Below are 54,759 nucleotides of genomic sequence, written 5' to 3'. Positions count from 1 at the left end.
GAACGACGGCTCCGCGCCGAACTCAACGGCGACCTCGCATTCGAACGCGACTTCCAAGCCTGGATCGCCGAAGAATACGGACCGCCACCACCATTCTGAGTTTGACGCTGCAACGCCACGCTGACAGCACGGGCTGGTGACGACATCGCCGATGCCCAGAGCGTGCCAGAACCCCGCCCCTTAGGGTGACACCATGACCAACGTCGTCGTCCGCGTCACCTCATCGGGTGACCTCGACGCGATCAGCGCCATTTATGCCCATCACGTCGAGACCGGCGTGGCCACCTTCGAGCTGACTCCGCCGGCACACGAGGAATGGGACCGCCGACTGGCGACGGTCCGCGAACGTGAATTGCCCTTCCTCACCGCGATACTCGAGGGGCAGATCGTCGGCTACGCCTACTGCTCACCGTGGAAGCTGCGGCCGGCCTATCGGCACACCGTGGAGAACTCGATCTACCTCGCACCACACACCGCCGGCCGCGGAATCGGAACTCTACTGCTGCAAGGACTTCTGGAAGGCTGCGCCGCAGCGGGTATCCGTGAGGTCATCGCCGTGGTGGTCGACACCGACGAGGCGGCGGCATCCCTTGCCCTGCACCGCAAGCACGGATTCGTCGAGGCCGGACGACTGCGTGCAGTCGGCTACAAGCACGGACGGTGGCTGGACACGGTGCTGCTGCAGTGCAGCCTGTCGGTCAGCAGTTGACGAGCTCCGGTTCACAGATCGGCTGCGAGTCCGCTTCCGGTGCAGACTCTTTGACCTCAGCCACCTCGACGGCCGGCTCAGGATCCTTGGGCTTGCCGCCCCAGGGGAATGCCAGCCGCACGATCTTGCGCACCACCGAAGCGAACTGCTTGTGGATCGGGCCCGAGTTGTACGGCAGGCCGTAACGCTGGCAGATCTCCTTCACCTCACCGGAGATCTCGGAGTAGCGATGTGCCGGAATGTCGGGGAACAGGTGGTGTTCGATCTGGAAGGACAGGTTGCCGCTGAAGATGTGGAACCACTTGCCGCCACTCAGGTTCGCCGAGCCGAGCAGCTGGCGGAAGTACCACTGCCCTCGGGACTCGTTCTCGGTCTCCTCGATGGTGAACTCATGGGTGCCCTCCGGGAAATGACCACAGAAGATGATGGTGTAGGACCACACGTTGCGCATCAGGTTGGCGGTCATGTTGCCCGCGAACACGAATGGCGCGAACGGGCCGGCCAGCAGCGGGAAGGCCACGTAGTCCTTCACGGTCTGCTTGCGCACCTTGGCCCACATCTCGCGCAGCATGTCCTTCTTGTCCCGCAGCTTGATCTCGCCGGTGCGGATGCGCTCGGTCTCGAGCTCGTGCAGCGCCACGCCGTACTGGAAGAACACCATCAGCAGGAATGCGTACAACGGATTGCCCAGGTAGTACGGGCTCCACTTCTGGTCCTCGCTCATGCGCAGGACGCCGTAACCGATGTCGCGGTCCATATCGACGATGTTGGTGTACGTGTGATGCATGTAGTTGTGCGAATGCCGCCACTGATTGGACGGGCACGCCGAATCCCATTCGAAGTTCTGGCCGCGCAACGCCGGATCGCCCATCCAGTCGTACTGGCCGTGCATGACGTTGTGGCCGATCTCCATGTTGTCGAGGATCTTCGACAGCCCGAGCATCACGGTTCCGACCGGCCAGGCCGGCGGCAGGAACAGCAAGGCACGGCCGCCGATCTCAAGCTTGCGCTGCAGCTTGATGATGTCGCGGATGTACGTGGCGTCGCGCTCACCGAGATCGTCGATGGCACGTTCACGGATGACGTCGAGTTCGCGGCCGAACTCCTCGAACTGGTCGGGGGTCAGGGTGTACTTCTTCAGCTCGGGCATGACAGTGCCTTTCAGAGTGAGAGTCAGAGGTCGATGTCGACGTCACCGACGGGGGCGGTGACGCAGATCTGGATGTTTTCGCTGTCGGCGCTGGATACCGCGCCGGTGATCAGGTTGCGCACTGCTCCGCGGCTCTTGGGCCGCGTGCAGCTGTGGCAGATACCCATGCGGCATCCGCTTTCGGGAGTCAGCCCCGCCGCTTCGGCCTGCGCCAGCAGGGTTTGACCGTCGTCGGTCACCGTGACGGAACTGCCGGTGAATGTGACTGTCCCACCGGCGGATTCGCCGGAGATGCTGAACACGGGCGGAACGAAACTTTCCGAGCGCGCATCGGGGCAGTGCATGCGGACGGCGTCGACGAGCGCCGGCGGACCGCAGACGAACACCGCATCGGGCTCGCCATCGGGAAAGGCGGCGGCCAGGTGCGCCGGGCCGAAATACCCGTCGAGATCACCAATGATCCCGGCACCGTCGCCACCGCGGGTGTATCCGTGCAGCACCCGCACACCGGCTCGGCCCATCGCCGCGAGCTCCGAGCGGTAGCAGGCCTCCTCAGCGCCGCGCGCGTAGTGCACGAACGCAATCTCCCCGGTGAACCCCTGTGCGCGGAGGGTCCGCAGCATGGACATCACCGGAGTGATTCCGCTGCCGCCCGAGACGAACAGGATGCGCTTCGGCAATACCGCCGGGAGAACGAAATCTCCGCCGACGGAATCGAGCCCCAGCACCATTCCCGGGTACGCGTGGTCGCAGAGGTAGGTCGAGACCAGGCCGCCGTCGTGGCGGCCGATGGTCAGCTCCAGGCGACCTGCACCTTCGGCGCTGGCCGGCGAGTAACACCGGGTGCGGCGTCGGCCGTTGATCTCGACGGAGAGGTTGATGTGCTGCCCCGCCCGAAAGCCGGAGAAGGCGGCGTTGGGTTCGAGGGTCAGCGTGACGCTGCGCGGCGTCTGCCGCCGCACTGCGATCACCTTGGCGCGGGCGTCGCCGCGGGTCCAGGTCGGTTCGACCAGCTCGGTGTAGCGGTCAACTCCGTGGGGACCGGTAAGCAGGTTCGCGAGCGCACTCATTCGGGGGCCGGCCAGCAGTCGCCGGCCAACGCCTTCAGTCAATGTTTGAGTGAACATGTGTACACAGTGCGCGTGCACACCTGACTCTGTCAACGATAAAAATGCAGGAAGTGGTAGGGTTCACATCAGTGAACAGACGTACGCCCAATTCACGAACACCCACGTCACGAACACGACGGCCGGACTCGGCGTCGCGCTCGCGCGAGACGCTGTCCAGGGAAGAACGCAAAGAGGCCACCCGGCGCGCGATCATCACGGCCGCGCTCACCCTGCTGGAAGACCGCAGCTTCAGCGGACTGTCCCTGCGGGAGGTCACCCGGGAGGCGGGCATCGTGCCCGCCGCGTTCTACCGGCACTTCGACTCGATGGATGCGCTCGGCCTCGTCCTCATCGACGAGTCGTTCCGGTCCCTGCGCGACATGCTGCGTGGCGCCCGCGCCGGCAAGCTCGACCCCCACCACGTCATCGAATCCTCGGCCGAGATCCTGACCGGGAGTGTCAACGAGCGCCGCGAACACTGGCGGTTCATCTCGCGCGAACGCTCCAGCGGCGTCTCGGTACTGCGCTACGCGATCCGCACCGAGATCCGGTTGATCACCTCGGAACTCGCGATCGACCTGGCCCGTTTCCCGGGCCTCAAGGACTGGAGTAGTGAGGATCTCAACATCCTTGCCAACCTGTTCGTCAATGCGATGATCTCGACGGCCGAGGCTCTCGAAGACGCGACGGACGCACAGTCCATCGAGGCCATCCACCGCACCGCGGTCAAACAACTGCGAATGATCGCCGTTGGCGTCAACGGGTGGCACAGCACCGGCTAGGGTCCGGCTCATGTCTCTCGACCTCGCCTACCCGCGTCCCGACATCGCCGTCATCACGCTCAATCGGCCCGACAAGCTCAACGCGTTGTCGTACGAATTGGTCGAGGCCCTGCACGCCACGCTCGACACGATCGCAGGCAACAACGAGTGCCGCGTCGTCGTGCTCACCGGCGCGGGCCGCGGCTTCTGCGCGGGCCTGGATCTGAGCAATCCCAATCCGCCCGAGGCGGGTGGGGGCACCGAGTTTCCCCGCTCGGGCATGCGCTGGCAGGAACGCATCGCGAACCTCACGGTCAAGCTGCACCGGCTGCGCCAACCCGTCATCGCCGCCGTCAACGGCGCGGCCTACGGTGGCGGCTTCGCCCTGGCCGCAGCCAGCGACATCCGCATCGCCGGCCCGGCCGCGAAGTTCTGCACGCAGTTCATCAAGCTGGGCATCGGCGGCTGCGACATCGGCGTCAGCTACACCCTGCCCAGGATCATCGGCGCGGGCCCGGCGTTCGACCTGATCCTCACCGCGCGGGCGGTCGAGGCGGCCGAGGCGCTGCGGCTCGGTCTGGTCACCCGCGTCGTCGACGACACCGCGGATCTGCTCGGTGCAGCTCTTGAGATTGCCGAAACCCTCTGCAGCTATGGCAAATTCGGCCTGGAGTCCACCAAACAGGTGCTCTGGGCCAACCTCGACGCCGGCTGTCTGGAGACCGCGCTGCACGTCGAGAACCGCAGTCAGATCCTGTCCGTCGGCACCGGAAACCTGAGCGGGTCCATCCCGGCTCAGTTCACAACTCCAACAGCCAAAAAACCGCGCTGATCACCAGTGGGAGCATCGCGAAGGCAATCGCGACTCCGCCCCCTATCCGGGTCCGGCGGGGCGAGGTGACAGCGAGCAGAATCACAGCAACGACGACGGTGGTAGCGAGCAACGTCCAGATCGACGCCCTGAGCATGACTAGGGCCACGAGGCCGATCAGCACAGCCGGGCCGAGCACCCAGGGATACTGCCGTCGCGGGATCCCCAGTGGCATCGGCCGAGCTGCCTCGGCGTCCGGCAGTTCGAGATCCGGGCGATAGTGCGCTAACCAACGTCCGATGGTCCCGGTGGTCCACTGCTGGTCAAATTCGGCCGGATAGATGGGAAGCTCTGCTCCCCCTATGGACCATTCCTTGCGCGTCGACCACCGCGGCAGCATCGGGACGGGCCGCAGCCAGAGAACTCGCTGCCAAGCGACCTCGGCGATGACCTTGTCGTTGCGCACCAACGTGATCCCGGCGGGCGACAGCGTCAGCGTCTGGTGCGCGCGAGAACGCCGCACCCGCATGCTGTCCGTCCCGGCGAGCTCGACGGGACGGGTGAAGTCGTCCATCAGCATCGTCATCGCGCTGTGCCGCCACCGTCGACGATGATCACCTGCCCGGTCATGTAGCTGCCGGCGTCCGAACACATGAGCAGGGCCGCGCCGACCATCTCGTCGGGCGTGGCCAGCCGCTTCATCAAGGTCCCGCCCTTCATCAGATCGATGGCCTCCTGCGGGTTGTTGCGCATCATGTCGGTATCGACGGGCCCCGGCGCCAGTGCGTTCACCCTGATGCCCAGCGGCGCGAACTCGGCCGCCATCGACCGGGTCACCGACATCAGCGCGGCCTTGCCCGAGGCATAGATCGACAGAGCGGGGGCGAAGTTGAACGCGCCGACCGACACCATGTTCAGCACCGCCGCCTTCGCGCTGGCCTTCAGATGCGGCAAGGCGTGCTGCACCAGGAACACCGGTCCGCGCAGGTTCACCTCATAGGACTTGGCCCAGGCTTCCGGCGTCATCTGCCCCAGCGGTTGGGCCAGTGCGTTGGCGGCGTTGTTGACCACCACGTCGATCCCGCCGAACTCGGCGACCGTGCGCTCCACCAGCGCACCCAAGTCGTCGACGTTCCCGCTGTGCGCGGGAACTCCGATCGCCTGTCCCCCGAGCCCGCGCAGATGCTCGGCCGCCCGGTCGCAGGCCTCGGGCTTACGGCTGGCGACCACCACCCGCGCGCCGGCCAGCGTAAAGCCCTCGGCGAGAGCCAACCCGATGCCGCGGGTGCCACCCGTGACGATCACGGTGCGGTCGGTCATGTCGAACAGATGGTCAAAGGTCTCACGGTTCACCCCGTCAGTAGACCATCACCACGGTCCGCTCACGCAACGCTTCAGCCCAATGTCCGGGCACTCACGAATTCGCGGTCCGCACCGGTGATCGGGTCGGTGAACTCCAGCCGCTGCGCCAGCAGTTGCAGCGGATGGTCGAAATCATCGGGAGCTACGTCGATCACGTTGGGGTACAGGGAATCACCCATGATCGGCAGCCCGATGGAAGCCATGTGTACCCGCAGCTGATGGGTCCGCCCGGTGCGAGGCGTGAGCCTGTACACGCCCTCCTCGAACACTTCGACAAAAGTCTCCGCGTTGGGCTCACCGGGTTCCTCGAAGGCCTGTAACTGCCCGCGGTGCTTGATGATCCGGCTGCACAACGTGGCGGGCAACGGCACCGTGGCGGCGCCGGCAGCGCGCGCCAGATACGTCTTGCGCACCCCGCCCTCGGCGAACAGCCGCTGATAACGGCCACGGACCTCACGGCGCACGGTGAACAACAGCACACCCGCGGTCAGCCGGTCTAGTCGATGCGCGGGGCTCAGTTCCGGCACGTCCAGTTCACGGCGCAACCGCACCAGCGCGGTCTGGGCGACGTGCCCGCCGCGGGGCATCGTGGCCAGGAAGTGGGGCTTGTCGACGACGACGATGTCGTCGTCGCGGTACAGCACCGGGATGTCGAACGGCACTACCACCTCATCGGCGAGGTCGCGGTAGAAGTAGACGTGCGCACCCGCGGGCAGCACCGTCGTCGAATCGACAGGCGTTCCGTCGGGTAGAACCACCTCTCCGGCAAGCACTTTGGCGCCGATGCCGAACCGTTCCTGCAGCTCGTCGCACACCCGGCCGCCCAACAACCGCAGTCGCGCCGGGCCGATGCCGTCACGGACCGGGAGTGGCGGCGATGAGCGCCTGCGCGTCAATTCAGGGGCACGGGTTCGAGGATCTCGGCGCGGGCCTCCGGCGCGGCCTGGCGCAGGGCATCCGCGGACTCGTCGTCGGGCTGGGTCTGCGACAGCACCTCGGCCTCCACCCTCGCGATGTAGGTGGCGACCTCACGGTCGACGTCCTCGGCGGTCCATCCGAGCACGGGCGCAACCACTTCAGCGACCTCACGGGCGCAATCGACTCCGCGGTGCGGGTATTCGATGGCAATCCGCATCCGGCGGGCCAGGATGTCTTCCAGGTGCAGTGCGCCTTCGGCCGCGGCGGCGTAGTAGGCCTCGACCTTCAGGTAAACCGGCGCAGCGGTGACCGGTGCCAGCAGTTCAGGGTTGCCCTCCGCCATCTTGAGCACCTCACCGATCAGCGACCCGTAGCGGTCCAGCAGGTGCCGGACGCGGTACGGGTGCAGCCCGTATTGCTTGCCGACGTATTCGGTCTGATTGATCAGGGCGAAGTACCCGTCGGCACCCATCAGCGGGACCTTCTCGGTGATCGACGGCGCCACCCGGGCCGGGATGAACTCTGCGGCAGCATCGATCGCGTCGGCCGCCATCACCCGGTAGGTGGTGTACTTCCCGCCGGCGATCGCCACGAGTCCGGGAGAGGCCACCGCGACGGCGTGCTCCCGCGACAGCTTGGAGGTCTCTTCGCTCTCACCGGCAAGCAGCGGACGCAAACCGGCGTAGACACCGTCGATATCGTCGTGGGTCAACGGGGTCGCCAGCACTGTATTGACGTGTCCGAGGATGTAATCGATGTCGGCCTTCGTCGCGGCGGGATGCGCGAGGTCGAGATTCCAGTCCGTGTCGGTGGTCCCGATGATCCAGTGCGTACCCCACGGAATCACGAACAGCACCGACTTCTCGGTGCGCAGGATGATGGCCACCTCACTGACGATCCGGTCGCGCGGCACCACGATGTGCACGCCCTTGGACGCACGCACCCGGAACCGGCCGCGCTCCTTGGACAGCGCCTGGATCTCGTCGGTCCACACCCCGGTGGCGTTGACCACGACATGGCCGCGCACGTCGGTGGTGGCTCCGTCTTCGGAATCCCGCAGGGTCACCCCCACGACGCGATCGCCCTCGCGCAGCAACGACACCACCTGACTGGAGGAGCGCACGACCGCGCCGTAGTGGGCCGCGGTGCGGGCCACGGTCATCGTGTGACGGGCGTCGTCAACCACGGTGTCGTAGTAGCGGATACCACCGATCAGCGAGCTGCGCTTGAGCCCGGGCGCCAACCGCAGTGCACCGGATTTCGTCAAATGCTTTTGTGCGGGAACGGATTTCGCCCCACCCAGTTGGTCGTAGAGGAAGATCCCCGCCGCCATGTACGGCCGCTCCCACCAACGGTTGGTCAGCGGAAACAGAAACGGCAACGGTTTGACCAGATGCGGTGCCAGCGTGGTGAGGCTCAGTTCCCGCTCGTGGAGGGCTTCGCGTACCAAGCCGAATTCCAGCTGCTCCAGATACCGCAGCCCGCCATGGAACATCTTGGAGCTGCGACTGGATGTGCCGGAAGCGAAATCGCGCGCCTCGACGAGTGCCACGGTGAGCCCACGAGTCGCGGCGTCCAACGCCGCGCCGGCTCCCACCACGCCACCGCCGATGACCACTACGTCGAATTGTTCGTGTGCGAGTCGTTGCCAGGCTTGCGCCCTGTGCTGCGGTCCGAGGAAGGTTTGCCCGTCGCCCGGTGCTGAGATCGGGTCAGTCACGATCCCCAGGCTACGTGGGCGGCGTGGGATCCGCCCGATTCTCTAGTCCAGGTCGTCGTGTTTCATCAACTGGCGCGCGGCCTCGGTGATCGATCCGGACAGCGATGGGTACACCGAAAACGTCTGGGCCAGCTCATCGACCGGAATGCCGTTCTGGACGGCCAGGGCGATGGCCAGGATCAGCTCGGAGGCGATCGGCGCCACCACAACCCCGCCGATCACCACACCGGTGGCCGGGCGGCAGAAGATCTTGACGAAACCGCGGCTCAGGCTGGACATCTTGGCCCGGGCATTCGTGTTGAGCGGCAAGGTAAGGGTGCGGGCCGGCACGGACCCGTCGTCGATAGCGGCCTGCGGGACGCCGACCGCGGCGATCTCGGGGCGGGTGAACACTGCCGCGGCGACGGTTCGCAGCCGGATCGGTGCCACTGCCTCGCCCAGGGCGTGATACATCGCGATGCGTCCCTGCATGGCTGCCACCGAGGCCAGCGGCAGCAGTCCGGTGCAGTCACCTGCCGCATAGATGCCCGGTACCGAGGTTCGCGACACCCGGTCGACCTTGAGGTAGTTGCCCTGCCCGAGTTCGATACCGACGCGTTCCAGACCGAGACCACCCGTGTTGGGAACCGATCCGACCGTCATCAGGGCATGACTGCCGTCGACGACGCGGCCATCGGCCATGGTGACGCGAACCCCGTGCTCGGTGCGGGTGACCGACTCGGCGCGGGCGTTCTTGACCAGGGTGACGCCGCGTTCGGAGAACACCTCCTCCAGCACGGCGGCGGCGTCGGAGTCCTCGTGGGGCAGGATCTGGTCGCGGCTGGCCACGACCGTCACCGTCACCCCGAGCTCGGTGTAGGCGTTGACGAACTCGGCGCCGGTGACACCCGACCCCACCACCACAAGATGTTCGGGCAGTGCTTCGAGGTCGTAGAGCTGACGCCAGTTGAGGATGCGTTCCCCGTCGGGTGCGGCGTTGGGCAGCACGCGCGGGCTGGCGCCGGTGGAGATCAACACCACATCGGCGGTCAGCTGACTGACCGCGCCGTCGGGACCGGTGATCTTGACGCGGTGCTGGGCCATGCCGGGAACATCGTCGATCAGCTCGCCGCGACCTGCGATCAACTCGATGCCTTCGTTGCGCAGCCGCTCCGCGATGTCGCCGGACTGCGCCGTGGCCAGGTTCTTCACCCGCTCGTTGATCTGCGGAAGGGAGATCTTGGCCTGCTCGAAATCCAGCGAATACCCCAGGTTGGGAGCACGCCGCAGCTCGGTGCGCACACCTGTGGAGGCGATGAACGTCTTGGACGGCACGCAGTCCCACAGCACGCAGGCACCGCCGATGCCGTCGCAGTCGACGATGCTCACATGGGCGACCTCTGGGCCGCGGGCAGCGGCGACAAGGGCCGCCTCATAGCCGGCGGGTCCGCCGCCGATGATCACGATGCGGGTAGCCACTGGACCAACCTAACCAACTTCGCCGATTAAGCTGTCTTACCGTGCCGCTGTACGCCGCGTATGGATCGAATATGCACCCGGAGCAAATGCTCGAGCGGGCTCCGCACTCGCCGATGGCGGGTACCGGGTGGCTGCATGGTTGGCGGTTGACGTTCGGCGGTGAGGACATCGGCTGGGAAGGCGCGTTGGCCACCGTCGTTCAGGACCCCCTTTCGAAGGTTTTCGTCGTGCTCTACGACATGACGCCGGCCGATGAGCATTCGCTCGATCGGTGGGAGGGCTCCGAACTCGGGTTCCACAAGAAGATCCGCTGCCGCGTGGACCGGTTGTCGTCGGACACCAACACCGACCCGGTGCTGGCCTGGCTGTATGTGGTCGACGCCTGGGAGGGCGGCCTGCCCTCGGCCCGCTACCTGGGGGTGATGGCCGACGCCGCGGAGATCGCCGGGGCACCCGATACGTACGTGCACGACCTGCGCACCCGCCCAGCGCGCAATATCGGGCCGTGATCTTGTTCCGCGAGCGTGCGTGTTTGCCGCCCGACACGCCGCGCTTCGCGCGCATTTTGCGCACGCTCACGCCGCGCGAGCGTGACTCAACCGCCCATTGATCCTGGCCACCATCTCGCCTTGTGGTTCGCGGACATCCTCGAACACGATCGAGATAACGGTCCACCCGACGTCCATCAACGCCGCGGTACGCCTGCGGTCGTCACGCAACGCGTCGGGATTGCCATGCCAGTCCAGGCTGTCGCACTCGACTGCGACGTTGTCATGTGGCCAGGCGAAGTCCAACCGGCGCACCTGCCCGTTGCCGTCGACGACCCCGTACTGCAATTCGAGCACCGGAAGGCCACCGTCGAGCATTACCAACCGCCCCTCGCTCTCCATCGGCGACTCCGCGCGCCCGTCGGCTAGGGCAATCAGCGCATGACGCGTGAGGCAGGAGAGTATCTGCCCGCTGGTGGCCACTCCGCTCTGCCCATCGAACAACCGCATGAGTTGAGGGTCCATGTGGACGATCGTCGGTGGTGCAGGGGTTACGCGAGGAGGTCCGCGCGTTCGGCGGTGATTCGGTTCAACTCGACGGTGCGGGCCCGAGTGCGCCGGTCGAGTTCGCTGAGAACCCGTTTGACACCCGTGATGGCCTGATCGACCTTGTCCTGGGCTTGAATGATGCGATCGCGCACCGCGAAATCGGTGAAGAAGTTGTCGAACCACACATCGAAAACCCGAGTGAAAGAGCCGAGTTCGACGAGACGGGCGCCCTCCATGTGGACATCGGCGAGCTCGGTGCTGAACTGCTTGAGATGAGTATCGGCCGAGCGTAGCGACTCCGACACGCTGTCGAGTCTGTCCTCTTTGACGATGCTGGCGATCACGCCACCGTCAAACCAGGTGTCGTACGCCGACCAGGACCTGGCACTGTCGAGCCGTTCAGCGGCGGTGCGCAGGTCTTTCAACGCCCGCTGGCCTGCGGAACTCGCCTGCTTGAGCTCGCGCAGTTCGGCCGTCAATTGCCCTCGTGTTTCCGCGATTTCGAGGAGTCTGGCTGCGTCCGGGCCACCGTTGCCCTGAAGCCAGCGTTCCTTGGCGTTCAAGGCACGCTCCAATCCGAACTCGACATCGCCGAGCGCCGCGAGGCGTCCGCTCAGATACTCGACGTGCTGTTGATCGGCCTCGGCGCGGGCCCGTTGAGTGCGGTAGTCGTACTCGGCGGACTGACGTTCGGCGGTTTCGCGGACCATGTCGTCCTGGTGGGAACCTTTGAGGTGCGCCCAGATCTTGGTCAGCGACAACGATTCCAGCTTCTGGACATCGCGAGCCTCCGATTCCAGCCGGCGCCCGGCTGTTTCGGCGCGGGCGGCGGACTCCTCGGCGTGCAACTGGGCAGTCCTGAGCTGGTGTTTGAGCGATTCGGCCTCCCGGAACGCCGCGATTGCCGAGGCCAGTTGGTCGTCAGGCGCAGCTGTCATGACGACAGCCTATGGGCGCTCGCCGTCCACGAGTGACGCCAAAATGTCGGCGATCCGCGGCGTGTTGACCGGCAAACACGCACGGTCGCGGTGCAAGAAACTAGGCGGAGGCCTCGATGATATTGACCATCGTGCGCACGCCGACGCCCAGTGCACGCTCGTCGATGTCGAACGTGGGCTGGTGTAGATCGAGTTGCGGTCCTTGTCCGCTCCACACACCGAGCCGGCCCATCGCGCCGGGTACATCTTCGAGGTACCAGGAGAAGTCCTCGCCGCCGCCGGACTGATGAGTGTCGGCGAGGACGTCGGGGCCGATGGCCTCGATGGCGTGGGTGAGGATGCGGGTGGACACCTCTTCGTTGACCACCGGGGGCACGCCACGCCGGTAGTTGAGGCTGTGTGAAATGTTGAGCGGCGCGAGCAGCGCGGTAACCGTCTCTTCCACAATCGATTCCAGCGTCAGCCAGGTATCGCGACTTGCGGTGCGGATCGTCCCGGCCAGCGTCCCGATCTGCGGGATGGCGTTGGCGGCCACGCCGGCATTGACCGCACCCCACACCATGACGGTGTCGTGACGGGGATCGATACGACGGGACAGCACGCCGGGCAGCCCGGTGATCAGGGTCCCCAGCCCGTAGACCAGGTCGCCGGTCAGGTGCGGCCGGGAGGTGTGCCCGCCGGGCGAGTGCAAGGTGATCTCGATGGAATCAGCTGCCGAGGTGATCGGTCCGGGCTTGGTGGCCACCTGGCCGACGACCAGCCGGGGATCGCAGTGCAGCGCGAAGATCCGGCTCACCCCGGTCAGCACGCCCGCATTGATCGCGTCGATCGCGCCGCCCGGCATCAGTTCCTCGGCCGCCTGGAACAGCAACCGGACCCCGACCGGCAACTCCGGCACCGACGCCAGAGCCATCGCCGTGCCCAGCAGTACGGCGGTGTGTGCATCGTGCCCGCAGGCGTGCGCGACGTTGGGCACCGTGGAGGCATAGGGCGCGCCGGTCCGATCGGCCATCGGCAAGCCGTCCATGTCGGCGCGCAGCGCGATCCGCGGACGGTCCTCCGGCCCGAAGTCACACGTCAATCCGGTGCCACCGGGCAGCACCTTGGGGTTCAGCCCGGCCTCGGCCAGGTGACGGGCCACGAATTCGGTGGTGGCGAACTCCTGACGGCCCAGTTCCGGATGGGCGTGCAGGTGACGCCGCCACGACACCATCTCGTCGTAGTTGAGCGACAACCAGCGCGCCGCGGCATGCTGCAGCACACTCATGACGCCCGCCTCCTCTGCAGCGCCTCCAGCACCCGGTCCCGCTGCACGGGTGTCTCAGCCAGCTGAACCACGCTGCGGGCCAACATGATTGCACCTTCCAGCACGGCCTTGTCGGCGCTCGGACCCGCCGCCGCGGCGGTGAAAGCCGGCTGGTGGATGGCCGCGCCACCGGAGTCGATACCGATCACCGGATGAATGCCGGGCATCACCTGGCTGATGTTGCCCATATCGGTACTGCCCAGTGGCACACTTGCCTCCACGTTCTCCGGCAACGGGTTACGGCCCAGGCGCCGCATCTCGGCGCGGATGGCCTCGGAAAGCCATGGGTCGGGCACCAACTCGGCGTACGGCGGGCCGATCTCGGTCACCCGGTGCTGACAACCCGTCGCGAGTGCTCCGGCCGAAAAACACCCGGCCATGCGGCCTTCCAGCTCGCGCAGCGCCGGCATGTCGGTGGCCCGCATGGTGTAGCGCATCTCGGCCCGGCCCGGGATGACGTTGGTGGCCTGACCGCCGTGGGTGACGATGCCGTGCACCATCTGTCCCGGCATCAGTTGCTGGCGCAGCAGGCCGATGGCGACCTGCGCGACGGTGACCGCGTCGCCGGCGTTGACGCCCAGATACGGCGCGACGGCTGCGTGCGATTCCCGGCCGGTGTAGTTCACCGTGACCTCGGAGAGCGCCAGCGAGCGGGCGGCGGCGATGTCCACGGGTCCCGGATGCAGCATGACCGTCGCGGCGATGTCGTCGAACACACCGGCGTTGAGGAGCAAGACTTTCCCGCCACCGAGTTCCTCGGCCGGGGTGCCGACGAGCACGACGGTCAGACCCAGTTCGTCGGCGACGCCGGCCAGGGCCAGCGCGGTACCGACAGCCGAGGCCGCGATGATGTTGTGGCCGCAGGCATGCCCGATCTCGGGCAGCGCGTCGTACTCCGCGCAGATCCCGACCACCAGCGGGCCGCTGCCGTAAGAGGCCCGGAACGCGGTGTCCAGTCCTCCGGCAGCCGCGGTGACCTCGAACCCGTACTCGGCCACCAGCGCCTGCGTCTTGGCACAGCTGCGGTACTCGGCGAAGGCCAACTCCGGCTCGGCATGTATCGAGTGGGAGAGCTCGAGGAGGTCGCCACGGCGCCGATTGATGGCGTCCTCGACGCTCAGCGAGGCGGTGGCAGACGGCATCCTCGCAGTATCTCACTGCGGGTTTCCGACGGTTAAGCTCGCCTATCGTGACCGATCCCGAGGCATCTAGCCAGGCAGCCGCCACCATCGCCGAGCGGACGGGCGTCGAACGCCACGATGTCGCGGTCGTGCTCGGCTCAGGTTGGGCGCCCGCGGTGGCCGCGCTGGGCGAGCCGGTGGCCACCGTGCCGATGGCCGATCTTCCCGGCTTCACCCCGCCGAGTGCAGCCGGGCACCGCGGCCAGGCGCACTCGGTACGCATCGGAGACCACCGGGTGCTGGTGTTGGCCGGACGCATCCACGCCTACGAGGGCCATGACCTGCAGCATGTCGTGCATCCGGTCCGGACGGCGGCGGCCACGGGCGTGTCCACCGTGGTGCTCACCAACGCCGCCGGCGGCCTGCGCGCCGAGTATCACGTCGGTCAACCCGTCCTGATCAGCGACCACCTCAACCTCACCGCGCGGTCTCCGCTGGTCGGCGCGCAGTTCGTCGATCTGGTCGACGCCTACTCCCCCGCGCTGCGGGCCCTTGCCCGCGATATCGAGCCCACGCTGGCCGAGGGCGTCTACGCCGGGCTGCCCGGCCCGCATTACGAGACCCCCGCCGAGATCCGGATGCTGCGGACCCTCGGGGCGGATCTGGTCGGCATGTCGACGGTGCACGAGACGATCGCCGCCCGGGCCGCCGGCCTGCAGGTTCTGGGCATCTCGATGGTGACCAACCTGGCTGCCGGGATGACGGGCGAGCCGCTCAGCCACGCCGAGGTGCTCGAGGCCGGACGTCAGTCCGCAACCCGGATGGGTTCCCTGCTGGCATCGGTGATAGACCGGATCTAGCCGACCAGATACCGCTGCAGCGTGGGCCCGATCCAGTCGACGACTTCCTGCCGGGGCATTTCCACCAGCGGGCCGAAGGCAAGCACGTAGCGGCACAACGCCATGCCGAGGACCTGCGAGGCGGCCAAGCTCGCCCGCGTCGGAGTGTCGGCAGCGTTGCGCGTCGTCTCGGCGATGACCGGAGCGAGTTGCGCCGCGAAGATCGTGCGCATCCGCTCGGCGACGACCTCATTGGTCACCCCGGCCCGCAGCAGGATCAGCAACGCCTCATCGCGCTCCCAGCGTTCGAGGAAGTGCGCGGCCAGCGCGGCACCGATCTCCTCACGCGGGACCCGGGTGAGATCCGGTAGTTCCAGATCGAATTCGGCAGCGGCGGCGAACAGCCGTTCCTTGTTGCCGTAGTAGCGCATCACCATCGCAGGGTCGATCCCGGCATCGGCCGCGATCGCCCGGATGGTGGCGCGCTCGTACCCGTCGGCGGCGAATCGCTCCCGCGCCGCAGCGAGGATGACGGACTTGGTCTCGGCTGCAGGTCGTCGCATGTCAACAATTGTAGGTCAACAACTGTTGACATCGCGTCAGAAGGCTCCTACGTTGAAGTCAACAGTTGTTGACCAACGGTTGTTGACCAAGGAGTCGAAGATGCAGAACACCACTACAGACGTCCTGATCGTCGGAGCCGGGCCCGTCGGACTGACGGCGGCCATCGTGTTGATCCAGCACGGCCACGACGTGACCGTCGTCGATGCCCAGGCCGAGGGCGCCAACACCTCGAGGGCCGCCGTCGTCCATCCCCACACCCTGGAACTGCTAGAGCCCTACGGCGTGGTCGACCAACTCGTCGCCCGCGGAGTCCACACCCCGTCATTCACCATCCGGGATCGCGATGACCTCCTCATCGCGGCACCGTTCAGCGAGCTGCCGACCGCCTTTCCGTACACGCTGATGATCTCGCAGGCCGACACCGAAGGCTTCCTCTTGAACCGGCTGGAACAGCTGGGCGGGAAGGTATTCCGCCCGGCCACGGTGACCGAGCTCCGGCAGGACACCGACCAGGTGATCGCCACGTTCGCCGATGGTCAGCAGATCCGGGCCCGTTACCTGATCGGCGCGGACGGCATGCACAGCACGGTCCGCGACCAGGCCGGTATCGCGTTCAGTGGGGGCACCTACGGCGAATCGTTTGCCCTGGCCGATGTCCGCCTGTCCGGCGGTGTGCCTGCCGACGAAGTCATCTTGTACTTCTCGCCGGCCGGGCTGGTCGTTGTCGCACCGCTGCCCGACGGCATGTACCGCATCGTCGCCACGGTGGACGAAGCCCCGCAGCATCCTGACATCGCGTTCGTGCAGTCGCTGTTGAACGAGCGCGGCCCGGTGTCGACGCCCGCGGTGGTCGAAGAGGTGGTCTGGGGTTCCAGGTTCCGCGTGCACCACCGGGTGGCGGACAGGTTCCGCGACAACCGCATCCTGCTCGCGGGCGACGCCGCACACGTGCACTCTCCCGCAGGCGGGCAGGGCATGAACCTGGGCATCGAGGATGCCGTCGTCCTGGGCGAGCACCTCTCGCAGGTGCTGGACGCCGGGGCCGACGAGGCGCTGCTCGACGAGTACGCCACCGCCCGCCGCCATACCGCACGCGGTGTCGTCTCGATGACCAGCCGGCTCACCGAACTCGCCACCGCGTCCGCTCGCCGCCGCCCGGTCCGCAACCGCGTCATGCGGCTGGCGGGCAAGCTGCCCGCTGTCCGCCGGGCGCTGGCCTGGCGACTGTCCGGCCTGAACCGACGCTGAGAAGAGGGAAAGCAGATGAGGCTCGTCAATGATCAACTCGCGGTACCGGTTCGGCTCACCCGGCCGACCGACGACAGATTTCTGATCCTGGCGGCCGAGGCGGGCCGCTGGGCCGGGCCGCTCGCGCTGCCGTCGCGCGCCCGCCGCCGGCTGACCGGCCACCTCGAAAAGTGGGCGACGAAGCTCGCTCAGCGCGACGACGTCGTCGAGGCCGTGGTGTTCCGTGGAGCACTGCGCCCGCCTGGTGAGGGCACGGCGTTGCTGGCACGCGCGGGTGTCCGGCCCGCCCGTTACGACCTGGTCGTTCTCATTCGCACCGGTGATGTTGACGCGATCGACAGCGTGCGGGCTGACAAGGCCTACCGCGCCATGGTTGCCGAAATAAAGCGCAGCGCACGGCATTCGTATCAGGTGGCGGCCGACAACGCGGCCCGGATCGCCGATGTGGACCACACCGGCGACCGCTGGTTCCTGTTCAACTACTTTCACGGCGATTCAGCGGAAACAGTCCGTGCCACATGGGAATACACGGCCGGGTGGTTTCAGCGCCACACCGCACTGCCGGACTCGACACTGCTCGCCCCACGGGCCGGTGAGCCGACCGACTACCGCGTGGTCAACCACGCCAGCTGGCCGGCTTTGCGGGTATTCCTCCCCAGCTTGCTGTTTCGCCGCACTTTCCGGTCATTCGTGCTGGCCAATTTCAAGGCCAACGACATCGCGGCCCAGCCGATCATCTACCGCCGGACGGCGGCCACCGGTTGTTCGGTCGGCCTACGCGCCATCACCCGCGCCATGAGCGGCGCGACGAACAACATCAGCAACACCCTCACCACCTGAGCGGCGATGATGAACGTGACATTCGAGCCGGTTTCGACCGCGGTCGCCAACACCGCGTAGACGCCGCCCGGACTGGTCGCCAGGTAGCCCTCCAGTTGCGTCATCCCGGTGACGTCGGCCAACACCATCCCGAGGCCGGCGGTTGCCGCGCCGAGCACCACGATCAGGGTCAGTGCGAGCGGAAGTATCCGGCCGATCGCCCGGAGCGAGTCGCGGGTGAAGGCAATGCCGGCCTGCCAGCCGATCACCATGTATGCGGCCTGCACCAGCAACACCGGGACGGCCAGCCCGAAGGAGAGGCCGGTGAGTTGGAGTGTCACCGTGAGGGCCAGCGGGCCGAGTAGTCCGGCGCCCGGCAACTTGGCCCAACGCCCGCCGACGACCCCGACCGCCACGATCACGGTCAGCATTGCCAGGCTGAGATACCAAGGTGCCGAGGCAGATTCACCGGGATCTGACGGCGCGTGCGACCGATCGGCGTGGAAGACCAAGGTCACCACAAGCGGAATCGTCGCGGTGACCAGCGCGACCCGCAGGTATTGGACGACGGAGACGACGCGATCGTCACCGCCGAGTTCACGCGCGATGGCCACCAGGCCCGATGCACCGCCGGCCACGAGCGCGAGCGACCCGGTCAGCGGACTGACGTCGCGATGCAGACCGAGCAACCCGCCGGCGAGAATGCTCAGCAGCAACGTCGCCACGGTGATCGCCAGCACGATCGGCCAGTCCGATCCGAGCGCACTGACGGCGTCCCGATGGACCATCGTGCCGATGTAGACGCCCAGCACGCCCTGGGCGATCACCCCGGCCGGGCGTGGCATCCGTTCCGGGGCCAGCGAGACCAGCGCCAACACGATGCCGACCGCGAGACCGGCGAACAGCGCGGCCGAGGGGACGTCGATGAGCGTGAGCGGGACGGTGACGGCGGCCGTCGCGACGAACAGCAACACCCACCGCAGCGTCCGTGTCATCGGCGTCGTCCACCTCCCACGAAAATCGTAAGGCATTCCTTTGCAATATTCACGGTCAGATGGGTGCCAAATGCCACATCGTCGCTAAATACCAAGGTATAACTTGCTTATGGCAGCAACATCGGCGACTGAACTGCGCGAGTCGATGATGGCGGTGGCCCGGCAGATGCGTCGGCACCGTCCAGATCACGGCCTGACGTTGAGCCAGCTGGAACTGTTGGGCGAGGCCGGCCGCAGCGGTACGACGACCCCGGCCGAGATGGGCGCGCGGCTGCATGTGCGGGCCCAGTCGCTGACCGACAGCATCAACGAGCTGCTCCGCCGGGGGCTGATCGCCCGGCGTCCCGACGACCACGACCGGCGCCGTCAGCTCATCGAGATCACCGCTGAAGGTACGGCGTTGCTGCAGGCCGACCGGGCCGAACGCGACGCCTGGCTGCACGCCGCGATGCGGGAAAACCTCACCGATCTGGAGTTCGATCTGCTGATGCTGGTGGCACCGGTCCTGCGCAAGCTGGCGTACTCCGACGCCGCTGCGGGCACACTTGGGTCATGACCACCATCGCGACCGCCGCCGCTGAATGGATCGCGCATGACCCCGACCCGCAGACCGCGGCCGAATTGTCCTCCTGCAGTCCCGAAGAGCTCGACCGCCGGTTCAGCAATCCGCTGACCTTCGGTACCGCCGGGCTACGCGGGCCGTTGCGTGGCGGGCCCGACGCGTTGAATCTGGCCGTCGTCGTCCGCACCACCTGGGCACTGGCCCAGGTTCTCAAGGACAGATGTCTGGGTGGATCGCACGTAGTGGTGGGGCGCGACGCGCGGCACCACTCCGACGAGTTCGCCCTGGCGGCCGCCGAAGTCCTTGCTGCCGAGGGCTTCCAGGTAGTTCTCATGATGGCCGCGGTCCCGACCCCGATGGTCGCCTATACCGTTCGGCACCTGCCTGCGGTGGCCGGCATCCAGATCACCGCGTCACACAATCCGCCGACGGACAACGGCTACAAGGTGTTCCTCGACGGTGGCATGCAGATCGTCTCCCCCGCCGACCGGGAGATCGAGGCCGCGGTGGCCCGCGCCCCGTATGCAGACGAAATTCGCCGAGCCGCAGTGGAAACCGGTGGGCGTCACCAGATCTACGGATACCTGGAGCGGGCCGCCCGGGTTCGCCGGAGCACCGGTTCGGTGCGGGTGGCGCTGACGCCGCTGCACGGGGTCGGCGGTGAGTACGCGCTTGATGCCCTGGCCCTGGCCGGATTCGACGACGTGCACGTGGTCGAGGAACAGTTCAACCCCGACCCGGACTTCCCCACGGTCAGCTTCCCCAATCCCGAGGAGCCGGGTGCGGTCGACGCGCTGCTGGCCCTGGCCGACGACATCGACGCCGAGATCGCAATCGCCCTGGACCCCGATGCGGACCGGTGTGCCGTCGGGGTACCCGGCCCGGATGGTTGGCGCATGCTCACCGGAGACGAAACCGGCTGGTTGCTGGGCGATTACATCCTGTCTCAGCTCGAACCCGGACCCGTCAGCGAAGCCGCCCTGGTGGCCAGCACCGTGGTGTCCTCGCGGATGCTGGCCGCCATCGCGGCAGCGCACGGGGCCCAGCACGCCGAAACCCTCACCGGATTCAAGTGGTTGGCCCGCGCCCAGTCCCCCGGTAACACCCTGGTCTACGCCTACGAAGAGGCGATCGGGCATTGTGTCGACCCGGCCTCGGTACCCGACAAGGACGGGATCACCGCCGCTATCCTCGCCGCCGACCTGACGGCTGCGCTGCGCGATCAGGGCCGCACCATGCTCGATGCCCTCGATGCTCTGGCCAAAGCGCACGGCGTGCACGTGACGGGCGCGGTCACCCGCCACGTCGACGACGCCGGCGCCGCCATGACCCGGCTGCGCGAGGCCCCGCCGACAGAACTGGGCGGTATCAACGTCACCGTCGAGGATCTGCTGCAGCGGCGGGGGCAGCAACGTACCGACGCGCTGATCTTCACCGGCGACGAGGCCGACACCTCCGTCCGGGTGGTGGTACGTCCGTCGGGAACCGAACCGAAACTCAAGTCCTACACCGAGGTTCGTTGTGCACCGACCGACGATCTGGATACGGCACGGGCCCACGCCCAGAAGCTGAGCCAGGACCTCGCCGACGCCGCTGCGCGCTGGTAACCGGAAACGCGATGCCGGACTGGACCTACCAACCGCTTCGCCCCATCGCGTCCGCGGTCATCGGCGAACATCGTACGCAGCGGTTGGCACTGCGGCTGCTGGCCACGCTCGTCGAGGCGGGCGGGTACCGCTGGATCCCAAGGGTTTTCGATCACCCGCCGGTCCCGCCCGAATGGGTGGGACGCTTCGGCGCGGTGGTCCCGCCGTCGGTGGCCCGCGATGCCGTACTGGTGTTGCCGGTTCAAGGTGCCAGCATCATCGAGATCGCGCCGGTGAGCGCCGCCGATGTCGACACCGTGCGCCGGGCCGCCACCGGTCGACGCTGCCACGTCGTCGCCCGGGTGGATTCTTCAGAGGTGGCCGACCTGCTCGCCCCCGACGTCGACGAGGTGGTCATCGGTCCGGCAAGCGAGGATCGCTATCTGACCGATCCAGACGTCGCCGCCGCCGTTGCCGCGCTGCAGGATCCGGACACCGTCGTGCTGGCCCGGCCGGCGGTGCTGCTGGCCACCGGGCCGGGCTGGTTCAACCGCGTGATCGAAGCCGCCTCGCAGACCTCGACGCCGCCGCCCAGCCTGGCCGATGCCGGGCTCAACCCGTTTCGCTGGCCGGGCTGGTTGTGGGGTGTGCTGGCCGGACTCGGTTTGATCGTGGCAGGTATCGGTGCCGGTGCCATCACGCTCGGACCCGTGTTGCTGAGTTATGACCGTTCCTATCTCGGCCTCGGGGTGGATGACCTTCGCCAGATCAACGACAACCTGGTGCACTTCATCCAACATGACCGGATCAGCATGGCGGGCAACATGATCGGCCTCGGCGCGCTGTACGCGGGATTGTCCTGGGGCGGCATCAGGCGCGGCCTGGGATGGGCCCGTACCACGTTACTGATCTCTGGACTCATCGCTTTCCTCACGCTGTTCTACTTCGTCGGAACAGGGTTCGTCGACCCTCTGCACACGCTGGTGGTGGTGACGCTGTTCCCGATGCTGTTGGCGGCGGTGTGGAACAGACCCGACCCGCCCCGATGGCGGGCGCTGCCAGACGGTCCGGAATCACTGCGCCGGCGCGCGTTGTGGGGTCAGCTGCTGTTCATCGGCCTCGGCGCCGGGCTCGCCGGCGCCGGGGCGACCATCTCGTTCGTCGGGCTGACCGACGTGTTCGTCACCACCGATCTTGGCTATCTGCACACCCACGGAGCGACCCTGCGAGCGGCTGACCCGCAGCTGCTCGGTTTCATCGCCCACGACCGGGCCGGTTTCGGCGGTGCCTTGGTCGGTTCCGGGCTGGCGATCGCATTGCTCGCGCTGTGGGGATTCCGGCGCGGCGAGCGCTGGGTGTGGTGGACGTTGCTGATCGGATTCGTGACGGGCACGCTGCCGGCGCTAGCCGTGCACTACGCGATCGGGTACACCACCTTCATCCATCTGTTGCCGGTGTATGTACTCGTGCTCACCACGGCGACCGCATTGGTGTTGTCACGGCCGTACCTGACCGCGAGAGCCCCCTAGCGCGGACCGAACTGACGGTCGCCGGCGTCCCCGAGACCCGGGACGATGTAGGCGACCTCGTTGAGGCCTTCGTCGATGGTCGCGGTGATCAGCCGCATGTCCGGGGCGACCTTCTCGATCGCGGCGATGCCCTGCGGCGCGCACACTACACACACCGCGGTGATATCGACGGCGTTGCGCTCACGGAGCAGGTCGATGGTGTAGGCCATCGACCCGCCGGTCGCGAGCATCGGGTCGAGCACGAAAACCGACCGCGTGCTCAGATCGTCGGGTAGCGACGCCAGGTAGGGCGTCGGCTGGTGCGTCGTCTCGTCGCGCGCCATCCCGACGAAGCCGACCTGCGCCTCCGGGATGAGCGCGTGCGCCTGGTCCACCATCCCGAGCCCGGCCCGCAACACCGGCACCAACAGCGGCGGATTGGACAGCCGCGACCCGGTGGTGTCGGTCACCGGGGTGCGCACCGCGATCTGTTCGCAGGCCGCGTCCCGGGTCGCCTCGTACACCAGCATCATCGTCAGATCGCGCAGCGCGGCACGGAACCCGGCGTTGTCGGTCCGCTCGTCCCTCAGGGTGGTCAGCCGCGCCGCGGCCAGGGGGTGGTCGACGACGCGCACATCCATGCGCTGACCTTAACGGTCGACGCCGTGGGCGTGCAGGTCTATCCGGGGTCGAACGCCACGGACCACAGAGACCACGGACTCTCAAGGGTCCGCTACGAGGTGGCGCGAATCAGGCTGAGTTGATGATCACGACGACAGCCGTAGCCGCCTCGGCAGCCCTGGGCGAGTCTGACGCGCAACGGGCGACACGGTTCGTGCGCGAGGCGATGCCGTTCCACTCCGTCCTGCTGCGCACCGCGCGACGGCTGACGCACAGCCAGGCCGACGCCGAGGACCTGGTGCAGGACACGCTGATGAACGCCTACGCCGGTTTCCACCGGTTCGAACCGGGCACCAACCTGCGCGCCTGGCTGTTCCGCATCATGCACAACCGCTGGATCAGCACGCACCGGATGAAACAGCGCCGTCCCGATACGTTCGCGGTCCCAGAGATCACCGACGGCGACATGTTCAGTAGCGCAGCCCATTCCGTGACAGCAGAGCGCTCTGCCGAGGATTGTGCACTCGACCTGTTCTGCGACGACCGGATCCGCGATGCGTTGCTGACGCTGCCGGAGGGGTTCCGAACGGTGTTGTACTACGCCGACATCGAGGGTCTCACGTACGCCGAGACGGCTGCGCGCATGGAAATCCCTCTGGGAACGGTCATGTCACGCATCGCACGGAGCCGCGCGCGTCTGCGGGCCGTGTTGAGCGATGACACCGATGTGCGCCGCGTGGCGTAACGAACAACGAGAGGACACAATGGAATCCGGATCGACAGAACTCAACGGATACCGCGCGCTGGTTACCGGAGGCACCGCGGGTATTGGATTGGCCTGTGCCGACCTGCTGGCCCGGGCGGGTGCGGCAGTGACCATCACCGGGCGGGATGAACAGCGCGGACGTGACGCCGCGGCCGCGCTCGGTGGCGACGTCCGGTTCATCAGCGCCGACCTCGCCGACCTGGACTCGGTGCGATCTCTCGCTCAACAATGCGATCGTCTCGACATCCTGGTCAACAATGCGGCCGCATTTCCCGGTGCGCTCACCGTCGAACAAGACGTCGCCTCCTTCGAGCAGACTTTCGACACCAATGTGCGCGGCACATATTTCCTGGTGGCCCAGTTGGTGGGCGGCATGCTCGAACGCGGCCGCGGCAGCATCGTCAACGTCACCTCGATGGTCGCGTCCAAAGGCGTACCCGGTGCCTCGACCTACAGTGCGTCCAAGGCCGCCGTCGAATCGTTGACCCGCACCTGGGCTGCCGAATTCGGTTCCGGCGGAGTGCGAGTCAACAGTGTGGCACCGGGCCCGACCCGCACCGAAGGCGTCGAGGCCCAATGGGGCGACACCAACGAGGAACTCGGCCGCGCCCTGCCGCTGGGCCGCACGGCCACTCCTGCGGAGATCGCCCACGCAGTGCTGTTCCTGAGTTCGCCGCGGGCGGCCTTCATCACCGGCTCGACGTTGCACGTCGACGGCGGCGGTACAGCCATCTGAACGCGGCGCCTCGGGAGCCCCGTGTGCGCCGCTTTCTACCGTGGGGCTGTGCCAACGGCGCACGAGCAGCCGTGGCGTGGAAAGCGACGCATGACGGGAACCGATCGGGTGCGGCGGACGTCCTAACCACATGACCGCCGACACCCTGCGCGCCGACATGGCGGCCATCGACGCCCTTGGCGGCGCCTACGGCGCACACGCCGCCGAGCTCAGCGCCGTGGCCGCAACCCTGCGGTCGATGCCGTCACCGGCAGGCGCCCTCGGCCCGATCGGCGAGCGGTTCGTGGCGGCCTTCACCGCATCCGTCAGCGCCCACATCGAGGCGGTAGCGGCACTGAGTGCCCGGGCCGGCACAGGTGCCGTCAGCGCCGGGGTTACCGCCGCCGAGTACGACACCGCCGGTCAGCGGGCGACGGCACTGTTGCCGCGGGTGTAGCCATGCCCGCATCCGCCGCCGCGCTGGCCACACCGCTCTACGCGCTGCGAGACCTGGTGGGCAGTGGCCGGGCCGAGCCCGGCCCCGCCGTGACGGTGCTGGATGCGGCGCATTCCGCCCTGTCGGATATCGCTGCGGCACTTGGGCGGTCGTGGGAGAGCGCCGCCGGCGACTGGTCGGGCACAGCCGCGACGGCCGCCGCCGACTTCGCCGCGGGCACCGCGGCCGAGGCGACCGGCCTGGCGGCGCAGACGCAGGTACTGAGCGCCGCTGCCCAGAGCGCAGGCGCAGCTGTGACCGAGGCGAGGTCACGACTGCAGGCGATCATCGACCGCTTCGAGGAACGCGCCGCGGCGCTGGGTCCCCATCTCGATGAGCCCGGTGTGGCGCAGGAGCTGCAGGCCGAGGCACGGCGTGCGGTCGCTGAGGCGTCGGCCGTCGTCGACGAACTACGCACCGAACTGGACCGCCAGGCCGGTGTGGTCACTGCGGGGATGCACGCGGGTCCGGCGGGGCTCCCGGCCGGTTCGGGGCTTCCGGCCGGCGCGCCGACGTCGTCGGGATTTCCAGGAGCGGGATTTCCAGGAGCGGGGTTCTCCGGGGCGGGGTTCTCTGGGGCCGCAGACCTGCCGGCCTCTTCGGGTGATCGCTCCGAGGCAGCGGTCGGGCTTCGCGACCCGGGCATGTTCGGGGACGGTGTGGCCGTGCGACTGCCCGACGGGAGCACCGCGGTGGCCCCCAATGCCGTGGCGGCCAGCGCCGTGCGGCACGCGCTGACCCAGCTCGGGGTGCCCTACCGGTGGGGCGGCACCACACCCGGCGTCGGGCTGGACTGCAGCGGGCTGACTCAATGGGCCTATCGCGAAGCCGGGTTGGACATCCCGCGGCTGGCCCAGGAGCAGGACATCGGCAAGGCGGTCTCGGCGGGGACGCTGCGACCGGGTGACCTGGCGGTGTGGGACGGCCATGTCGCCATGATCGTCGGCGGAAATACGATGATCGAGGCAGGTGACCCCGTGAAACTGTCCCCCGTCCGAACGACGAATGCCGGTCAGGGCTTTCAGGGGTTCTGGCGGCCGACAGTGTGACGGGCACCCCCGAGCCGACCCAGGAACGGGAGACAACCTGACTGGCGTCGGAGGCGCCCCATTAGGCTGTGCCGCATGGCTGCTGACATCGTCCCGATTCGGCTCGGGCTGACCAAGGGCGACCTCTACACATTGTGGGCTCCGCGTTGGCGTGATGCCGGCGACGAGTGGGAGGCCTTCCTCGGCGAGGGTGACGCCCTGTTCGCCTTCGAATCGGTCGCTGACCTCGCGGCATTCGTCCGCACCAACACCGACAACGATCTGGCCGACCACCCGGCGTGGGACAAGCTGACCGCCGCCAACGCCCACAAGCTGCAGCCGGCCGACGACCGTGAATACGACATCGTCGGGATCCCGGAGCTGGTTGCCGACAAGCCGACCGAAGAGTCTGTCGCGACTGTGCACCGCACGCTGGTTCTGGTCTCCTCGATCGGCTCGGTGTGTGAACTGGCGGCCATCAGCAAGTTGTTCAACGGCAACCCGGTGCTCGGCACACTCGGTGGCGGGGCGGACGGCTTCACCGGGCGCTCCGGGCGCAAGCGTTGGGCCGAGATCGAAGCCGTGATCGCGCGCGGCTGGGACGGCGTGCTCGACGCCATCGACGAGGTTGTCACCATTCCCGAAGACATCGACGAGGACGCGGTCAAGAAGGCCGAGGCCGAGCTCGAGGAACCGGCTCCCGAAGAGGACGAAGACGACCTGGTCGCCGACACCGAAGACGACGACGCCGAGAGCGACGAGGACGACACCGCGGCGGCCGAACCCGTGCGCAGCGCTGCCGACGCCGCTGTCCTGGGCGACGACGAGGACTTCTGGCAGAAGGTCGGCATCGACCCGGTGCGCATCATGACCGGCTCGGGGACCGTTTACACCCTGCGTTGCTACCTTGACGACGATCCGGTCTTCCTCGGCCGCAACGGTCGCATCAGCGTGTTCAGCTCGGAGCGCGCACTGGCCCGCTACCTGGCCGACGAGCACGACCACGACCTGTCCGACCTGGCCACCTACGACGACATCAGGACCGCCGCCACCGACGGCTCGCTGCGGGTGGACGTCGCCGAGGAGAACATCTACGTCTTGTCCGGCATCTCCGACGACATCGCCGACGGACCCGACGCGGTCGACCACGACCAGCTGGAACTGGCCGTCGAATTGTTGCGCGACGTCAGCGACTACTCCGAGGACAAGACCGTCGACGAGACGCTGGCCGGTACCAAGGCCCTCGGCAAGTTCGTCGGGTATGTCCTGGGCAACGACAATGCCCGCAAGCCCGACGCGCCGTATGCCCAGGCCGTCGAGCAGTGGGAAGCGTTGGAGCGTTTCGTGGAGTCACGCCTGCGCGCGGAGTAGCCGCGATCCGATGAGTTCTGGCCGCGCAGGCGGTCAGATCACTCATGACCGCATCGACCAGCCTTTCCACGCACACCGTCGAGGTTCCTGGCGCACGCCTGCATTACGAGGTGCGCGGCGAGGGCCCGCTGCTGATGATCCTCGGCGCGCCGATGGCTGCCGCCGAGTTCGCACCGCTGGCGCACGCGCTGGCCGGGGACCACACCGTGGTGACCGCGGACCCGCGCGGCATCGCCCGTAGTTCCGTCGACGATCAGACCGAGAACTCCATCCCGGAGCGCCGGGCTGATGACGTCGTCGCGATCCTCGATGATCTGGGCGCCGACTCCGCCGATGTGTTCGGCTCGTCGGGCGGGGCAGTGACGGGCCTGTCGTTGGTGGCCCGCCACCCCGGCCGGGTGCGCATCCTGGTCGCGCACGAGCCTCCCCTGCTCGAATTGCTACCCGACGCCGCTGAGCAACGCGCTGCCACCGAAGACATCATCGCCACCTTCAACAGCGACGGGATGTTCGCGGCCTGGGGAATGTTCATGGCCAACGCCGGGTTCGACGTACCGCCCGGTGCACGGGAGATGCCCGCACCGAGCGAGCAGGAGCTGCGCGACGCGGCACACTTCTTCAACCACGAGCTCCGCGCCACCACCCGCTATCTGCCCGATGTCACGGCGCTGATGAACGGGCAGGTGGTGCTGGGACTCGGCGAGGAGTCCGGGCGCCTGTTGACCAAGCGGACCACGATGGCCCTGGCCGATCTACTGGGCGTGCGTCCGGTGAGATTCCCCGGCGACCACGGTGGATTCATGGACGCGCCAGGGATTTTCGCCGACGCATTACGGGGGGTACTGCGCGGCTGACGTGTCCGGCGCGGATCAGTGTTTGGTGACCTTCGGCGGCTGCCAGGTGCCGTCGAGCGCCTCCTCCTTGGGCCAGTACAACCGCAGCGGGAATCCTGAAATCTCGATCAGCCCATTTAACGAAATCCTGGACTCCTGCATACCCTCCTGCCAGGTCACATTTATCAGGCCTACGGCATCGGCTCAGGCCAGCCGCCCGATGCCGTAGTACGACGAGTTCCAGGACGAATACAGCCCGTCACCCACCCAGTCGATTGAACCCATCTCGGGCAACTGCCACAACTGCCGGCCGGTTGCGGAGTCAAAGGCGGTCACCGGACCCCAGCGACTGCGGCTCGCCGAGTCGGGATCAGCGAAGCCCAGAACCTGGGTGTCGTTGGCGGCGACGAGTTGAATGATTTTCGACCTGTCAAGAAACGCACCGGTACCGTCACTGCAGTCCCGCACCCGCTTTGCCCCGGCAGTGCCAGTCGTGTACGAAACAACGCACAGATTGCCAAAACCGCCGAGGCTGACCGCCGCCTCCGCAGGCAGCGAAATCTGCTGGGTCCACGTCAATTCTCCGGTCAGGACGTCCACCCCGGCGATCTCATTCTTCTCCCTGTTGTACACGATCAGCGATCTGACAGCCGACGTGACACCCGACTGCCAAGCCGCCTCCGAAACTGAACTGGCGATGCCTGCATCCGTGCTGGAGGGAAGCCGATAGCCGCGATCTGCAGTGATCCGCCAGGCGATTTTGCCGCTGAACGAGTAGAAGTCGATCTGCGACTTGAAATTCTTGTCCTTCCCACGCGACACAGCAATGCCGCGACTGGTGGCGACTGGTGGTCTGTAGGTCTCGTCGACCGCGAACAATTGGTCGCCGGTCTTGGCGTCGTAGAACGTCGTCGTGGTACCAACGAAGTTGGCTACGATGCCTTGATCCAGGAACACGGAGATAATTTCCGATGAAAACTGCTTCGACCACAGCTGCCGTCCCGAATCATCGAACATCGTGAATTCTTTTCCCAGTTTCACGGCCAACATGCCGGCGCCGCCGTAGACGTCGGCGTTGTGTCCTTTGGCCGACTTCGATTCCTTAGTCACACCAGTCGCCATGTCGATGAGGATGGCCGCCGCTCCACCGTTGCAGAGGGCGGCCTGGCCCGAAGTGCCGATGACACAACCCATTTGCATGATCCGCAACGGTTGTTGCCATCGCGGAGAGCCGTTGGTGGCATCCAGCGCGATCAAGGAGTTGGCCGCCTGGATGATGACGGTCTTGGCATCACCGCCCAGGAGGCGGACAAGACCGAGGGTGTTCTCGCCTGGCGGATAGGTCCACAGCGGGGTGGTGGGCGCGCTGGTCAGGGTGGGGGCCTTCACCGCCCCCGGCGGACGCTCCTCCGCAGCGATCTCGGCCCGACCGGCCGCGGTATCGGCCTCCGACAACGGCTGCGGCCCCGAACCGAACGTCCAGGCCAGGACCCCGCCGACCACCAGCGCCACAACAACCACCACCGCCGCGACGATCATCCCGATCAACTTCGCCCTGCGTCGGCGATCCTCCTCCGGCGGCGGGGGTGTGAACTGGGGCGGGTACCCGTACCCCGGTGGCTGAGACGCGAACCCCGGGGCGGCGCCGAATACCGGCGGACCGAACGGCGAGGAACCGGGCTGACCATCGTTGTCGCCCCACGGCGAACTCCCCCACTGGCTCACGGCCGGAGTCTAGTTCAGCCGTTCCTGCCCGCCCCGCGCCAATCTCTCAGCCGACCAGCACCGCGTACCGGGGCTTGATCACCTCGTCGATGATGGCGAGCCGCTCATCGAACGGGATGAAGGCCGACTTCATCGCATTGATGGTGAACCGCTCCAGGTCACTCCAGCCGTAGCCGAACGCCTCGACCAGCCGTAGCATCTCCTGGCTCATGGTGGTGTCGCTCATCAGCCGGTTGTCGGTGTTGACGGTCACGCGGAACCGCAGCCGAGCAAGCCGGTCGAACGGATGCTCGGCGATGCTCGGCGCCGCTCCGGTCTGCACGTTGCTGCTGGGGCACATCTCGAACGGAATTCGCTTGTCCCGCAGGATGGATGCCAGCCGGCCCAGACGCTGGGTCCCGTCGTCGAGTTCGGTGATGTCGTCGACGATGCGCACGCCGTGGCCCAGACGGTCGGCACCGCAGAACGCGATGGCCTCGTGGATGGACGGCAGCCCGAACGCCTCACCGGCGTGAATGGTGAAGCGCGCGTTGTTGCCTCGCATGTATTCGAATGCGTCGAGGTGCCGGGTGGGCGGGTAGCCCGCCTCGGCCCCGGCGATGTCGAAGCCCACAACGCCCTTGTCGCGGAACCGGATTGCCAGCTCGGCGATCTCACGGGAGCGGGCAGCATGGCGCATCGCGGTGACCAGGCAGCGCACGGTGATGGCGCGCCCCTCGGCGGCGGCCGCCTTCTCCCCGTCGGCGAAGCCGGCCAACACGGCGTCGACCACGTCGTCGAGCGACAGGCCGCCGTCGATGTGCAGTTCGGGGGCGAACCGGATCTCGGCGTAGACGACGTTGTCGGCGGCGAGGTCCTCCACGCACTCGTAAGCGACACGGTGCAGCGCCTCCGGGGTCTGCATCACCCCGACGGTGTGGGCGAATGGCTCCAGGTAGCGCACCAACGACCCGCTGTGCGCCGCGGTGCGGAAGAAGGTGGCCAACTCGTCGACGTCCGTGGCCGGCAGGTCGTCATAGCCGACCTGACCGGCGAGGTCGAGCACGGTGGCCGGACGCAGACCACCGTCGAGGTGATCGTGGAGCAGGGCCTTGGGAGCGTGCTGGATCTTGTCCAGACTCAGCGGCGTACTCATCACTCCATCATGCGCACAGCGAGCCCGTCAGCGCGGATCATTCAGGCTGCGACCCGCTCAACAGTCGGTGACGAAACAGGTCGAGCACCTGGTCGAGCGCCGCTCGGGTGGGTTGACCGGGTTCATCGATCAGGTGTTCGGTGAGCACGGAGTGCGGCCGCATCGTCGCGTCGGGGTTGGCGTCGGCATCATCGAGTTCAACCGCCACGAATGCGTCACCGAGCTGCTCACGCAAGAAGCCGAAGCGTTCTGCCGGCACCAGCCGGTCCCCGGTGAACCGCAGCCCCAAAACCGTCAGACCGCGGGCGCACCGTTGCCGGACGATGGCCAGGTCGTCGGGCGAGATATCGATCGACCCGCGATGACGGTCGGTCAGACCGAACGGCATCGAAGGTTGTGACAGCACCGGGGCGAGCAGAGCGTCGTCAGTCGCCATTGCCAGGGCGTAGCCACCGGTGAAGCACATGCCTACGGCGCCGACGCCGGGCCCGCCGCAACGCTCGTGTTCGTGCCTGGCCAGGGCCCGCAGCCAGTCGATGACCGGGGAAGTCCGGCCGGTGGCCAGCGTGACGAATTCCCGGCTGATGCAGGCCGGCACCAGCGTGCCAACAGCATTCGCGACAAAACCGACCTTGCCGCGTGCGTCCGGGTTCGGATCGCGGCCTGGGACTCCGAACAGGTGTGGAAGGACTGCGGTGCAACCGATTCCGCTGACCTGGCGGGCGAAGTCGAGGACTTTGGGGGTGATGCCAGGCATTTCGGCGATGATGACGACCGCCGGCCCGTCTCCGCGCCGAAACACGGAGCGGGTCTTGGATTGGTAGCTGAACTCTGACCGTTGGAAATCCGCAAGATCGTCGTCGGGCACCATCTGTGCCTAGCAGTTGGGTTCCCGATTGACCAGAGGGATCGTGAATACCTACAACCGGTCGATGATCAGGGGCCGCTGCGTGGGCGCGGTGTCGCTGACCGTCCAGGCGCCCTCGAGCTCGGCGAGTGCGCCGGGCAACCGCTCGGCGGTCTCGGTGTACAGGGTGAACAGCGCCTCCCCCGCGGCCACCGGCTCCCCCGGCTTGCGGTGGATCCGCACGCCCGCACCGAACTGCACCGGCTCACCCGGCTGGGCGCGGCCCGCACCCAGCCGCCAGGCCGCCAGCGCCACTCCCATGGCGTCGAGGTCACCCATGATGCCGCCGTGTGGGGCCGTCACGGTCTCGGTGGCCGTCCCGATGGGCAACGGGCGGGTCAAGTCCCCACCCTGGGCCGCCACCAACGCACGGAAGCAATCCATCGCGCTGCCATCGCGCAGCGTCTGGGCAGGGTCGGTGCCGTCGACACCGGCTGCGTCGAGCATCTCGGTGGCCAGCGCCAGGGTCAGGGTGACCACGTCGGACGGACCGCCCCCGGACAGCACCTCCAGCGACTCGGCGACCTCCACGGAATTGCCGACGGTCCGCCCCAGCGGGCAGTTCATATCGGTGAGCAGGGCCCGGGTCGGGACCCCGTTGGCATTGCCCAGGCCCACCATGGTGGCCGCCAGTTCGCGGGACTCGGCCTCGGTCTTGAGGAACGCCCCTCGCCCCACCTTCACGTCGAGCACCAGCGATCGCGCCCCTTCGGCCAGCTTCTTGCTCATCACGGAACTGGCGATCAGCGGCAACGACTCGGTGGTGGCGGTGACATCCCGTAGTGCGTAGATCTTGCGATCGGCCGGCGCCAACTCCCCGGCCGCGAACACCGCTGCACCGATATCCCGAAGTTGTTGCCGGATTTGGCCTTTGGTCAGTTCAGCGGTGAAGCCATGGATTGCCTCAAGCTTGTCGAGCGTGCCGCCGGTGTGGCCGAGCCCGCGCCCTGCCGCCTGCGGAACACTGGCGCCACAGGCCACCACAACCGGCAGCAGCGGAATGGTGATCTTGTCCCCCACTCCACCGGTGGAGTGCTTGTCCACCAACGCAAGCGGCCGGCCGTCACGGCGCAGGTCGGTGAAGTCGAACCGCTCCCCGGAATCGACCATGGCCGACGTCCAACGGGCGATCTCGGCGGGTGCCATGCCTTTCAGAAAAATCGCCATCAGTAGGGCCGACATCTGTTCGTCGGCGACCCGCCCGTGGGTGTAGCCCTCGATCACCCAGTCGATTGCGGCGTCGGACAGCACACCGCCGTCACGCTTGGTCCGGATGACGGTCGGCGCGTCGAGATGCGGCATGGCCGCCAACCTACTCGCCGGTAACCCGGAGTTGTTGGACCACTTGGCCTTACCTACGCTCCAGATCCGCGGGACCGAAGGCATCGGGGAGCAGCTCGTGCAGCGGGCGCGGGCCGTGCCGATGGTCGATGAGCAACTCGGGACCGCCGTGTTCGAGCAGCACCTGCCGACAGCGCCCGCAAGGCATCAAAACGCCCCCGTCGGGGCCCACACACGACAGCGCGATGAGCCTTCCGCCACCGCCGGAATGGAGGGCACAGGCCACAGCGCACTCGGCACAGAGACCTAGGCCATATGAGACATTCTCCACATTGCATCCGGTGACGACGCGGCCGTCGTCGACCAGAGCGGCAGCCCCCACCGAATATCCCGAATATGGCGCATAGGCGTGAGATGATGCTTCGATTGCCTTGTGACGCAACAGATCCCAGTCAACGGCAACCGTCACGAGACAACCCCCGACACAGGTTCTGAATGCATTCCGAAACCCCAATTCGCGGCGCGCACTGCAAGATAGGTAAGCCTAACTTTCATGCGATTTTCAGGTCGAACGGCTCAACCGTAATTCCTTCGCCAGTACAAATGGGTTTAGAGTCGCCCCGAGGTTTGGGGCTAATTCACTCCGCAGTCCCGAACGTCCACCGAAGACGTTGGAGGGCGAGATGAGTACTCAGACGGAGGTGCCGGCTCCGCAACCCAGGAAGACCCGTCGGCGCACCCTGTACAAGGGTGATCCGGGAATGTGGTCCTGGGTATTGCACCGTATTACCGGTGCCACAATTTTCTTCTTCCTGTTCGTACATGTCCTTGATACCGCGCTGGTCCGGGTGAGCCCGCAGGCCTACAACGAGGTCATCGAGACGTACAAGACACCCATCGTCGGATTGATGGAGATGGGCTTGGTCGCCGCGGTGCTGTTTCACGCACTGAACGGCATCCGCGTCATCCTCATCGACTTCTGGCAGCAGGGTCCCCGCTACCAGCGGCAGATGCTCGCGGTCGCCGTCGGCCTCTTTGCCGTGGTCCTCATCGCAGCACTAGGAGTCATCGGTATGCACATGGTGGAGCGGTTCCTGTGAGCGCGCCAGGAGCGGGCGAGTCGCGGTTGGGCCGTCCGGCACCGGTGATGGAACGTGAGCACGACCGGCCCGCCGCGCTGGACCACCCGCGCGCGCCCCGTCGTGCCCGCGGCATTCCGTACTTCGAGAAGTACGCCTGGCTGTTCATGAGATTTTCTGGTTTGGCACTCGTCTTTCTGGCGCTCGGCCACCTGTTCATCATGCTGATGTGGCAGGACGGCGTGTACCGCATCGACTTCAACTATGTCGCACAGCGCTGGGCCTCGCCGTTCTGGCAGATCTGGGACATGGCCCTGCTGTGGCTCGCGATGATCCACGGCGCCAACGGCCTGCGCACCATCATCGGGGACTATGCCCGTAAGAACGTCACGAAGTTCTACCTGAATTCGCTGCTTCTGCTGGCGACAGGGTTCACGTTGGTTCTGGGTACCTATGTCCTGGTCACCTTCGACCCGAATATTGGGGGCTAACCAATGATTCAGGAACATCGCTACGACGTCGTCATCGTCGGTGCCGGCGGCGCCGGCATGCGCGCGGCCGTCGAGGCCGGTCCGCGCGTCCGCACCGCCGTGCTGACCAAGCTGTACCCGACGCGCTCCCACACCGGCGCAGCGCAGGGCGGCATGTGCGCCGCGCTGGCCAACGTCGAAGAGGACAACTGGGAGTGGCACACCTTCGACACCGTCAAGGGCGGCGACTACCTCGCTGACCAGGACGCCGTCGAGATCATGGCCAAGGAAGCCATCGACGCGGTGCTGGACCTCGAGAAGATGGGCATGCCGTTCAACCGGACGCCCGAGGGCCGCATCGACCAGCGCCGGTTCGGCGGGCACACCCGCGACCACGGCAAGGCCCCGGTGCGCCGGGCCTGTTACGCCGCTGACCGTACCGGTCACATGATCCTGCAGACGCTGTACCAAAACTGCGTCAAGCACGACGTCGAGTTCTTCAACGAGTTCTACGCGCTGGACATCGCGCTGACCGACACCCCGGCGGGCCCGGTGGCCACCGGCGTCATCGCCTACGAGCTCGCGACCGGCGACATCCATATCTTCCATGCCAAGGCGGTCGTCTTCGCCACCGGCGGTTCGGGCCGGATGTACAAGACCACCTCCAACGCCCACACCCTGACCGGTGACGGCCTGGGCATCATCTTCCGCAAGGGACTTCCCTTGGAGGACATGGAGTTCCACCAGTTCCACCCGACCGGCCTGGCCGGCCTGGGCATCCTGATCTCCGAGGCCGTACGCGGCGAGGGCGGTCGTCTGCTCAACGGCGAGGGTGAGCGGTTCATGGAGCGCTACGCGCCGACGATCGTCGACCTCGCGCCGCGTGACATCGTCGCCCGGTCGATGGTGCTCGAGGTGCTCGAAGGCCGTGGCGCCGGACCGAACAAGGACTACGTCTACATCGACGTGCGTCACCTCGGCGCGGACGTGCTGGAAGCCAAGCTGCCCGACATCACCGAGTTCGCCCGCACCTACCTGGGTGTGGACCCGGTGACCGAACTGGTGCCGGTCTACCCGACCTGCCACTACGTCATGGGCGGCATCCCGACCACGATCCACGGACAGGTCCTGCGCGACAACACCAACGTCATCCCCGGCCTGTACGCCGCGGGTGAATGCGCGTGCGTGTCGGTGCACGGTGCCAACCGTCTGGGCACCAACTCGCTGCTGGACATCAACGTGTTCGGCCGTCGCGCCGGTATCGCCGCCGCGGAGTACGCCGCCAACCACAATCACGTCGACCTGCCGGAGAGCCCGGCCGATATGGTCGTCGGCTGGGTCGGCGACATCCTGTCGGAGCACGGCAACGAGCGCGTCGCCGACATCCGCACCGCACTGCAGCAGTCGATGGACAACAACGCCGCGGTGTTCCGCACCGAGGAGACACTCAAGCAGGCGCTCACCGACATCCACGCACTCAAGGAGCGGTACAGCCGAATCACGGTGCACGACAAGGGCAAGCGCTACAACAGCGACCTGCTCGAGGCCATCGAGCTGGGCTTCCTGCTGGAGCTGGCCGAGGTGACCGTGGTCGGTGCGCTGAACCGCAAGGAGTCCCGCGGCGGGCACGCGCGTGAGGATTACCCGGACCGCGACGACACCAACTACATGCGGCACACCATGGCCTACAAGGAGGGCGAAGACCTGCTCTCCGACATCCGGCTGGATTACAAGCCCGTGGTCCAGACCCGCTACGAGCCGATGGAGCGGAAGTACTGATATGAGTGCACCCGTAATCGACAAGCCCGAAGCCGGCGACCCGGAGCTGCCACCCGTGCCCGAGGGCGCGGTCATGGTCACCCTCAAGATCGCCCGGTTCAACCCCGAGGACCCCGACGCCGCGGGCTGGCAGAGCTTCCGAGTTCCCTGCCTGCCGTCAGACCGGCTGCTGAACCTGCTGCTCTACGTGAAGGGCTACCTGGACGGCACGCTGACCTTCCGCCGCTCCTGCGCCCACGGCGTGTGTGGCTCGGATGCCATGCGCATCAACGGCGTGAACCGGCTGGCCTGCAAGGTGCTCATGCGCGACCTGCTGCCCAAGAAGGCCGGCAAGCAGCTCACCATCACCATCGAGCCGATCCGCGGCCTGCCCGTGGAGAAGGACCTCGTGGTGGACATGGAGCCGTTCTTCGACGCCTACCGCGCCGTGAAGCCGTACCTGATCACCAGCGGCAACCCGCCCACCAAGGAGCGCATCCAGAGCGCCACCGACCGGGCCCGCTACGACGACACCACCAAGTGCATCCTGTGTGCGTGCTGCACCACGTCGTGCCCGGTCTACTGGAGTGAGGGGTCGTACTTCGGCCCGGCCGCGATCGTCAACGCGCACCGGTTCATCTTCGATTCGCGTGACGAGGCGGCCGCCGAGCGGCTGGACATCCTCAACGAGGTCGACGGTGTGTGGCGCTGCCGCACCACGTTCAACTGCACCGAGGCCTGCCCACGTGGCATCCAGGTGACTCAGGCGATCCAGGAGGTCAAGCGCGCTTTGATGTTCGCGCGCTGAGTTCTTTGGCTTTGTGCCGAGTGTGAAGAAGATCGCGAGATTTCTCGGAAATCTGGCGATCTTCTTCACGTTGGGCAACCCGCCGCGCGCAGTGCGTCGCGGGTGCGGGCGATGATCACGCGTTGGCGGTGACGAAGCAGGTCAGCGCCAACCCGGACTATCCGCCAGTCGAGTTCGCGGTACTCCGCATCCTGGTCGATGTCCTTGGTGCGTTGTCTCGGATCGGTCCAATGCTGAATGCCGTCATATTGCACGCCAACCTTCCATTCCGGCCAACCCATGTCGATGCGTCCCACCTGCTCACCCCAGTAACCGAACACTTCGATCTGAGTCTGGGTCGGCCTCATGCCAGCCTCGGTATAGAGCAAGCGGAGGCGGGTTTCCTGCGGTGACTCAGCACCGTAGTCGGCAAGGTCGAGTACCCGCCGCAGTTGCACGAGTCCACGCACGCCCCGGTGCTCTCTGACAAGTGCCTGTATGTCAACAAGTTTCAGATCGCACGCCTGCAGCAGTGCGTCCACGCGCTCAACCGCGATGCCTTGCCCTCGCCGCCGACCAAGGTCGAACGCAGTCCTGGCCGGTGTCGTTACCCGGACACCGTCGACCACACAGATCTCGTCATGTGCGAGCTTGTCACTGTGCAGGATGATGCCGGAGGTCTTGTGCCGGCTCGCGTGATTCAGCTCGGCGGGCAGTTTCGCATCGATCCACTTAGAGCCGTGGAGCGCAGCCGCCGACAATCCGGCTACGACCGCTCGTCGCTCCGACCACAACCAGGCAGCGATCGCCTTGTCGACGGGATTGAGCACGGTACCGCGCGGGACATAGACGTCCCAGTGCACCATGTCGTAACGCGTGGTCAGCTGATACCGATTGAGCTTGCCGGCCGCGAGCGCCTCGGAACCCAAAAATGGCATACGGGTATGACGCAGCGCAGGTCAACGAGGTTCCACCGCCCGCGAGCGCTCGGCGCTGTCACACATTCAGGGGCTGCCTCGTCTAACTGATATGACCGAGACAAAGGCCCGAATCCCCGCGGTAACCCCCAAGCAAGCCGGCCTCCTGACCCGCGCCATGTACTGGTACGCCAAGCGCGAGTTCGGTGAGGTGCCCGAGCCGTTCGCCGTGGCCGCAAACCACCCGCGCCTGCTGCTCGCCAACGGCGTCCACGAGATGCTGTTGCAGGGTGGCTCCAAGAAGCTGCCCGCAACGGTCCGCGAGCTCGCGGTGTTCTGGACCGCCCGCACGGTCGGCTGCTCGTGGTGCGTCGACTTCGGCTCCATGCTGATGCGGCTGGAGAACCTCGACGTGGAGCGGCTCAAGTCGATCGACGACTACGCCACCTCGCCGTTGTTCACCGAGGACGAGCGCGCCGCGATCGCCTACGCCGACGCGATGACGACTGATCCGCACACCGTCACCGACGAGCAGGTTGCCGACCTACGCCGGCGCTTCGGCGACGACGGCGTCATCGAGCTGACCTACCAGATCGGCGTGGAGAACATGCGATCGCGGATGTACTCGGCTCTGGGCATCACCGAGCAGGGCTTCAACTCCGGGGATGCGTGCCGGGTGCCTTGGGCACAGTGATAGACAAGCCGAGTGCATTGGTATACCGGCAACACGTTCTATGACACGGTGCTGACAGCGGCCTTCGTGTTCGCCGCATTCGTGATCATCGGCGGTTTCTTCGCGCAGAGCTCCTATGGGCGCTTCTCGACGACGAAACTCGGCCTCAACCTCAACCCGAAGCTCGGCTGGTGGCTGATGGAGATACCCGCGACCGTGGTGTTCTTGGTCAGCTATCTGGCCGGGCCGAACCGATTCGAGCCGACATCACTTGTGCTCGCCGGAATTTGGATGCTGCACTACGCCAACCGGGGGTGGTTCTTCCCGCTCGCGATCCGCCAGGTTCCGGGCAAGCGCGGCACCTTCAACATCTCGGTGATCGTCATGGGCATGCTCGTCACCTCGATGCACGGTTACCTCAACGGCACCCTGTTCAGCCACGACTTCTTCGGGCAGTACACCACTGCCTGGCTGACCGATCCGCGATTCCTGATCGGGTTGGCGATCTACCTGTGCGGGTTCGCGCTGCTGGTCAACTCGGAATCGATCGTGCGCAACCTGCGGGACAAGAACAATCCCGGTGTTGCCGAATATCGGATTCCGTTCGGTGGCGGGTTCCGGTTCGTCACCAGCCCGGCATATCTCGGCGAGATCATCGCCTGGTCCGGCTTCGCGTTGCTGACCTGGGCCCTGCCCGGCGTTGCCATCTTGCTGATCACCGCGGGCAATCTGATTCCCCGGGCGCTGGGCACTCACAGTTGGTATCAGGACAAGTTTCCCGAGTACCCCACCGACCGCAAGGCGCTGATCCCCTACGTTCTGTGATGGTCACGCCGGAGCAGGCGTGATCTCGATGAAAGCGATTGGCATGTCCATGGTTTGGCTGCCGTAGTCGAGGGTGCGCTCGAACAGTTTCATGGGGGCGCTCCAATTGGCGGCGATCACTGCGTCGGCGTGCGCGTGTTCTGCCTCGGGCAAGACACGCGCCACGCCGGCCACCACCGGGCCGATGGGTTTGCCACGCAGATTGCTCGCCACCACAAGCACATTCGGGTTGCTGCGGATGCGCTTGACCTTCCCGGTCGACGCATCGGTGCGCACGTAGAGCTTCCCGTCTGCCACACCGTGGTTGATCGGGCTGGGCATTGCCTCACCTGAGCGTTTGAACGTCACCAACACGATCTGCCGATGGTTCTCGAACCCGGCGAAATCCGACCCCGTTGCCGGGCCGATGTCGAAGGCCTCACGGTGGCGCATCTTGTCCATGCCGCGGAACATCATTCGACTGAGCGTGTGGGCCATCGTTCCGGGTTCGTTCGGCATCACTGTGCACCTCGTCTCAGTGGGGATCCGGTGAACTTGTCGGGGTTGGCGATATCCCACACCGCGCAGACCTTGCCGTCGCGGACCGTGAAGACCGTGACACGCGGCATCATCTCGGGGTATCCGTCGCCGGCCGGCGCGCCCGTCGTATAGAGGCCCAACTGGCCGTTGACAAGCGCGAATTGGCTGCCTGCCAACCAATTCGGCCCATAACGTTGAGACAGTCCGAGGATGAACCGGGCCACCTTGTCCGGACCGTGGATGACGCGGGCAGCCGTCGGGGCGCGACGGTTCGAATCGCCGGTGAAGGTGACGTCGGGATGCAGCAGCCGGACAACGGCGTCGAGCTCCCCCGACGCCAGGGCGGCCATCAGCTCGCCGGCCACCTGGTTGTGCAGATCGTCGGGCGAAGACGGCGGAGGATTGTCGGCGACCGCGCGGCGGGCCCGCGACGCCAACTGGCGGGCGGAGGCGTCGCTGACCCCGAGCACACCGGCGATCTCGCTGAACGGCAGGCCGAACCCGTCATGCAGCACGAAGGCCACCCGCTGATCGGGGGTGAGCCGCTCCAGCACCACCATCGCCGCGAACCGGGCGTCTTCCCCGGCCACCACCGCGTTGAGTGGGTCGCTCGCGTCGAGCCCGGTCACGACGGGCTCCGGCAGCCATTCGCCGTAATAAGCCTCGCGGCGGTGCGCCGCAGAGCGCAACCGGTCCAGGCCGAGCCGGCTGACCACGGTGGTCAGCCAGGCCCGCAGGTCGGCGATCGCGGTCTGGTTGTCATGCCAGCGCAGCCAGGCGTCCTGCACGATGTCTTCGGCATCGGCATAGGTACCCGTCAACCGGTAGGCGACCGCCAGCAGGTGCGGCCGCAGCGCCTCGAATTCATCGGTGCGCGCCGCAGTGGTCACGATCCCAGCTTAATCCCGCCGTGTGACAGCGGCATGGACGAGCCCTAGCGCCTCGTGAAAACCGTCCGGTGCCACTCTTTTTCGGCGACACCAGTGATGTCGCTCATCACGTGCTTGATGGTGAGGTACTCCTCGAACGAGTAGTCGCTCATGTCCTTGCCGAAGCCCGACGCGCCGACGCCGCCGTGCGGCATTTCGGAGATGATCGGGATGTGGTCGTTGACCCACACGCAGCCGGCGTTGATCTCGCGGGAAGCCCGCTGCGCGCGGTACACGTCGCGGGTCCAGGCCGAGGCAGCCAGCCCGTAGTCGGTGTCGTTGGCCTGCCGGATCGCGTCGTCGTCATCGGTGAACGCCCGCACGGTCAGCACCGGACCGAAGATCTCGTCGCGATACACCTCAGACGTTTCGGCGACGTCGGCGATCAGGGTGGGCCGGTAGAACGCGCCCGGCAGATCGGGCGCCACACCACCGGTGACGACGCGGCCACCCTGCCCGGGCGCCCGAGCCACCATCTGCGCGACCTTGTCGCGGTGCGCGAACGAGATCAGCGGTCCCAGGTCGGTGTCGGGGTCGTGCGGGTCGCCGACGACGATCTTGCTCATCACCTCGGCGACACCGGCGACGAAGTCGTCATACAGGTCGCGGGCCACGATCGCCCTGGTCGCAGCGGTGCAGTCCTGGCCGGTGTTGATCAGGGCACCCGCCACCGCACCCTGAATCGCGGCGTCCAGGTCGGCGTCATCGAAGACGACGAACGGGGCCTTGCCGCCCAATTCGAGCTGGGTGCGGTGCCCGTGGGCGGCCGCGGCGGACATCACCTTGCGACCGACGGCTGTGGAACCGGTGAAGGTGACGACGTCGACGTCGCGATGGCCGGCCAGTGCGGTGCCGACGTCGGCGCCACCTCCGGTGACCACGTTGAACACGCCGTCGGGCAGGCCCGCCTCAGTGGCCAGCCGCGCCAATGTCAGCGTGGTCAGCGGGGTGATCTCGGCGGGTTTGATGACGACGGAGCAGCCTGCCGCCAAGGCCGGGATGACCTTCCACACCGCCATCTGCAGTGGGTAGTTCCACGGGGTGATGGTCGCGACCACGCCGACCGCGTCGCGTCGGATGCTCGACGTGTGGTCACCGGAGTACTCGGCGGTGGCCTTGCCCTCGAGGCGGCGGGCAGCACCGGCGAAGAAGTCGATGTTGTCGACGCTGCCGGGGACATCGAATTCGGTGGCCAGCCGCACCGGTTTGCCGGTCTGGCTGACCTCTTCGGCAACCAGCTGATCAGCATGCTCGTCGGCGAGCTTGGCCAGCTTGGCCAGCACCGCCGACCGCTCGGCCGGCGTTGCCTTGGACCAGCTGGGAAATGCCGCCCGGGCGGCTGCGACGGCGGAGTCCACATCAGCCGGGGTGGCCAGGGCATAGTCGGCAACAGCCTGCCCGGTGGCCGGGTCGATGATCTGGTGGACGGGCCCAGCCGTCGCGACCGGCGCACCGCTGATCCAGCTGCTCGTCACATTTACTGCCACGCTCATGGAGCCCCACGGTAACCGATGGCAGATTTGATCTCTACGCAATCCCGCGTTCGATACGCTCAAAACAAGGGATTTCATCGATTCAGTTGCCGCAAACGACGGATTCCGTGCACAATCGGTGCATGAGCAACCCGGAGGGTGACGACCTTCAGCCCGTCCAGCTGCGGGTGAACAACAATTCTCGCACCGCCTTTCAACTCGACGATCTGTCGAAGGCGATCATCGAGAAGTTGCAGGCCGACGGCCGCCGTTCGTACGCCGGAATCGGCAAGGCCGTGGGCTTGTCCGAGGCAGCAGTACGCCAGCGCGTGCAGCGCATGGTCGACGCGGGCGTCATGCAGATCGTCGCGGTGACCGATCCGCTGCAACTCGGGTTCGCCCGCCAGGCGATGATCGGCATCCGCTGCACCGGCGACACCCTGAAGCTGGCCGAAAAACTCTCCGCCATCGACGCCGTCGACTACGTGGTACTGACCGCCGGATCGTTCGACGCCATCATCGAAGTGGTCTGCGAGGACGACGACAGCCTCCTCGAGCTTCTCAACACCAAGATCCGCTCGCTTCCGGGAGTGATAACCACCGAAACCCTTGTTTACCTGAAACTCGTGAAACAGCAATACAATTGGGGAACTCGATGAGTATCACAGAAACTGCACCGACCACCACTTCAGATCTGGCCGCCAAAGCCAACCGCCACCTGTGGGGACATTTCTCCCGGCACGGCGAGGGCATCACACCGCCCATCATCACCCGCGGCGAGGGTGTCCGAATCTTCGACGACAAGGGCAAGAGCTATATCGACGGCCTGTCCGGCCTGTTCGTCGTCCAAGTTGGGCACGGCCGCAAGGAACTTGCCGAGGCCGCGGCCAAACAGGCGGAGAAGCTGTCCTTCTTCCCGCTGTGGTCCTACGCCACCCCGCCGGCCATCGAACTGGCCGAGCGGGTCGCCAACTTCGCGCCGGGCGACCTGAACCGGGTCTTCTTCACCACCGGCGGAGGCGAGGCCGTCGAGAGCGCGTGGAAACTGGCCAAGCAGTACTTCAAGCTGACCGGCAAGCCGGGCAAATACAAGGTGATATCGCGCTCCATCGCGTATCACGGCACGCCGCAGGGAGCCCTGGCCATCACCGGCATCCCGGCGTTCAAGGCGCCGTTCGATCCGCCTACCCCCGGCGGTTTCCGTGTGCCCAACACGAACTTCTATCGGGCGCCCGCCGAATACGGGCACGACGAGAAGGCCTTCGGCCGGTACTGCGCCGACCGGATCGCCGAGTCGATCGAATTCGAGGGCCCCGACACCGTCGCCGCGGTGTTCCTGGAACCGGTGCAGAACGCCGGTGGCTGCTTCCCACCGCCGCCCGGGTACTTCGAGCGAGTGCGCGAGATCTGCGACGAGTACGACGTGCTGCTGGTGTCCGACGAGGTGATCTGCGCCTACGGCCGCATCGGTTCGATGTTCGCCTGCGACGACTTCGGCTACGTGCCGGACATCATCACCAGCGCCAAGGGCCTGACGTCGGGCTACTCCCCGCTGGGCGCGATGGTGGCCAGCGACCGGTTGTTCGAGCCGTTCAATGACGGCAAGACGGTCTTCGGCCACGGCTATACCTTTGGCGGGCACCCGGTTTCGGCCGCGGTCGCCATGGCCAACCTCGACATCTTCGAACGCGAGGGCATCAACGACCACGTCAAGGAAGCCGCCCCGGCCTTCCGGGCCACCTTGGAGAAGCTCTACGACCTGCCCATCGTCGGCGATGTCCGCGGTGAGGGCTTTTTCTACGGCATCGAGCTCGTCAAGGACAAGGCGACCAAGGAGACGTTCAACGACGAAGAGTCCGAGCGGCTGCTGCGCGGGTTCCTGACCCCCGCACTGTGGGAGGCCGGGCTGTACTGCCGCGCCGACGACCGTGGCGACCCAGTGATCCAGCTGGCCCCGCCGCTGATCAGTGGCCAGGCGGAGTTCGATGCGATCTACGAAATCCTGCACGGCGTACTGTCCGAAGCCGGAAAGCTGCTCTGACCTGAACTTGCCGAGCGTGCGGTGAGATCGAGTTCTCGCGCGAAATCACGATCTCAGCGCACTCTCGGCGTCAGACTGGCGGCGTGCCGCGCAAACCGCCGATAGATCCAGTCCGCTGGACACCGCCTCCCATTGACGAGCTGCCGAATTTCGGGCCGGCCGAGCTTACCGTCGTGCCGGTGCCCGGCGACGGGCCGGAGGATGTTGTCGTCGACTCATCCGGACAACTGTGGACCGGTTTGGAGGACGGCCGCATCGTGCGGGTTTCGCCCGACGGGGCGGCCGCAGTGGTGGCTGACACCGGCGGCCGCCCACTGGGCATGCACGTTGCCCGCGACGGGCGAGTGCTGATCTGCGACAGCCACCGCGGGCTGTTGGCCTTGGATCCTGATTCCGCAGTGTTGTCCACGCTTGTGGAGTCAGTGGACGGCCGTCCACTGAAATTCTGCTCGAACGTCACCGAGACTGCAGGCGGCACAATCTATTTCACCGAGTCGACCAGCCAGTTCCATATCGAGCATTTCCCTGGAGCGATCATGGAGGCCCGCGGGCGTGGCGGCCTGTTCCGGCTGGATACCGACGGCTCGGTCACCACGTTGCTGGATGGCCTGTACTTCGCCAACGGCTTGACCACCACCGCCGACGAGTCAGCACTCGTGTTCGCCGAAACCCAGGGCCGGCGGCTGTCCAAGTACTGGCTGAGCGGGCCACAGGCCGGGACGGTGACACCGCTGACGGTGCACCTGCCGGGGTATCCGGACAACATCTCCACCGGTGCCGACGGTCGGATCTGGGTAGCCATGGTGTCACCACCCAACGCGGCTGCTGAGGCGCTCGCACCTCATGCGCCGGTGATCCGAAAACTGCTGTGGCGGTTGCCCGATCGTCTGCAGCCGAAGATCAAGCCACAGGTGTGGGTGCTGGCGTTCGACGCCGACTCCGGCGAGGTGCTCACGGGTATCCAGACCACACGTCCCGACTTCGGCACCGTCACCGGGGTGGTGGAATCGGCGGGCAAGCTGTGGATGTCGACGATCGCCTTCCCTTCTCTGGCCTACGCCGAACTCCGCGACTTGGGTTAGCCGCGATGCCGTCACCTACCGCCCGAGGTGACAGGCGGCACGTCGACGGCGCCGAGCGGAAGCACCGGTCGCCAACCCCCAGTTTTCACACCAGTCACACACGTCACAGCGTGGCAAACCGGAAATCGGTGCCGAATCGCCTAACCTTCGGTCACGATGGCGACGTTGCGCAGGACCGCTCAGCGCGCAGTGTCCGCATTCGCGGCACTGGCGATGCTGACGGCACCCCTCATGACAGCCGGCGTGGCCAATGCCGACCCGGCCCCGGAATGCCCGTACAAGGTGACGACACCTCCGGCCGTGGACGCCTCCGAGGTACCCAAGCCGGGCGAAGCCGCACCCGGCCCGCTACCGGTGCCCACCAAGACGATTGGCGGCGAGGCGCTGTCGGGTTGCGGCGTGATCACCGCGGCGAACACCCCACCACTGCCCAACGACGTCTCCGCCGAGTCCTGGGTGGTCGCCGATCTCGACACCGGCGACATTATCGCCGCCAAAGACCCGCACGGACGTCACCGTCCGGCGAGCATCATCAAGGTGTTGGTGGCCACCGCCGCGCTCAACGAACTCAACCTCAACAAGTTGGTTGCCGGCACCCAGGATGACGCCAACTCCGAGGGCACCCGGGTAGGCGTCGGGCCCGGCGGCCAGTACACCATCAACGACCTGCTGCACGGTCTGCTGATGCACTCCGGCAACGACGCCGCGCATGCCTTGGCCGCCCAGTTGGGCGGCATGGACCCCGCGCTGCAGAAGCTGAACATTCTGGCCGGCAAGCTCGGTGGCCGCGACACCCGGGCGGCCACCCCGTCGGGCCTCGACGGACCCGGTATGAGCACCTCCGCCTACGACATCGGCCTGTTCTACCGATATGCCTGGCAGAACCCGGCATTCGCCGACATTGTCGCCACCCAGACCTACGATTTTCCCGGCCGCGACGGCAATCCGTCCTACCCGGTGGAGAACGACAACAAGCTGCTCTACAACTACCCGGGCGCGATGGGCGGCAAGACCGGATACACCGATGACGCGGGGCAGACCTTCGTCGGCGCGGCCAACCGTGACGGTCGGCGCCTGGTGGCCATCTTGATGAAGGGCACCCGGGTACCGATCGCGCCATGGGAACAGGCGGCACACCTGCTCGACTACGGGTTCGCCACTCCTCCGGGAACCAAGGTCGGGTCCCTGGTCGACCCCGATCCGTCGCTGATCACCCCCAAGGCCGACCAACCGACCGCTGCCCAGGCGGCTTCGGTTCTGCCACCGGCGGATTCACTGCCGGTGCGGGTCGGCGTGGCGATCGTCGGCGCCGTGATCGTGTTCCTGTTGATCATGGGTGCGCGGTCGCTGAATCGGCGTCCCGCCCGCTGATCCACACCTTCCTGTTGGCCACTTGCAGCCACCTCTTGCCAATTTCTGACCGACCGGTCTAATCTCAGACCATGCGGTCAGAACGCACGAAGACGTTCACCGAACAGGCCCGCCGTCGGCAGATTGTCGAAGGCGCCCTTGAGGTGATCGCCGAGCAGGGCTATCCACAGGCGTCGCTGGCGCGGATCGCCGAACACATCGGTATCGCGAAAAGCGCTGTGTTGTATCACTTCACCAGCAAGTCGGAAGTGGTCGAGGCGGTATTCACCGAGATCTTCACGCGTGGCGCCGCGGTGATCGTCCCAGCGGTCAACGCCGAAACAACCTCGGCGGCAAAGCTGTCCGCCTACATCCGGGCCAACATTGCGTTCGTCGCGGCCAACCGGTCGGCGGCCGTGGCGATGCTGGAGCTCATCTCCGGATACCGCGACGCGGACGGACTGCGGGTCGATCAGGCCGCGGCCAAAGCGGTCCAGGAGAATCCGCCGACCGGAGACCTGGCCGCTCTCGACCCGCAGAGCATCTTCGCCGCCGGCCTACAAAGCGGTGAGTTCCGGAAACTGTCGCCGCCGTTCATGAAGAACATCCTGCGCGGCGGGCTGGACAGCGCAGCCCAGGAGTACGCGCGCGACCCCGACTACGACGTGATCGCGCACGGCGAAGTACTCGTCGACATCTTCGAGAAGGCCACCGCGCCGTGACCACCATCGTCATCGCCGCCTTCGGCAGCCGCGGGGACGTCGCCCCGTACACGGGTCTGGCGCGAAGCCTCACCCAGGAGGGTTACCACGTCGCGGTCGCCGCCCAGGAGCCGTACCGGGAACTCGTGTGCGCCTCCGGAACTGAATTCCGCTCACTGCCTGGGGATACCGAACGCGCGACCAAGGCTTCACCGGTCGCGCAGGCGTTCATCGACGGGGGCAGGATGCGGCCGTCCCGGGCCCTGCTCGGCGAGATGCGCGAGGATCTGCGCCGGCTGGGCGGAGGCTTGATCGAGGCAGCGAAAGATGCTGACCTACTGCTGCTTCCATCCGTCGCGGCTCTCCTCGGATACCACGTCGCCGAAGGACTCGGCATCCCCAGCGCCGGGGTGCTACTCCAACCGACCGCACCCACCGGCGACTTCCTGCCGTCAGTGCTCAGCGCCCGATCGCTCGGTCGCTGGGGCAACCGCGTCGTCGGCCGGTTGGGCGCGCTCGGCGAGAAGCCGCACCTGGCGCTGATCAACGAGCTACGCGCCGAGCTCGGGCTGCGCCCGACCACGTTGGCGGGGTATCAGGACAGACGCGCAGCCACCTGGCCCATCCTGCACGGGTTCAGTGAGCACGTGGTGCCGCGCCCCGCGGACTGGCCGGCACACCTGCAGGTCACCGGCTACTGGTGGCCATCAGAGCCCGATAACTGGTCTCCGCCAGGGCAACTGGTCGACTTCCTGCAGGCCGGTCCGCCACCGGTATTCGTCGGCCTCGGCAGTACCGCAACCGCGCGGGGACCCGAGCTGTCCGACACCATCAGCTCAGCGCTGCGTGCCACCGGCACGAGGGCGGTGGTGCAGACCGGCTGGGCCGGGCTGCACTGCAGCGGGGACGACGTTCTGATGATCGACGACCTGCCGCACTCATGGTTGTTTCCCCGGGTCGCTGCGGTCGTGCACCATTGCGGTGCGGGTACCACCGCAGCAACCCTCCGGGCTGGTGTTCCGTCGATACCCGTCACCGGGATCATGGATCAACCGTTCTGGGCGAAGCGGCTGCGACTCCTGGGCGCCGCACCTCCCGCCCTTCCGCGCGCCAAGGTAACCGCCTCCGAACTCGCCAGCGCCCTCCGCGAGGTCTGCGGCAATCCGTCGTATCGGGCACGCGCTCAACATCTCTCGAACCTGCTCGCCGCTGAGGACGGAGCGGGTTCGGCAACGCACCGCATCACCGAACTGCTCGCACGATCACAGGAGGTTCATCATGGCAAGTGACGCACTGATGGGTAACGCCCTGCTGGCCGGGGCGATTGTTCTGGCCGGCGGCGCGATCGGCGCCGGTATCGGCGACGGGCTCGCCGGTTCGCAGTTCATCGCCGGTGTAGCACGCCAACCGGAAGCCCAAGCACGCTTGTACACACCGTTTTTCATCACGGTGAGCCTGGTGGAAGCAACGTTCTTCATCAACATCGCGTTCATGGCGTTGTTCGTCTTCGCCACCCCGGGCGGATAGATGGCCACCGTCGCGATCATCGCCATCGGCAGTCACGGCGATGTAGCACCGCTGACCGGGGTCGGTGCGCGGTTGCAGCGAGCCGGGCATCGCGTGATCGTGGTGGCCTATCAGGCATTCGCAGAGATGGTCACCGGTTGCGGGCTGGAGTTCCGCGGGCTCGACGATGGCACAGCCGATTTATCGGACGTATCGGCACGCCGGGCGGCGCAGGCCATGGCGGCCTTCCTCTTCCCACGCGGCATGCGCGGTTTGGGCGACGCGGTGTTGGCCGCCGTCCAAGCCGAACCGCTCGATCTCGTCCTGCTGTCGCCGTTCGCGGAACTGGTGGGACATCCGCTCGCCGACGCGCTCGCCATCCCCAGCATCGGTGTGCGGTTGCAGCCCATGTCGGCCACCGCCGCTTATCCGCCGGCAGTGCTGGGTGCCTGGACCGCCGGTCCGCACGGAAACAGGGCGGCGGCGCGCATCGGTGAGGCCATGATCGACGGGCTATACGGGAAGACGGTCAACGGCTTTCGCGCGCATCTCGGTCTGCCGAAGGCATCGGCTCGATCGCTGCGACGACGGCGCACCGATGCTCGTTGGCCGATCCTCTACGGTTACTCCCCCACCGTGCTGCCGCGGCCGTCCGATTGGCGCCCGGGAATCGAGGTCGTCGGCTACTGGTGGCCGGCACATCCGGCCCGATGGCAACCACCCGCCGAACTGGTCCAGTTTCTCGACGCCGGCCCGCCACCGGTCGTCATCGGCTTCGGCAGCACCGTCAACACCAGCGCCGAGGCCCAACGGCTGTCCACGCTTGCCGCACAGGCAGTTCGGGACGCGGGCACCCGCGCCGTGATCCAGGCCGGCTGGGCGGGGCTCGACTTCAGCGGGGACGACGTGATTGCGGTCGGCGACGTGCCCCACGACTGGCTGTTTGCGCAGGCGGCGGCCGTCGTTCACCACTGCGGCGCGGGCACTGCCGCGGCGGGGCTACGTGCCGGTGTGCCGGCGATCGCGGCACCGGGTGCCTACGGCGATCAACCGTTCTGGGCACGAAGGCTGTTCGAACTCGGAGTCAGTCCGCCGCCGATCCCACAGCGTCGACTCAGCGCGGAGAATCTCGGCGCATCAATACACGACGTGTTGTCAGATAACAGCTTCGGACACCGGGCGGCGAAGATCGCGGCAGCTGTCGCTGTCGAGGACGGTGCGGGCGGGGTTCTCGCAGCCGTTGAGAAGGTGCTCAGCTGAGAGTCAGCGAATTCGCGGGTTCGACTGACAAATAATTTGCGCTCAGGTTAAATACGTTCCGGGCCTGCCGACCCGTCGCCGCTCTCGACGGATCGGCAGGCCCATCAACCCCACCGGCCGAGTAGCTGCTGCGCCCCTTCGGACAGCGATCGCACGATCTCGGCCGCGCCGGTTTGACGCCGCACCAGCCCCACGCCCTGCCCCGCATTGACCGGCGACCCACGCAGCACACGCTCGGGAATGCTCGGCGGCCATCGGTATCCGGCAGCAACGTCGTATTCGGTGGTCAGCTCGGTACTGTCCCCCTCTGCGGCCAGCAGGGCATCACGTGCCGGGACCGCGGTCAGTGCCTCCGAACAAGCCGCGAATGCCGTGCCGACCCAGGCCGCGGCCGCCCCGGCGGCCAGCACCGCAGCCACCGCCCGTGCCGACGAGATGCCGCCGGCCGCCAGGACCGGCACATCGACGGCGTCGAGCACGTCGGCCAACAGCGGCAGAGTCCCGACCGTCGGCTCACCGTGGCCGCCGCCCTCGGCACCGCGCGCCACCACAACGTCGATGCCGGCGTCGACCGCGCGTCGCGCGGCATCGACCGTCGCCACCTGGGTGGTCACCGTCACGCCGGCGTCGTGCGCCCGACGCACCCAGTCCCAGTCCGCCCCGAAGCTCACGCTCAGCAACGTCGGCCGAGCGGCCAACGCCACTTCGAGCAAGTCCGGGCGATCCTGGGTGACCCAGTGCACCAGGCCGATTCCGAATCGCTGCCCGTGGAGTTGCCCCAGTTCGGCGGTCAATTGTTCGGCCGTCGCCGAACTGCCCATTCCGACCATGCCCAGACCGCCGGCGGCCGAGACCGCAGCCGCAAGGCGGCCTCCGGCCGCGCCGCCCATCGGCGCGTTGACGATGGGGACATCAATGCCGATCGATTGCGACCAGGTGGTTGCCAAGCTCACAGCCAGCAATGTTACGTCGTTGTTACAATGGCAATTGCCAGCACATGGCACCGGACGAGGCGCACCCGTACCCGGCCAGCGACAAGACGGGGTGTTTGGAGGTGTGCCATGGCTTGGCTGATTCTCGTCGTCTCTGGTGTCCTGGAAGCGGTCTGGGCGACCGCACTGAGCAAGACCGAGGGTTTCACCCGCCTGGTTCCGTCAGTCGTGTTCCTTGTGGCACTTGCGTTCTCGATGGGCGGCCTGGCCATCGCGATGCGCAGCCTGCCCCCCGGCACCAGCTATGCGGTCTGGGTCGGCATCGGCGCGGTGCTCACCGTCGGCTTCGCGATGATCACCGGCGCGGAATCCGCATCGGTGGTCAAGGTGCTACTCATGCTCGGCGTGGTCGGCTGCATCGTGGGCCTGAAAGTCGTCAGCCACTAACGTCGCAACAGCCGCGAAAGCCCGAGTGCGCCAATAGCTCCCACGGCAGCAGCGGCGAGCGCGCCGGGCGCCCCGATCCCCTCGCGGACCTGCACCCTGGTGACGATCTGCGCGGGGTCCGGTGGTAGCACCGGCGCCTCGGCCAGGCTCTCCCGCGATGTCGCCGCCCAAGCTGTCGCGAACAGGATGAGCCGCGCGGTGACGTAGGCGAACACCATCAGGCCCAGCACCGGACCGAACGTCGCCCCGGCCGGACCACTCAGCACGGATTGCAGGTATATCGACGCGACCTGTTTGAAGACCTCGAAACCGACGGCGGCCAGCAGGCCGGCCCGAAAGCACCGGCGGAAGGGCACCGGTTCGCGCGGCAACCGGGAGATGATCCAGGTGAACAAGAGCCACGAGATCGAGACCGACACCGCGATCGAGATGACGCGCAACCCGCTGCCGAGGATGATGCCATCCTGGAAGCCGATCCATCGCAGCACTTTCCGCATCAGCGTGGGGTCGCCGAGTGCAGTCAGCGCGATGGTGACCACCATGGCGAGGAACGCCGACACCAGAGCGAGAAGGTCCGACAGTTTGTTGCCGACAAAGTTGGACTCACCCTGATGTTGCTCCCACATCTGGCTGAGCGCCTCACGGAGATTGGCCATCCAGCCCAGGCCGGCCCACGCCGCGGTCGCGAGGCCGATCACGCCGACGGTGCCGCGCGAGGCGATGGCCGAGTCCATCAGGGTGATCAGTTGCTGGCCGAGGTCGCCTGATACCGCCTCACGGATCCGGCGCTCGAGTTCTTCGAGCAGATCCGGACGGCGCGACAGCAGAAAACCGCCCGCGGCGAAGCCCACCATCAGCAGCGGGAACAGCGCGAAAATCGTGAAATAGGTGATGCCAGCGGCGTAGAAGTTGCCGTTGCAGTCGTTATAGCGCTCCTGCGCGCGCATCACATGGTCGAACCAGGGAAACCGTGTGCGGACCCGTGCCAATAATCCCGGCTTCTCCGCCTCGTTCACCGCCGACCCTCCCCTGGCCCTCATTGCGTTTGCTGGAGAAACCCTATCCTGTCGTAAACGCGGGCGAGTGTCTTCCCCGCGACCTCCCGGGCGTGTTCCGCCCCGGCCGCGAGAACCGACTGGAGTTCGGTCGGATCGGCCAGCAATTCGTCCACCCTGGTCTTGATCGGGGTGACGAACTCCACCACGGCCTCGGCGGTCTCCTTCTTGAGGTCGCCGTAACCGCGGCCGGCATAGCCCTCGACCAGCTTGTCGACATCGGTACCGGTCACCGCTGACTGGATGGTCAGCAGGTTCGAGATGCCGGGCTTGGCCTCCGGATCGAACCGGATCTCCCGCTCACTGTCGGTCACCGCGGAGCGGATCTTCTTGGCCGTCGCCTTGGGATCGTCGAGGAGGCTGATCAGCCCGGCATCGGACGCCGCGGACTTGCTCATCTTCGCCGACGGATCCTGCAGGTCGTAGATCTTGGCCGTCGCCTTGGGGATCATGGCCTCGGGCACCACGAAGGTGTCGGGGAATCGTGCGTTGAACCGCTGGGCGAGGTCGCGGGCCAACTCGAGATGCTGCCGCTGATCCTCCCCGACCGGAACCAGATCGGTGTCGTAGAGCAGCACGTCGGCGGCCATCAGCACCGGATAGGTGAACAGACCCACGGTCGTGGCATCTGCCCCCTGCTTCTGCGACTTGTCCTTGAACTGCGTCATCCTCGACGCCTGGCCGAATCCGGTGAAACACCCGAGCACCCAAGCCAATTGGCTGTGCTCGGGCACGTGGCTCTGGACGAACACGGTGCTGCGCTTCGGGTCGATGCCCAACGCCAGGTACTGCGCGGCCGTCACCAGCGTGCGCCGGCGCAGGGTCTCGGGATCCTGCGGCACGGTGATGGCGTGCTGGTCGACGACGCAGAAGAACGCCTCGTAACCGTCCTGCAACTGCGCCCAGTGCGTGACGGCACCCAGGGCATTGCCGAGGTGCAGGGAGTCAGAGGTGGGCTGGGCGCCCGAGAATACGACCTGTTTGCTTCCGCTACTCATGATGATCTGATTTTCGCACTGGCGTCATCCGGATTCTTCGCGGGTCAGCTGCTGCAGCACCCGCAGGAACACTTTCCGATCCTCGGCAGTCAGGTCACCCAGCCAACGCTCCTCGCCGCGCTGGATCTCCCGCTGGACCGCATCCTTGATCGCGCGGCCCGCCTCGGTGATGGCCAGCAGCCGCACCCGCCGGTCGTCGGGGTCGGCCTCGCGCTCGATGAAGCCCTGCTGTTGCAGGTCATCGAGGGTGCGGATGATGCGCGTCTTGTCGGCGCCGATCGCCTCGGCCAGTGCCGCCTGCGTCCGCACCGAGGACCGGTCGAGGGCAAGCAGCACGACGTAGCCCCACATCGTCAGGCCGTGCGCGTCGAGCACGGGCTGCTCGGCGGCCATCAGGTCCCGCATCAACGGGGCGAGCATGGCTGCCAGGTCCGGGCGCTTCGGCATCTTCTCATCGTAGGCGTTGCATTATCGTATGCTCCAGCATATCGTAGGCGTATGCCTACTATTGAAACCGATCTACGCCCCGTTCACCGCGTCGCCGTTCTGCGCTCGATCG

General features: G+C 66.7%; 60 protein-coding genes, 2 pseudogenes and 1 riboswitch (2 of these 63 only partly in view). Of the genes and pseudogenes, 34 read left to right on the top strand and 28 right to left on the bottom strand.

The features are described 5' to 3' along the window. Positions 1 to 99 carry the 3' end of an HNH endonuclease signature motif containing protein gene (locus ACZYZF_RS11780; RefSeq protein WP_463835782.1) on the top strand. It extends 1,413 nt beyond the left edge of the window, so only the last 99 of its 1,512 coding nucleotides appear in the window; its start codon lies beyond the left edge, outside the window; the stop codon is at positions 97 to 99. A gap of 94 nt (positions 100 to 193) precedes the next feature. Continuing rightward, positions 194 to 709, top strand: coding sequence for an N-acetyltransferase family protein (locus ACZYZF_RS11775; RefSeq protein WP_463744733.1), 516 nt, complete (start codon positions 194 to 196; stop codon positions 707 to 709). Here the strand turns inward: ACZYZF_RS11775 and ACZYZF_RS11770 are convergent. Together ACZYZF_RS11770 and ACZYZF_RS11765 are read right to left on the bottom strand one after the other, a co-directional pair. Then, complete coding sequence (locus ACZYZF_RS11770; RefSeq protein ID WP_463744734.1) at positions 699 to 1,859, bottom strand: fatty acid desaturase family protein; 1,161 nt, start codon at positions 1,857 to 1,859, stop codon at positions 699 to 701. The two genes, ACZYZF_RS11775 and ACZYZF_RS11770, sit on opposite strands and share 11 nt — an antisense overlap. Before the next feature lie 23 nt (positions 1,860 to 1,882). Further along, positions 1,883 to 2,986 (bottom strand): ferredoxin reductase, encoded by a 1,104-nt coding sequence (locus ACZYZF_RS11765; RefSeq protein WP_463835781.1) that lies wholly within the window; start codon positions 2,984 to 2,986, stop codon positions 1,883 to 1,885. A 44-nt stretch (positions 2,987 to 3,030) separates the two neighbouring features. Between ACZYZF_RS11765 and ACZYZF_RS11760 the strand changes: the two genes are divergently transcribed. Next, the gene (locus ACZYZF_RS11760) at positions 3,031 to 3,750 is read left to right on the top strand and encodes a TetR family transcriptional regulator (RefSeq protein ID WP_463744736.1); all 720 of its coding nucleotides are present in this window, start codon (positions 3,031 to 3,033) and stop codon (positions 3,748 to 3,750) included. 10 nt (positions 3,751 to 3,760) lie between these two features. Then, positions 3,761 to 4,561, top strand: a complete 801-nt coding sequence (locus ACZYZF_RS11755; RefSeq protein ID WP_463744737.1) for an enoyl-CoA hydratase/isomerase family protein — start codon at positions 3,761 to 3,763, stop codon at positions 4,559 to 4,561. Here the strand turns inward: ACZYZF_RS11755 and ACZYZF_RS11750 are convergent. The 5 genes from ACZYZF_RS11750 to ACZYZF_RS11730 are packed head-to-tail and all read right to left on the bottom strand — an operon-like array spanning position 4,530 to position 9,998. Beyond that, complete coding sequence (locus tag ACZYZF_RS11750) at positions 4,530 to 5,120, bottom strand: hypothetical protein (protein WP_463835780.1); 591 nt, start codon at positions 5,118 to 5,120, stop codon at positions 4,530 to 4,532. The two genes, ACZYZF_RS11755 and ACZYZF_RS11750, sit on opposite strands and share 32 nt — an antisense overlap. A 2-nt stretch (positions 5,121 to 5,122) precedes the next feature. After that, the gene (locus ACZYZF_RS11745) at positions 5,123 to 5,893 is read right to left on the bottom strand and encodes an SDR family NAD(P)-dependent oxidoreductase (RefSeq protein WP_463744739.1); all 771 of its coding nucleotides are present in this window, start codon (positions 5,891 to 5,893) and stop codon (positions 5,123 to 5,125) included. Between the two features lie 41 nt (positions 5,894 to 5,934). Then, the gene (locus ACZYZF_RS11740; protein WP_463835779.1) at positions 5,935 to 6,798 is read right to left on the bottom strand and encodes a pseudouridine synthase; all 864 of its coding nucleotides are present in this window, start codon (positions 6,796 to 6,798) and stop codon (positions 5,935 to 5,937) included. Next, positions 6,795 to 8,540, bottom strand: coding sequence for a glycerol-3-phosphate dehydrogenase/oxidase (locus ACZYZF_RS11735; RefSeq protein ID WP_463744741.1), 1,746 nt, complete (start codon positions 8,538 to 8,540; stop codon positions 6,795 to 6,797). Before ACZYZF_RS11735 ends, ACZYZF_RS11740 begins: the two co-directional genes overlap by 4 nt. A gap of 42 nt (positions 8,541 to 8,582) precedes the next feature. Then, positions 8,583 to 9,998, bottom strand: coding sequence for an NAD(P)H-quinone dehydrogenase (locus ACZYZF_RS11730; RefSeq protein ID WP_463835777.1), 1,416 nt, complete (start codon positions 9,996 to 9,998; stop codon positions 8,583 to 8,585). A 41-nt stretch (positions 9,999 to 10,039) separates the two neighbouring features. On the opposite strand from ACZYZF_RS11730, the gene ACZYZF_RS11725 reads away from it, so the two are divergent. Beyond that, a complete protein-coding gene (locus tag ACZYZF_RS11725) occupies positions 10,040 to 10,507 on the top strand; it encodes a gamma-glutamylcyclotransferase (RefSeq protein WP_463744743.1) in 468 nt (155 codons plus the stop codon). Positions 10,508 to 10,573: 66 nt separating this feature from the next. Here ACZYZF_RS11725 and ACZYZF_RS11720 read toward each other — a convergent pair. The 4 genes and pseudogenes from ACZYZF_RS11720 to ACZYZF_RS11705 form a co-directional block, all read right to left on the bottom strand. After that, positions 10,574 to 10,924 (bottom strand): annotated as a pseudogene (locus ACZYZF_RS11720) (hypothetical protein); the annotation flags it as partial. A gap of 113 nt (positions 10,925 to 11,037) precedes the next feature. Further along, positions 11,038 to 11,973 carry a hypothetical protein gene (locus ACZYZF_RS11715; RefSeq protein WP_463835776.1) on the bottom strand — a complete coding sequence of 312 codons (936 nt, stop codon included), beginning with the start codon at positions 11,971 to 11,973 and terminating at the stop codon, positions 11,038 to 11,040. A gap of 100 nt (positions 11,974 to 12,073) precedes the next feature. After that, positions 12,074 to 13,240 carry a M20 family metallopeptidase gene (locus ACZYZF_RS11710; protein WP_463744745.1) on the bottom strand — a complete coding sequence of 389 codons (1,167 nt, stop codon included), beginning with the start codon at positions 13,238 to 13,240 and terminating at the stop codon, positions 12,074 to 12,076. Continuing rightward, positions 13,237 to 14,421, bottom strand: coding sequence for a M20 family metallopeptidase (locus tag ACZYZF_RS11705; protein ID WP_463744746.1), 1,185 nt, complete (start codon positions 14,419 to 14,421; stop codon positions 13,237 to 13,239). Before ACZYZF_RS11705 ends, ACZYZF_RS11710 begins: the two co-directional genes overlap by 4 nt. A 47-nt stretch (positions 14,422 to 14,468) precedes the next feature. On the opposite strand from ACZYZF_RS11705, the gene ACZYZF_RS11700 reads away from it, so the two are divergent. Then, positions 14,469 to 15,260 (top strand): purine-nucleoside phosphorylase, encoded by a 792-nt coding sequence (locus ACZYZF_RS11700; protein WP_463835775.1) that lies wholly within the window; start codon positions 14,469 to 14,471, stop codon positions 15,258 to 15,260. On the opposite strand, the gene ACZYZF_RS11695 is transcribed toward ACZYZF_RS11700, so the two are convergent. After that, complete coding sequence (locus ACZYZF_RS11695; protein ID WP_463835774.1) at positions 15,257 to 15,802, bottom strand: TetR/AcrR family transcriptional regulator; 546 nt, start codon at positions 15,800 to 15,802, stop codon at positions 15,257 to 15,259. The genes ACZYZF_RS11700 and ACZYZF_RS11695 overlap by 4 nt on opposite strands. Positions 15,803 to 15,902: 100 nt before the next feature. Here ACZYZF_RS11695 and ACZYZF_RS11690 point away from each other — a divergent pair, with 100 nt between their 5' ends. Continuing rightward, on the top strand, positions 15,903 to 17,051 hold the full coding sequence (locus ACZYZF_RS11690) for an FAD-dependent oxidoreductase (protein WP_463835772.1): 1,149 nt from the start codon (positions 15,903 to 15,905) through the stop codon (positions 17,049 to 17,051). Between the two features lie 15 nt (positions 17,052 to 17,066). Next, positions 17,067 to 17,891: a hypothetical protein gene (locus ACZYZF_RS11685; protein WP_463835770.1), complete on the top strand. Its 825-nt coding sequence runs from the start codon at positions 17,067 to 17,069 to the stop codon at positions 17,889 to 17,891. Here ACZYZF_RS11685 and ACZYZF_RS11680 read toward each other — a convergent pair. Beyond that, complete coding sequence (locus tag ACZYZF_RS11680; protein WP_463835768.1) at positions 17,789 to 18,865, bottom strand: AbrB family transcriptional regulator; 1,077 nt, start codon at positions 18,863 to 18,865, stop codon at positions 17,789 to 17,791. The two genes, ACZYZF_RS11685 and ACZYZF_RS11680, sit on opposite strands and share 103 nt — an antisense overlap. Positions 18,866 to 18,974: 109 nt before the next feature. On the opposite strand from ACZYZF_RS11680, the gene ACZYZF_RS11675 reads away from it, so the two are divergent. From ACZYZF_RS11675 to ACZYZF_RS11665, 3 genes are read left to right on the top strand one after another with little or no spacing between them, the layout of a single operon-like run. Further along, positions 18,975 to 19,421 carry a MarR family winged helix-turn-helix transcriptional regulator gene (locus tag ACZYZF_RS11675; RefSeq protein ID WP_463744752.1) on the top strand — a complete coding sequence of 149 codons (447 nt, stop codon included), beginning with the start codon at positions 18,975 to 18,977 and terminating at the stop codon, positions 19,419 to 19,421. Further along, positions 19,418 to 21,034: a phospho-sugar mutase gene (locus ACZYZF_RS11670; protein ID WP_463835767.1), complete on the top strand. Its 1,617-nt coding sequence runs from the start codon at positions 19,418 to 19,420 to the stop codon at positions 21,032 to 21,034. The genes ACZYZF_RS11675 and ACZYZF_RS11670 overlap by 4 nt, the downstream gene beginning before the upstream one ends. Before the next feature lie 11 nt (positions 21,035 to 21,045). Then, on the top strand, positions 21,046 to 22,542 hold the full coding sequence (locus ACZYZF_RS11665) for a hypothetical protein (RefSeq protein WP_463835765.1): 1,497 nt from the start codon (positions 21,046 to 21,048) through the stop codon (positions 22,540 to 22,542). Here the strand turns inward: ACZYZF_RS11665 and upp are convergent. Then, on the bottom strand, positions 22,539 to 23,162 hold the full coding sequence (gene upp, locus ACZYZF_RS11660; RefSeq protein WP_463835764.1) for a uracil phosphoribosyltransferase: 624 nt from the start codon (positions 23,160 to 23,162) through the stop codon (positions 22,539 to 22,541). The two genes, ACZYZF_RS11665 and upp, sit on opposite strands and share 4 nt — an antisense overlap. 122 nt (positions 23,163 to 23,284) lie before the next feature. On the opposite strand from upp, the gene ACZYZF_RS11655 reads away from it, so the two are divergent. From ACZYZF_RS11655 to ACZYZF_RS11630, 6 genes are all read left to right on the top strand, one after another. Next, entirely contained in the window at positions 23,285 to 23,887 is a 603-nt protein-coding gene (locus tag ACZYZF_RS11655; protein WP_463835762.1) for a sigma-70 family RNA polymerase sigma factor, read from the top strand. A 19-nt stretch (positions 23,888 to 23,906) separates the two neighbouring features. Next, positions 23,907 to 24,644 (top strand): SDR family NAD(P)-dependent oxidoreductase, encoded by a 738-nt coding sequence (locus ACZYZF_RS11650; protein ID WP_463835761.1) that lies wholly within the window; start codon positions 23,907 to 23,909, stop codon positions 24,642 to 24,644. A 130-nt stretch (positions 24,645 to 24,774) separates the two neighbouring features. Next, entirely contained in the window at positions 24,775 to 25,080 is a 306-nt protein-coding gene (locus tag ACZYZF_RS11645) for a hypothetical protein (protein WP_463835760.1), read from the top strand. A gap of 2 nt (positions 25,081 to 25,082) precedes the next feature. Next, positions 25,083 to 26,168 carry a C40 family peptidase gene (locus tag ACZYZF_RS11640; RefSeq protein WP_463835759.1) on the top strand — a complete coding sequence of 362 codons (1,086 nt, stop codon included), beginning with the start codon at positions 25,083 to 25,085 and terminating at the stop codon, positions 26,166 to 26,168. Positions 26,169 to 26,243: 75 nt separating this feature from the next. Beyond that, entirely contained in the window at positions 26,244 to 27,518 is a 1,275-nt protein-coding gene (gene satS, locus ACZYZF_RS11635; protein ID WP_463835758.1) for a protein export chaperone SatS, read from the top strand. A gap of 44 nt (positions 27,519 to 27,562) precedes the next feature. Then, a complete protein-coding gene (locus ACZYZF_RS11630; protein WP_463835757.1) occupies positions 27,563 to 28,372 on the top strand; it encodes an alpha/beta fold hydrolase in 810 nt (269 codons plus the stop codon). A 15-nt stretch (positions 28,373 to 28,387) separates the two neighbouring features. Here ACZYZF_RS11630 and ACZYZF_RS11625 read toward each other — a convergent pair whose 3' ends face one another. Together ACZYZF_RS11625 and ACZYZF_RS11620 are read right to left on the bottom strand one after the other, a co-directional pair. Next, a complete protein-coding gene (locus ACZYZF_RS11625; protein WP_463835756.1) occupies positions 28,388 to 28,531 on the bottom strand; it encodes a hypothetical protein in 144 nt (47 codons plus the stop codon). Positions 28,532 to 28,555: 24 nt separating this feature from the next. After that, the gene (locus ACZYZF_RS11620; RefSeq protein WP_463835755.1) at positions 28,556 to 29,740 is read right to left on the bottom strand and encodes an outer membrane protein assembly factor BamB family protein; all 1,185 of its coding nucleotides are present in this window, start codon (positions 29,738 to 29,740) and stop codon (positions 28,556 to 28,558) included. Between ACZYZF_RS11620 and ACZYZF_RS11615 the strand changes: the two genes are divergently transcribed. Then, positions 29,727 to 29,975: a hypothetical protein gene (locus tag ACZYZF_RS11615; RefSeq protein WP_463741548.1), complete on the top strand. Its 249-nt coding sequence runs from the start codon at positions 29,727 to 29,729 to the stop codon at positions 29,973 to 29,975. The genes ACZYZF_RS11620 and ACZYZF_RS11615 overlap by 14 nt on opposite strands. 147 nt (positions 29,976 to 30,122) lie before the next feature. Here the strand turns inward: ACZYZF_RS11615 and ACZYZF_RS11610 are convergent, their stop codons facing one another. The 4 genes from ACZYZF_RS11610 to ACZYZF_RS11595 are packed head-to-tail and all read right to left on the bottom strand — an operon-like array spanning position 30,123 to position 33,868. Beyond that, positions 30,123 to 31,211, bottom strand: coding sequence for an adenosine deaminase (locus tag ACZYZF_RS11610; RefSeq protein ID WP_463835753.1), 1,089 nt, complete (start codon positions 31,209 to 31,211; stop codon positions 30,123 to 30,125). A 37-nt stretch (positions 31,212 to 31,248) separates the two neighbouring features. Further along, a complete protein-coding gene (locus tag ACZYZF_RS11605; protein ID WP_463835751.1) occupies positions 31,249 to 32,079 on the bottom strand; it encodes a dienelactone hydrolase family protein in 831 nt (276 codons plus the stop codon). Between the two features lie 51 nt (positions 32,080 to 32,130). Further along, positions 32,131 to 33,420: a thymidine phosphorylase gene (locus tag ACZYZF_RS11600; protein WP_463835750.1), complete on the bottom strand. Its 1,290-nt coding sequence runs from the start codon at positions 33,418 to 33,420 to the stop codon at positions 32,131 to 32,133. 49 nt (positions 33,421 to 33,469) lie between these two features. Then, positions 33,470 to 33,868: a cytidine deaminase gene (locus ACZYZF_RS11595; protein WP_463835748.1), complete on the bottom strand. Its 399-nt coding sequence runs from the start codon at positions 33,866 to 33,868 to the stop codon at positions 33,470 to 33,472. 214 nt (positions 33,869 to 34,082) lie between these two features. On the opposite strand from ACZYZF_RS11595, the gene sdhC reads away from it, so the two are divergent. From sdhC to ACZYZF_RS11575, 4 genes are read left to right on the top strand one after another with little or no spacing between them, the layout of a single operon-like run. After that, a complete protein-coding gene (gene sdhC / locus ACZYZF_RS11590; protein WP_463744767.1) occupies positions 34,083 to 34,499 on the top strand; it encodes a succinate dehydrogenase, cytochrome b556 subunit in 417 nt (138 codons plus the stop codon). A gap of 47 nt (positions 34,500 to 34,546) precedes the next feature. Next, positions 34,547 to 34,969 (top strand): succinate dehydrogenase hydrophobic membrane anchor subunit, encoded by a 423-nt coding sequence (locus ACZYZF_RS11585; protein WP_463745279.1) that lies wholly within the window; start codon positions 34,547 to 34,549, stop codon positions 34,967 to 34,969. 3 nt (positions 34,970 to 34,972) lie between these two features. Continuing rightward, a complete protein-coding gene (gene sdhA / locus ACZYZF_RS11580; RefSeq protein ID WP_463744768.1) occupies positions 34,973 to 36,727 on the top strand; it encodes a succinate dehydrogenase flavoprotein subunit in 1,755 nt (584 codons plus the stop codon). A gap of 1 nt (position 36,728) precedes the next feature. Beyond that, the gene (locus ACZYZF_RS11575; RefSeq protein WP_463744769.1) at positions 36,729 to 37,514 is read left to right on the top strand and encodes a succinate dehydrogenase iron-sulfur subunit; all 786 of its coding nucleotides are present in this window, start codon (positions 36,729 to 36,731) and stop codon (positions 37,512 to 37,514) included. Between the two features lie 65 nt (positions 37,515 to 37,579). On the opposite strand, the gene ACZYZF_RS11570 is transcribed toward ACZYZF_RS11575, so the two are convergent. After that, positions 37,580 to 38,431, bottom strand: a complete 852-nt coding sequence (locus ACZYZF_RS11570) for a hypothetical protein (protein ID WP_463835746.1) — start codon at positions 38,429 to 38,431, stop codon at positions 37,580 to 37,582. Positions 38,432 to 38,489: 58 nt separating this feature from the next. On the opposite strand from ACZYZF_RS11570, the pseudogene ACZYZF_RS11565 reads away from it, so the two are divergent. Next, positions 38,490 to 39,104: pseudogene (locus ACZYZF_RS11565) on the top strand (carboxymuconolactone decarboxylase family protein); the annotation flags it as partial. Positions 39,105 to 39,116: 12 nt separating this feature from the next. Next, on the top strand, positions 39,117 to 39,908 hold the full coding sequence (locus ACZYZF_RS11560; protein WP_463835744.1) for a phosphatidylethanolamine N-methyltransferase family domain-containing protein: 792 nt from the start codon (positions 39,117 to 39,119) through the stop codon (positions 39,906 to 39,908). Positions 39,909 to 39,911: 3 nt separating this feature from the next. On the opposite strand, the gene ACZYZF_RS11555 is transcribed toward ACZYZF_RS11560, so the two are convergent. From ACZYZF_RS11555 to ACZYZF_RS11545, 3 genes are read right to left on the bottom strand one after another with little or no spacing between them, the layout of a single operon-like run. Next, positions 39,912 to 40,406, bottom strand: coding sequence for a PPOX class F420-dependent oxidoreductase (locus tag ACZYZF_RS11555; RefSeq protein ID WP_463835742.1), 495 nt, complete (start codon positions 40,404 to 40,406; stop codon positions 39,912 to 39,914). After that, the gene (locus ACZYZF_RS11550; RefSeq protein ID WP_463744772.1) at positions 40,406 to 41,317 is read right to left on the bottom strand and encodes a sigma-70 family RNA polymerase sigma factor; all 912 of its coding nucleotides are present in this window, start codon (positions 41,315 to 41,317) and stop codon (positions 40,406 to 40,408) included. Before ACZYZF_RS11550 ends, ACZYZF_RS11555 begins: the two co-directional genes overlap by 1 nt. Before the next feature lie 44 nt (positions 41,318 to 41,361). Beyond that, positions 41,362 to 42,849: a gamma-aminobutyraldehyde dehydrogenase gene (locus ACZYZF_RS11545; protein ID WP_463744773.1), complete on the bottom strand. Its 1,488-nt coding sequence runs from the start codon at positions 42,847 to 42,849 to the stop codon at positions 41,362 to 41,364. A gap of 122 nt (positions 42,850 to 42,971) precedes the next feature. On the opposite strand from ACZYZF_RS11545, the gene ACZYZF_RS11540 reads away from it, so the two are divergent. The 8 genes from ACZYZF_RS11540 (at position 42,972) to ACZYZF_RS11505 (ending at position 50,768) form a co-directional block, all read left to right on the top strand. After that, entirely contained in the window at positions 42,972 to 43,487 is a 516-nt protein-coding gene (locus tag ACZYZF_RS11540; protein WP_463744774.1) for an Lrp/AsnC family transcriptional regulator, read from the top strand. Further along, positions 43,484 to 44,869, top strand: coding sequence for an aspartate aminotransferase family protein (locus ACZYZF_RS11535; protein ID WP_463744775.1), 1,386 nt, complete (start codon positions 43,484 to 43,486; stop codon positions 44,867 to 44,869). Before ACZYZF_RS11540 ends, ACZYZF_RS11535 begins: the two co-directional genes overlap by 4 nt. 83 nt (positions 44,870 to 44,952) lie before the next feature. Further along, the gene (locus tag ACZYZF_RS11530; RefSeq protein WP_463835741.1) at positions 44,953 to 45,951 is read left to right on the top strand and encodes an SMP-30/gluconolactonase/LRE family protein; all 999 of its coding nucleotides are present in this window, start codon (positions 44,953 to 44,955) and stop codon (positions 45,949 to 45,951) included. A 156-nt stretch (positions 45,952 to 46,107) separates the two neighbouring features. Beyond that, a complete protein-coding gene (locus ACZYZF_RS11525) occupies positions 46,108 to 47,322 on the top strand; it encodes a D-alanyl-D-alanine carboxypeptidase family protein (RefSeq protein ID WP_463835739.1) in 1,215 nt (404 codons plus the stop codon). Between the two features lie 71 nt (positions 47,323 to 47,393). Beyond that, positions 47,394 to 48,023, top strand: coding sequence for a TetR/AcrR family transcriptional regulator (locus ACZYZF_RS11520; RefSeq protein WP_463744778.1), 630 nt, complete (start codon positions 47,394 to 47,396; stop codon positions 48,021 to 48,023). Further along, positions 48,020 to 49,291, top strand: a complete 1,272-nt coding sequence (locus tag ACZYZF_RS11515; RefSeq protein ID WP_463835738.1) for a glycosyltransferase — start codon at positions 48,020 to 48,022, stop codon at positions 49,289 to 49,291. The genes ACZYZF_RS11520 and ACZYZF_RS11515 overlap by 4 nt, the downstream gene beginning before the upstream one ends. Positions 49,292 to 49,298: 7 nt before the next feature. Continuing rightward, on the top strand, positions 49,299 to 49,529 hold the full coding sequence (locus ACZYZF_RS11510) for a F0F1 ATP synthase subunit C (protein WP_122975218.1): 231 nt from the start codon (positions 49,299 to 49,301) through the stop codon (positions 49,527 to 49,529). Next, positions 49,530 to 50,768 carry a glycosyltransferase gene (locus tag ACZYZF_RS11505; protein WP_463835737.1) on the top strand — a complete coding sequence of 413 codons (1,239 nt, stop codon included), beginning with the start codon at positions 49,530 to 49,532 and terminating at the stop codon, positions 50,766 to 50,768. 104 nt (positions 50,769 to 50,872) lie between these two features. On the opposite strand, the gene ACZYZF_RS11500 is transcribed toward ACZYZF_RS11505, so the two are convergent. Next, positions 50,873 to 51,721: an NAD(P)H-dependent flavin oxidoreductase gene (locus tag ACZYZF_RS11500; RefSeq protein ID WP_463835736.1), complete on the bottom strand. Its 849-nt coding sequence runs from the start codon at positions 51,719 to 51,721 to the stop codon at positions 50,873 to 50,875. 30 nt (positions 51,722 to 51,751) lie between these two features. Beyond that, positions 51,752 to 51,817, top strand: a riboswitch (guanidine-III (ykkC-III) riboswitch). A 12-nt stretch (positions 51,818 to 51,829) separates the two neighbouring features. Here ACZYZF_RS11500 and ACZYZF_RS11495 point away from each other — a divergent pair. After that, a complete protein-coding gene (locus tag ACZYZF_RS11495; RefSeq protein WP_463835735.1) occupies positions 51,830 to 52,147 on the top strand; it encodes a DMT family transporter in 318 nt (105 codons plus the stop codon). On the opposite strand, the gene yhjD is transcribed toward ACZYZF_RS11495, so the two are convergent. Genes yhjD through ACZYZF_RS11480 form a run of 3 tightly spaced genes read right to left on the bottom strand, consistent with a single transcriptional unit; the run spans position 52,144 to position 54,647 of the window. Continuing rightward, positions 52,144 to 53,163 (bottom strand): inner membrane protein YhjD, encoded by a 1,020-nt coding sequence (yhjD, locus tag ACZYZF_RS11490; RefSeq protein WP_463835733.1) that lies wholly within the window; start codon positions 53,161 to 53,163, stop codon positions 52,144 to 52,146. The genes ACZYZF_RS11495 and yhjD overlap by 4 nt on opposite strands. 20 nt (positions 53,164 to 53,183) lie before the next feature. Then, positions 53,184 to 54,200, bottom strand: coding sequence for a tryptophan--tRNA ligase (gene trpS, locus ACZYZF_RS11485; protein WP_463835732.1), 1,017 nt, complete (start codon positions 54,198 to 54,200; stop codon positions 53,184 to 53,186). Positions 54,201 to 54,224: 24 nt separating this feature from the next. Next, entirely contained in the window at positions 54,225 to 54,647 is a 423-nt protein-coding gene (locus tag ACZYZF_RS11480; protein ID WP_463835730.1) for a MarR family winged helix-turn-helix transcriptional regulator, read from the bottom strand. 51 nt (positions 54,648 to 54,698) lie between these two features. On the opposite strand from ACZYZF_RS11480, the gene ACZYZF_RS11475 reads away from it, so the two are divergent. Further along, positions 54,699 to 54,759: the 5' portion of a TIGR03086 family metal-binding protein gene (locus ACZYZF_RS11475; RefSeq protein ID WP_463835729.1), read on the top strand. It continues 557 nt past the right edge of the window; 61 of the gene's 618 nt are visible here — the first part of the coding sequence; its start codon is at positions 54,699 to 54,701; the stop codon falls past the right edge of the window.

It is taken from the genome of Mycobacterium sp. IDUB_24 (genome assembly GCF_055419385.1).
This window is presented reverse-complemented; position numbering and strand designations above follow the sequence as displayed.

Excerpts from the sequence above, each read along its gene's own strand:
- ACZYZF_RS11525 (WP_463835739.1), top strand. The coding sequence starts at position 46,108 with ATGGCGACGTTGCGCAGGACCGCTCAGCGCGCAGTGTCCGCATTCGCG.
- ACZYZF_RS11670 (WP_463835767.1), top strand. The coding sequence starts at position 19,418 with ATGACCACCATCGCGACCGCCGCCGCTGAATGGATCGCGCATGACCCC.
- trpS (WP_463835732.1), bottom strand. The coding sequence starts at position 54,200 with ATGAGTAGCGGAAGCAAACAGGTCGTATTCTCGGGCGCCCAGCCCACC.
- ACZYZF_RS11510 (WP_122975218.1), top strand. The coding sequence starts at position 49,299 with ATGGGTAACGCCCTGCTGGCCGGGGCGATTGTTCTGGCCGGCGGCGCG.
- ACZYZF_RS11495 (WP_463835735.1), top strand. The coding sequence starts at position 51,830 with ATGGCTTGGCTGATTCTCGTCGTCTCTGGTGTCCTGGAAGCGGTCTGG.
- upp (WP_463835764.1), bottom strand. The coding sequence starts at position 23,162 with ATGGATGTGCGCGTCGTCGACCACCCCCTGGCCGCGGCGCGGCTGACC.
- ACZYZF_RS11760 (WP_463744736.1), top strand. The coding sequence starts at position 3,031 with ATGCAGGAAGTGGTAGGGTTCACATCAGTGAACAGACGTACGCCCAAT.
- satS (WP_463835758.1), top strand. The coding sequence starts at position 26,244 with ATGGCTGCTGACATCGTCCCGATTCGGCTCGGGCTGACCAAGGGCGAC.
- ACZYZF_RS11750 (WP_463835780.1), bottom strand. The coding sequence starts at position 5,120 with ATGCTGATGGACGACTTCACCCGTCCCGTCGAGCTCGCCGGGACGGAC.
- ACZYZF_RS11680 (WP_463835768.1), bottom strand. The coding sequence starts at position 18,865 with ATGACACGGACGCTGCGGTGGGTGTTGCTGTTCGTCGCGACGGCCGCC.
- ACZYZF_RS11610 (WP_463835753.1), bottom strand. The coding sequence starts at position 31,211 with ATGAGTACGCCGCTGAGTCTGGACAAGATCCAGCACGCTCCCAAGGCC.
- ACZYZF_RS11770 (WP_463744734.1), bottom strand. The coding sequence starts at position 1,859 with ATGCCCGAGCTGAAGAAGTACACCCTGACCCCCGACCAGTTCGAGGAG.
- ACZYZF_RS11695 (WP_463835774.1), bottom strand. The coding sequence starts at position 15,802 with ATGCGACGACCTGCAGCCGAGACCAAGTCCGTCATCCTCGCTGCGGCG.
- ACZYZF_RS11640 (WP_463835759.1), top strand. The coding sequence starts at position 25,083 with ATGCCCGCATCCGCCGCCGCGCTGGCCACACCGCTCTACGCGCTGCGA.
- ACZYZF_RS11630 (WP_463835757.1), top strand. The coding sequence starts at position 27,563 with ATGACCGCATCGACCAGCCTTTCCACGCACACCGTCGAGGTTCCTGGC.
- ACZYZF_RS11655 (WP_463835762.1), top strand. The coding sequence starts at position 23,285 with ATGATCACGACGACAGCCGTAGCCGCCTCGGCAGCCCTGGGCGAGTCT.
- ACZYZF_RS11650 (WP_463835761.1), top strand. The coding sequence starts at position 23,907 with ATGGAATCCGGATCGACAGAACTCAACGGATACCGCGCGCTGGTTACC.
- ACZYZF_RS11555 (WP_463835742.1), bottom strand. The coding sequence starts at position 40,406 with ATGCCGAACGAACCCGGAACGATGGCCCACACGCTCAGTCGAATGATG.
- ACZYZF_RS11585 (WP_463745279.1), top strand. The coding sequence starts at position 34,547 with ATGGAACGTGAGCACGACCGGCCCGCCGCGCTGGACCACCCGCGCGCG.
- ACZYZF_RS11685 (WP_463835770.1), top strand. The coding sequence starts at position 17,067 with ATGAGGCTCGTCAATGATCAACTCGCGGTACCGGTTCGGCTCACCCGG.
- ACZYZF_RS11665 (WP_463835765.1), top strand. The coding sequence starts at position 21,046 with ATGCCGGACTGGACCTACCAACCGCTTCGCCCCATCGCGTCCGCGGTC.
- sdhA (WP_463744768.1), top strand. The coding sequence starts at position 34,973 with ATGATTCAGGAACATCGCTACGACGTCGTCATCGTCGGTGCCGGCGGC.
- ACZYZF_RS11545 (WP_463744773.1), bottom strand. The coding sequence starts at position 42,849 with ATGAGCGTGGCAGTAAATGTGACGAGCAGCTGGATCAGCGGTGCGCCG.
- ACZYZF_RS11705 (WP_463744746.1), bottom strand. The coding sequence starts at position 14,421 with ATGCCGTCTGCCACCGCCTCGCTGAGCGTCGAGGACGCCATCAATCGG.
- ACZYZF_RS11540 (WP_463744774.1), top strand. The coding sequence starts at position 42,972 with ATGAGCAACCCGGAGGGTGACGACCTTCAGCCCGTCCAGCTGCGGGTG.
- ACZYZF_RS11775 (WP_463744733.1), top strand. The coding sequence starts at position 194 with ATGACCAACGTCGTCGTCCGCGTCACCTCATCGGGTGACCTCGACGCG.
- ACZYZF_RS11645 (WP_463835760.1), top strand. The coding sequence starts at position 24,775 with ATGACCGCCGACACCCTGCGCGCCGACATGGCGGCCATCGACGCCCTT.
- sdhC (WP_463744767.1), top strand. The coding sequence starts at position 34,083 with ATGAGTACTCAGACGGAGGTGCCGGCTCCGCAACCCAGGAAGACCCGT.
- ACZYZF_RS11535 (WP_463744775.1), top strand. The coding sequence starts at position 43,484 with ATGAGTATCACAGAAACTGCACCGACCACCACTTCAGATCTGGCCGCC.
- ACZYZF_RS11675 (WP_463744752.1), top strand. The coding sequence starts at position 18,975 with ATGGCAGCAACATCGGCGACTGAACTGCGCGAGTCGATGATGGCGGTG.
- ACZYZF_RS11575 (WP_463744769.1), top strand. The coding sequence starts at position 36,729 with ATGAGTGCACCCGTAATCGACAAGCCCGAAGCCGGCGACCCGGAGCTG.
- ACZYZF_RS11570 (WP_463835746.1), bottom strand. The coding sequence starts at position 38,431 with ATGCCATTTTTGGGTTCCGAGGCGCTCGCGGCCGGCAAGCTCAATCGG.
- ACZYZF_RS11765 (WP_463835781.1), bottom strand. The coding sequence starts at position 2,986 with ATGTTCACTCAAACATTGACTGAAGGCGTTGGCCGGCGACTGCTGGCC.
- ACZYZF_RS11690 (WP_463835772.1), top strand. The coding sequence starts at position 15,903 with ATGCAGAACACCACTACAGACGTCCTGATCGTCGGAGCCGGGCCCGTC.
- ACZYZF_RS11715 (WP_463835776.1), bottom strand. The coding sequence starts at position 11,973 with ATGACAGCTGCGCCTGACGACCAACTGGCCTCGGCAATCGCGGCGTTC.
- ACZYZF_RS11505 (WP_463835737.1), top strand. The coding sequence starts at position 49,530 with ATGGCCACCGTCGCGATCATCGCCATCGGCAGTCACGGCGATGTAGCA.
- ACZYZF_RS11755 (WP_463744737.1), top strand. The coding sequence starts at position 3,761 with ATGTCTCTCGACCTCGCCTACCCGCGTCCCGACATCGCCGTCATCACG.
- ACZYZF_RS11480 (WP_463835730.1), bottom strand. The coding sequence starts at position 54,647 with ATGCCGAAGCGCCCGGACCTGGCAGCCATGCTCGCCCCGTTGATGCGG.
- ACZYZF_RS11600 (WP_463835750.1), bottom strand. The coding sequence starts at position 33,420 with ATGCCGCATCTCGACGCGCCGACCGTCATCCGGACCAAGCGTGACGGC.
- ACZYZF_RS11710 (WP_463744745.1), bottom strand. The coding sequence starts at position 13,240 with ATGAGTGTGCTGCAGCATGCCGCGGCGCGCTGGTTGTCGCTCAACTAC.
- ACZYZF_RS11520 (WP_463744778.1), top strand. The coding sequence starts at position 47,394 with ATGCGGTCAGAACGCACGAAGACGTTCACCGAACAGGCCCGCCGTCGG.